General features: G+C 32.2%; 36 protein-coding genes and 2 pseudogenes (1 of these 38 only partly in view). 29 read left to right on the top strand and 9 right to left on the bottom strand.

Translation table 11 applies throughout. From position 1 onward, the window contains the following. The first annotated feature begins 721 nt into the window (after positions 1–721). The 12 genes from rpmH (at position 722) to NST87_RS13875 (ending at position 14,968) form a co-directional block, all read left to right on the top strand. Complete coding sequence (rpmH, locus tag NST87_RS12980; protein WP_000240855.1) at positions 722–859, top strand: 50S ribosomal protein L34; 138 nt, start codon at positions 722–724, stop codon at positions 857–859. Positions 860–999: 140 nt separating this feature from the next. Next, positions 1,000–1,347, top strand: a complete 348-nt coding sequence (rnpA, locus tag NST87_RS12975; RefSeq protein WP_019467927.1) for a ribonuclease P protein component — start codon at positions 1,000–1,002, stop codon at positions 1,345–1,347. Between the two features lie 152 nt (positions 1,348–1,499). Then, positions 1,500–2,879, top strand: a complete 1,380-nt coding sequence (gene mnmE, locus NST87_RS12970; RefSeq protein ID WP_026034741.1) for a tRNA uridine-5-carboxymethylaminomethyl(34) synthesis GTPase MnmE — start codon at positions 1,500–1,502, stop codon at positions 2,877–2,879. 15 nt (positions 2,880–2,894) lie between these two features. After that, positions 2,895–4,772: a tRNA uridine-5-carboxymethylaminomethyl(34) synthesis enzyme MnmG gene (gene mnmG, locus NST87_RS12965; protein ID WP_040030047.1), complete on the top strand. Its 1,878-nt coding sequence runs from the start codon at positions 2,895–2,897 to the stop codon at positions 4,770–4,772. 1 nt (position 4,773) lies between these two features. After that, entirely contained in the window at positions 4,774–5,499 is a 726-nt protein-coding gene (rsmG, locus tag NST87_RS12960; protein ID WP_019467924.1) for a 16S rRNA (guanine(527)-N(7))-methyltransferase RsmG, read from the top strand. Between the two features lie 35 nt (positions 5,500–5,534). Next, the gene (locus NST87_RS12955; protein WP_040030046.1) at positions 5,535–6,371 is read left to right on the top strand and encodes a ParB/RepB/Spo0J family partition protein; all 837 of its coding nucleotides are present in this window, start codon (positions 5,535–5,537) and stop codon (positions 6,369–6,371) included. A 265-nt stretch (positions 6,372–6,636) separates the two neighbouring features. After that, positions 6,637–8,097 carry a carbon starvation CstA family protein gene (locus tag NST87_RS12950; RefSeq protein ID WP_040030045.1) on the top strand — a complete coding sequence of 487 codons (1,461 nt, stop codon included), beginning with the start codon at positions 6,637–6,639 and terminating at the stop codon, positions 8,095–8,097. Between the two features lie 272 nt (positions 8,098–8,369). Beyond that, positions 8,370–8,936, top strand: coding sequence for a helix-turn-helix transcriptional regulator (locus NST87_RS12945; protein WP_019467921.1), 567 nt, complete (start codon positions 8,370–8,372; stop codon positions 8,934–8,936). A 240-nt stretch (positions 8,937–9,176) separates the two neighbouring features. Continuing rightward, the gene (glpT, locus tag NST87_RS12940; RefSeq protein WP_019467920.1) at positions 9,177–10,535 is read left to right on the top strand and encodes a glycerol-3-phosphate transporter; all 1,359 of its coding nucleotides are present in this window, start codon (positions 9,177–9,179) and stop codon (positions 10,533–10,535) included. A 403-nt stretch (positions 10,536–10,938) separates the two neighbouring features. Further along, positions 10,939–11,370: a universal stress protein gene (locus NST87_RS12935; RefSeq protein ID WP_019467919.1), complete on the top strand. Its 432-nt coding sequence runs from the start codon at positions 10,939–10,941 to the stop codon at positions 11,368–11,370. Between the two features lie 335 nt (positions 11,371–11,705). Then, the gene (locus NST87_RS12930; protein WP_115041341.1) at positions 11,706–13,301 is read left to right on the top strand and encodes a BCCT family transporter; all 1,596 of its coding nucleotides are present in this window, start codon (positions 11,706–11,708) and stop codon (positions 13,299–13,301) included. A 123-nt stretch (positions 13,302–13,424) separates the two neighbouring features. After that, positions 13,425–14,968, top strand: a protein-coding gene (locus NST87_RS13875; RefSeq protein WP_445684175.1) for an IS3 family transposase whose coding sequence is annotated in 2 segments (ribosomal slippage) — positions 13,425–14,099 and positions 14,102–14,968 — 1,542 coding nt in all. Because the reading frame shifts where the segments join, the coding sequence is not laid out codon by codon here. Between the two features lie 140 nt (positions 14,969–15,108). On the opposite strand, the gene NST87_RS12915 is transcribed toward NST87_RS13875, so the two are convergent. Both NST87_RS12915 and lqo read right to left on the bottom strand, forming a co-directional pair. After that, positions 15,109–15,210 carry an SE2200 family small protein gene (locus NST87_RS12915; RefSeq protein WP_019468545.1) on the bottom strand — a complete coding sequence of 34 codons (102 nt, stop codon included), beginning with the start codon at positions 15,208–15,210 and terminating at the stop codon, positions 15,109–15,111. Positions 15,211–15,249: 39 nt separating this feature from the next. Then, positions 15,250–16,746 (bottom strand): L-lactate dehydrogenase (quinone), encoded by a 1,497-nt coding sequence (gene lqo, locus NST87_RS12910; protein WP_019468546.1) that lies wholly within the window; start codon positions 16,744–16,746, stop codon positions 15,250–15,252. A gap of 751 nt (positions 16,747–17,497) precedes the next feature. Here lqo and alsS point away from each other — a divergent pair. From alsS to NST87_RS13870, 5 genes are all read left to right on the top strand, one after another. Next, a complete protein-coding gene (alsS, locus tag NST87_RS12905; protein ID WP_011302083.1) occupies positions 17,498–19,162 on the top strand; it encodes an acetolactate synthase AlsS in 1,665 nt (554 codons plus the stop codon). Between the two features lie 58 nt (positions 19,163–19,220). Further along, a complete protein-coding gene (gene budA / locus NST87_RS12900) occupies positions 19,221–19,925 on the top strand; it encodes an acetolactate decarboxylase (protein ID WP_047502956.1) in 705 nt (234 codons plus the stop codon). A 17-nt stretch (positions 19,926–19,942) separates the two neighbouring features. Then, positions 19,943–21,547, top strand: coding sequence for an L-lactate permease (locus NST87_RS12895; RefSeq protein WP_011302085.1), 1,605 nt, complete (start codon positions 19,943–19,945; stop codon positions 21,545–21,547). A gap of 363 nt (positions 21,548–21,910) precedes the next feature. Continuing rightward, the gene (locus NST87_RS12890; protein WP_340721766.1) at positions 21,911–23,956 is read left to right on the top strand and encodes a type ISP restriction/modification enzyme; all 2,046 of its coding nucleotides are present in this window, start codon (positions 21,911–21,913) and stop codon (positions 23,954–23,956) included. 81 nt (positions 23,957–24,037) lie between these two features. Then, a protein-coding gene (locus tag NST87_RS13870; protein WP_445684174.1) for an IS3 family transposase occupies positions 24,038–25,551 on the top strand; the annotation gives its coding sequence in 2 pieces (ribosomal slippage) (positions 24,038–24,712 and positions 24,715–25,551; 1,512 coding nt in all). A gap of 100 nt (positions 25,552–25,651) precedes the next feature. On the opposite strand, the gene NST87_RS12875 is transcribed toward NST87_RS13870, so the two are convergent. The 3 genes and pseudogenes from NST87_RS12875 to NST87_RS12865 form a co-directional block, all read right to left on the bottom strand. After that, a complete protein-coding gene (locus NST87_RS12875) occupies positions 25,652–25,801 on the bottom strand; it encodes a FeoB-associated Cys-rich membrane protein (protein WP_071562293.1) in 150 nt (49 codons plus the stop codon). A 12-nt stretch (positions 25,802–25,813) separates the two neighbouring features. Then, a pseudogene (feoB, locus tag NST87_RS12870) lies at positions 25,814–27,808 on the bottom strand (ferrous iron transport protein B). Continuing rightward, complete coding sequence (locus tag NST87_RS12865; RefSeq protein WP_040030384.1) at positions 27,801–28,037, bottom strand: FeoA family protein; 237 nt, start codon at positions 28,035–28,037, stop codon at positions 27,801–27,803. Before NST87_RS12865 ends, feoB begins: the two are co-directional and overlap by 8 nt. 386 nt (positions 28,038–28,423) lie before the next feature. Between NST87_RS12865 and NST87_RS12860 the strand changes: the two are divergent. Beyond that, positions 28,424–28,722 (top strand): annotated as a pseudogene (locus NST87_RS12860) (hypothetical protein). A gap of 295 nt (positions 28,723–29,017) precedes the next feature. After that, the gene (locus NST87_RS12855) at positions 29,018–30,442 is read left to right on the top strand and encodes an APC family permease (RefSeq protein WP_019469778.1); all 1,425 of its coding nucleotides are present in this window, start codon (positions 29,018–29,020) and stop codon (positions 30,440–30,442) included. Positions 30,443–30,800: 358 nt separating this feature from the next. Here the strand turns inward: NST87_RS12855 and NST87_RS12850 are convergent, their stop codons facing one another. From NST87_RS12850 to NST87_RS12845, 3 genes are all read right to left on the bottom strand, one after another. After that, positions 30,801–31,961: a TcaA NTF2-like domain-containing protein gene (locus tag NST87_RS12850; protein WP_445684178.1), complete on the bottom strand. Its 1,161-nt coding sequence runs from the start codon at positions 31,959–31,961 to the stop codon at positions 30,801–30,803. Positions 31,962–32,011: 50 nt separating this feature from the next. After that, complete coding sequence (locus NST87_RS13865) at positions 32,012–32,131, bottom strand: zinc-ribbon domain-containing protein (protein WP_404757604.1); 120 nt, start codon at positions 32,129–32,131, stop codon at positions 32,012–32,014. Between the two features lie 379 nt (positions 32,132–32,510). Continuing rightward, complete coding sequence (locus NST87_RS12845; RefSeq protein WP_019469780.1) at positions 32,511–33,428, bottom strand: DMT family transporter; 918 nt, start codon at positions 33,426–33,428, stop codon at positions 32,511–32,513. Between the two features lie 105 nt (positions 33,429–33,533). On the opposite strand from NST87_RS12845, the gene NST87_RS12840 reads away from it, so the two are divergent. From NST87_RS12840 to NST87_RS12830, 3 genes are all read left to right on the top strand, one after another. After that, positions 33,534–34,418 carry an AraC family transcriptional regulator gene (locus NST87_RS12840; RefSeq protein ID WP_040030383.1) on the top strand — a complete coding sequence of 295 codons (885 nt, stop codon included), beginning with the start codon at positions 33,534–33,536 and terminating at the stop codon, positions 34,416–34,418. Between the two features lie 83 nt (positions 34,419–34,501). Further along, positions 34,502–35,302 carry an HAD family hydrolase gene (locus NST87_RS12835; protein ID WP_340721764.1) on the top strand — a complete coding sequence of 267 codons (801 nt, stop codon included), beginning with the start codon at positions 34,502–34,504 and terminating at the stop codon, positions 35,300–35,302. Between the two features lie 121 nt (positions 35,303–35,423). Next, a complete protein-coding gene (locus NST87_RS12830) occupies positions 35,424–36,800 on the top strand; it encodes an MFS transporter (protein WP_394858324.1) in 1,377 nt (458 codons plus the stop codon). A 273-nt stretch (positions 36,801–37,073) separates the two neighbouring features. On the opposite strand, the gene NST87_RS12825 is transcribed toward NST87_RS12830, so the two are convergent. After that, positions 37,074–37,979 carry a PhzF family phenazine biosynthesis isomerase gene (locus NST87_RS12825; RefSeq protein ID WP_019469784.1) on the bottom strand — a complete coding sequence of 302 codons (906 nt, stop codon included), beginning with the start codon at positions 37,977–37,979 and terminating at the stop codon, positions 37,074–37,076. A 508-nt stretch (positions 37,980–38,487) separates the two neighbouring features. On the opposite strand from NST87_RS12825, the gene NST87_RS12820 reads away from it, so the two are divergent. The 7 genes from NST87_RS12820 to fadB all read left to right on the top strand — a co-directional run. Beyond that, entirely contained in the window at positions 38,488–39,246 is a 759-nt protein-coding gene (locus NST87_RS12820) for an SDR family oxidoreductase (protein ID WP_019469785.1), read from the top strand. A 33-nt stretch (positions 39,247–39,279) separates the two neighbouring features. Next, positions 39,280–39,600 (top strand): hypothetical protein, encoded by a 321-nt coding sequence (locus NST87_RS12815; protein ID WP_019469786.1) that lies wholly within the window; start codon positions 39,280–39,282, stop codon positions 39,598–39,600. Between the two features lie 45 nt (positions 39,601–39,645). After that, a complete protein-coding gene (locus tag NST87_RS12810) occupies positions 39,646–39,996 on the top strand; it encodes a MerR family transcriptional regulator (protein WP_145372744.1) in 351 nt (116 codons plus the stop codon). 430 nt (positions 39,997–40,426) lie between these two features. Then, entirely contained in the window at positions 40,427–42,001 is a 1,575-nt protein-coding gene (gene fadX / locus NST87_RS12805) for a fatty acid degradation protein FadX (protein ID WP_019469788.1), read from the top strand. 18 nt (positions 42,002–42,019) lie between these two features. Next, complete coding sequence (gene fadD, locus NST87_RS12800) at positions 42,020–43,546, top strand: long-chain-fatty-acid--CoA ligase FadD (protein ID WP_071562341.1); 1,527 nt, start codon at positions 42,020–42,022, stop codon at positions 43,544–43,546. Between the two features lie 71 nt (positions 43,547–43,617). Then, complete coding sequence (fadE, locus tag NST87_RS12795) at positions 43,618–44,826, top strand: acyl-CoA dehydrogenase FadE (RefSeq protein ID WP_019469790.1); 1,209 nt, start codon at positions 43,618–43,620, stop codon at positions 44,824–44,826. Between the two features lie 45 nt (positions 44,827–44,871). Further along, positions 44,872–46,141: the 5' portion of a 3-hydroxyacyl-CoA dehydrogenase/crotonase FadB gene (gene fadB / locus NST87_RS12790; RefSeq protein ID WP_040030378.1), read on the top strand. 986 nt of this gene lie beyond the right edge of the window; only the first 1,270 of its 2,256 coding nucleotides appear in the window; it begins with the start codon at positions 44,872–44,874; its stop codon lies beyond the right edge, outside the window.

The following is a 46,141-nucleotide window of genomic DNA, read 5'->3' as shown; positions in this document are numbered from 1 at the left end:
AATAGCAAACTCCAACTTTCTATATTTTAAAAGTTATACACAGAAATAACATGTGTGAATAAACATAATCACAAGCTGTTAATAATTATCCACAAGTTACACACAATCAGTGGATAACTCACTGTGATTATAAGTTATACACAACCATTTAGGATATATCTTCATAATATAACCCCTTATTTATCAATATTTACATAACTTATCCACACAATTATACTTTTTAACAAACACCTCTGTCAAATGGCTGTGAATATGTTGTTAAATCATAAATAACCCTGTGCATAGATGAAATATTATCCACAAAATAAGCATGCGTATCTGTGAATAAGTGGATAACTTACAAGAATGAATAGTATATCAAAAATTAAGCGATTTGTGGGCTTGGGAAATAATTTATAAAAAGTGTATGGAATTTGTATAATTAAAAAACCCTCTAGGTTTGAAATGAAAAATATTTATATGATAGGGTGAATCTTCTATATTAATAGACGTATTTATCAATACAGTTTTAAAATATCTAGGACTGATTCGTATTATAATGAGATAAAAACATGCTTGAAATTGATACTTGCTTTATAAAAAAGATTTTGTTATATTGTAGTAGTTGCTTGAATTATGACTAGAAATTAATAATATTAAATCAAGACTTGAAGCAAAAAGCTTATATTAATTTATCTATTATAATATTTAGATAACCGAATACAGATGGAGGTGTTTTTGCATGGTAAAACGTACTTATCAACCAAATAAACGTAAACATAGTAAAGTTCATGGTTTCAGAAAACGCATGAGCACAAAAAACGGTCGTAAAGTTTTAGCGCGTCGTCGTCGTAAAGGCCGTAAGGTATTATCAGCATAAGATCACTGACTCATCAGTGGTCTTTTTTTTGGTTTAAAATAACGAAAATATGTAGCAAAATTATTGTTATTATTAAAAAATACAACGCATGTTAGATATATAATAATAAATGTAATGAAAAGATAAGCGAGTGATGTTTCGTGGAGAAGGCATACCGAATTAAAAAGAACAGTGATTTCCAATTTATATATAAAAAAGGAAAATCAGTAGCAAATCGTCAATTTGTAGTCTATACGAAACCTAATAAAGAATTAGAACACTTCAGACTAGGTATTAGTGTTTCTAAAAAATTAGGTAATGCTGTTGTTAGAAATAAAATTAAGCGTGCTATACGTGAGAGTTTCAAGGTACATAAACAAAATATATTACCAATGGAAATTATTGTGATAGCCAGGCATCCAGCTAAAGATATGGATACACTACAAATCCAAGCAAGTTTAGAACATGTTTTAAAAATAGCTAAGGTTTTTAATAAACGAATTAAGTAGGGCAGGGGATAATTAAGACTGGCGTCAGTCTTACATCATACAACCCTAAGACTAACTTTATGAAAATTTTAAACAAGATGTTAGCTTTTTGATCCAAAACTATTTACAATATTATAATGATAAATTTTAGAATAAAGGAGGCGAGATGGATGATGGATTTAGATACGATAACGAGTATATCCACACCTATGGGTGAAGGTGCTATCGGTATTGTACGTTTGTCAGGTGTTGACGCAGTAAATATTGCAGACAAATTATATAGAGGGAAGGGACCATTAGAACATGTACCTTCTCATACAATAAATTATGGGCACATTGTTGACCCTGAGACAAATGAAGTGGTCGAAGAAGTAATGGTGTCTGTCTTACGTGCACCGAAAACATTTACTAGAGAAGACATCGTTGAAATTAATTGTCATGGTGGTATTTTAACCATCAATAGAGTATTAGAGTTGACGATGACACACGGTGCTAGAATGGCAGATCCTGGTGAGTATACAAAACGTGCGTTTTTAAATGGGCGTATTGATTTATCTCAAGCCGAAGCGGTGATGGATTTTATTCGTTCTAAAACCGATCGTGCATCTAAAGTTGCAATGAATCAAATTGAAGGTCGTTTAAGTGATATGATTAAGCGACAGCGACAATCCATTCTCGAAATCCTTGCACAAGTAGAAGTTAATATAGATTATCCAGAATATGATGATGTGGAAGATGCCACAACAGAAGTTTTATTAGAAAAATCAAATCAAATTAAGTCAGAAATTAATAAGTTATTAGATACAGGCACACAAGGGAAGATAATGAGAGAAGGTTTAGCAACGGTCATAGTTGGTAAGCCGAATGTTGGTAAGTCATCCATGTTAAATAACTTGATCCAAGACAACAAGGCGATTGTTACAGAGGTTCCTGGTACGACTCGAGATACTTTAGAAGAGTACGTAAACGTTCGCGGTGTACCTTTAAGGCTAGTAGATACTGCTGGGATACGTGAAACGGAAGATATCGTTGAGCGTATTGGTGTAGAACGTTCACGCAAGGCTTTAGGTGAAGCGGATTTAATCTTGTTTGTGCTAAATTATAACGAATCATTAACAGAAGAAGATCGCAAGTTATATGAAGTTATTAAAAATGAAGACGCCATTGTCATAATTAACAAGATGGATTTAGACAAACAATTAGATATTTCAGAAGTTAAAGAAATGGTTGGAGATATGCCAATCATTCAAACATCAATGTTAAAACAAGAAGGTATTGACCAGTTAGAGATACAAATTAGAGATTTATTCTTTGCAGGAGATGTCCAAAATCAGGATATGACATATGTATCGAACTCAAGACATATTTCATTGCTAAAACAAGCGAGAAACTCAATTCAAGATGCTATAGATGCTGCAGAAGCTGGTGTGCCAATGGATATGGTTCAGATAGATTTAACGAGAACTTGGGAAATTTTAGGCGAAATTATCGGAGAATCCGCAAGTGAAGAATTGATAAATCAATTATTTAGTCAATTTTGTCTAGGAAAATAAAAGGGAGGAAAAAGTATGGCTCAAGAATATGATGTAATAGTAATTGGAGCCGGACATGCTGGTATTGAAGCTGGACTTGCTTCAGCAAGACGTGGTGCCAAAACGTTAATGTTAACAATAAATTTAGATAATATTGCATTCATGCCATGTAACCCATCAGTTGGTGGCCCGGCTAAAGGAATAGTAGTTCGTGAAATAGACGCATTAGGTGGCCAAATGGCGAAAACAATCGATAAAACGCATATCCAAATGCGTATGTTAAACACTGGCAAAGGTCCAGCAGTAAGAGCACTTCGCGCACAAGCTGACAAAGTACTTTATCAACAAGAAATGAAAAAAGTAATTGAAGATGAAGCAAACCTTGATATTATGCAAGGCATGGTGGATGACTTAATTATTGAAGATGAAGTCATCAAAGGCGTACGTACGAATATCGGCACAGAATACTGGGCAGATGCAGTCATTATTACAACTGGTACATTTTTACGTGGGGAAATCATTTTAGGTAACATGAAATATTCAAGTGGTCCAAACCATCAATTACCATCTATTTCACTAGCTGATAATCTTAGAAATCTCGGATTTGAAGTAGTGAGATTCAAAACAGGTACACCACCGCGTGTTAATGCCAAAACGATTGATTATTCTAAAACAGAAATACAACCAGGTGACGACGTTGGTAGAGCATTTAGTTTTGAAACAACGGAATATATTTTAGATCAATTACCTTGTTGGTTAACATATACCAATGGAGAAACACATCAAGTTATAGATGATAATTTACATTTATCTGCGATGTATTCAGGTATGATTAAAGGTACGGGACCTAGATATTGTCCATCAATTGAAGATAAATTTGTAAGATTCAATGATAAGCCTAGACATCAACTTTTCTTAGAACCAGAAGGTAGAAATACCAATGAAGTTTATGTCCAAGGTTTATCAACAAGCTTACCTGAACATGTTCAACGTCAGATGTTGGAAACAATTCCAGGCTTAGAAAAAGCGGATATGATGCGTGCAGGATACGCAATTGAATATGATGCACTTGTACCGACACAACTGTGGCCAACACTAGAAACTAAAAAAATTAAAAACTTATATACTGCAGGACAAATCAACGGAACTTCTGGTTATGAAGAAGCGGCAGGACAAGGTATCATGGCTGGAATTAACGCAGCCTCAAGAGTACTAGGTGAGGAAGAAGTCATCCTAAGCCGTTCAGACGCTTATATTGGTGTTTTAATAGATGATCTTATAACAAAAGGTACCAATGAACCATATCGTTTATTAACATCTCGTGCAGAATATCGTTTATTATTAAGACATGACAATGCAGATTTAAGATTAACAGATTTAGGTTATAAATTAGGTATGATTTCTGAAGAACGTTATGCGCGTTTCAATGAAAAACGTCAAATGATAAAAGACGAACAAGCACGCTTAAATGAAATTAGAATAAAACCGCACGAACGTGTACAAGAAATTATTGAAGCGCAAGGCGGTTCACGCTTGAAAGACGGTATATTAGCCTTGGAATTATTGCGTAGACCTGAAATGACGTATAATTTAATTCTAGAAATTTTAGAAGAAGAAAATCAATTACCTAGTGATGTAGAAGAGCAAGTAGAAATTCAGACAAAATATGAAGGCTATATCAATAAGTCGTTACAGCAAGTTGAAAAAGTAAAACGTATGGAAGAAAAGAAAATTCCAGAAGACTTAGATTATAGTAAAGTTGATAGTTTAGCGACTGAAGCACGCGAAAAATTAGCGGAAGTTAAACCGTTAAATATTGCGCAAGCATCTCGGATTTCAGGTGTAAATCCTGCAGATATTTCGATCTTATTAGTGTTCCTAGAACAAGGTAAAATACAAAGGGTGGAAAATTAAGATGAGTGTAAAATGGTTAACTGAGCAACTCAGCACACAAGATATCGAACTTACAGAAAAACAACAACATCAATTTCAAACGTATTTTCAAATGCTCGTTGAATGGAATGAAAAAATGAATTTAACAAGCATTACTGAAGAACATGAAGTGTATTTGAAACATTTTTATGATTCCATTGCACTAAGTTTTTATACGGATTTGACACAAGAGCTAACAATTTGTGATATTGGTGCTGGTGCTGGTTTTCCAAGTATTCCATTAAAAATTATTTATCCTAATTTAAAAATTACAATTGTAGATTCATTAAATAAACGCATCCATTTTTTAAATCAATTAGCAGAAGCATTAGATTTAGAAAATGTGAATTTTGTACATGATCGCGCAGAAATTTACGGGAAGGGAGACTACAGGGCGTCTTATGATATTGTAACTGCACGTGCAGTTGCTAGACTTTCCGTATTAAGCGAATTGTGTTTACCGTTAGTTAAAAAGGGTGGACAATTCATTGCTTTAAAATCAGCTAAAGGCGAAGAAGAGTTGGAAGAAGCGCGTTTTGGTATAGGAGTCCTCGGTGGTAAACTTCAGGATGTCATTTCATATGAATTACCAGAAGATGCTGGTGAAAGGCAAATGATCAAGATTGATAAGAGAAGTGAGACACCAAAGAAATATCCAAGAAAACCAGGAATGCCCAATAAGTCTCCATTACTTGAAAAAGAAAAGTGATTTAATACAACTAATTTAGAGGGAGCGCATAAAATATGAAGAAACCTTTTTCTAAATTATTTGGTTTGAAAAATAAAGATGACATTGTTGGTTATATTGAAGAGGATCATAATAGTGTTGAATCTATTCATACTGAACGTATTGTGCCAAATCGTTATCAACCAAGACAAGTATTTGAGCCAAATAAGATTAAAGAACTCGCAGAATCAATAGATGAGCATGGATTGTTACAACCGATTGTAGTACGTCCGATAGAAGAGGATATGTTTGAAATCATTGCTGGAGAGCGTAGATTTAGAGCCTTACAATCGTTGAATAAGACATACGCAGATGTCATTATCAGAGATTTAGGTGATGAAGAAACTGCAGTGGTTGCTTTAATAGAAAATATCCAACGTGAAAATTTATCTGTTGTAGAAGAGGCAGAAGCTTATAAAAAACTTTTAGAACTAGGTGATACTACACAAAGTGAATTAGCTAAAAGTGTAGGTAAAAGTCAAAGTTTTATAGCAAATAAATTGAGATTACTAAAATTAGCGCCAAAAGTGATAGAACGTTTACGTGAAGGCAAAGTTACAGAACGTCATGCACGTGCGATGCTAAGTTTATCAGATGAAGATCAAGAAACATTAGTGGAAACGATTATAAGCCAAAAGTTAAACGTGAAACAAACTGAAGCTAGAGTAAAACAAAAAGTCGGCCCTGAAAAAGTGAAAGCGCAAAGTTTTGCATTTGAAAAAGACTTAACAGATGCACGTGAAGCGGTAGGCAAAAGTTTAGAAGAAATTGAAAAAAGTGGCATCAAGTTTGAACATCAAGCTAAAGACCATGATGATTATTATGAAATAAAAATTAAGCTTTATAAAAAATAAAAGTTGAGTTTAATTGAATATATAGCTTATCCAAAAAGTACAACTTCGTTTAAATTTAAACGAGGTTGTACTTTTTTTATTTATTATAAGTGTTAATCAGTCAGATATCATATAAATGTAAAGATTATTTTAAAAATTTATTTTATTTTATATTCCTCAAAAATTAAAAATAATTAAATAAAAAAACATTTACAGGATTGTAGAATAATAAAATATGTGATTAAATTAAGAAAACGCTTACATATTATTAAAAGGGGATGTTAAAATGGTAACGTTTATTGTATCTATTATTTTATTAGTTATAGGTTATTTCACTTATGGGAAGTATATCGACAAAATGTTTGGAACGAAACAAGATAGACCAACACCAGCATATAATCAACGCGATAATGTCGATTATTTACCTATGAAGACGTCATCAAATTCACTCATTCAACTATTGAACATTGCAGGTGTAGGACCGATTTTCGGACCGATTATGGGGGCATTATATGGACCTGTAGCATTTATATGGATTGTTGTGGGATGTATTTTTGCAGGTGCAGTACATGATTATTTGACTGGCATGATTTCAATTCGAAATAAAGGGGCACATTTACCGGAACTTGCTGGTAAATTTTTAGGTCAGGTCATGAAACACTTTGTAAATATCTTCTCAATCTTATTATTATTGCTAACTGGAACAGTTTTTGTAACAAGTCCAGCATTGTTACTACATAATTTATTAGATGGACGAATCGCATTAGGTATCATTATCTTTGTCATTTTTGTTTATTATATTTTGTCTACAATTTTACCTATAGACAAAATCATTGGTCGCATTTATCCAATTTTCGGTGCATTGTTATTAATTAGTGCAGTAGGTATAGGTTTCCGTCTTATTCAAACAGGTGCACCGATACCTGAAATTAATTTGAAAAATATGCATCCAGATGGCGCTCCTATATTTCCACTACTATTTTTTACAATTACTTGTGGTGCTTTATCTGGTTTTCATGCTACACAAACACCTATTATTTCGAGAACGACAAACAAAGAGAAAAATGGTCGTTTTATATTCTATGGAATGATGATTGCAGAAGGTATTATAGCAATGATTTGGGCAGCTGCAGGCATGAGTTTATTTAATGGATATAGTGGATTAAGTGATGTTTTAGCACGTGGGGAAGCGGCGCTTGTTGTAAGTGAAGCATCACATCTATTATTGGGTTCTGTGTTTGGTACGATTGCAGTACTGGGTGTGATTGTCTTACCAATTACAAGTGGTGATACATCTTTCCGTAGTGCACGTATGATTATAGCTGATTATTTAAATTATGGTCAGCGTAGTATGTTAAAAAGAGTGATCGTAGCTGCACCATTATTTGTCGTAAGTTTTGGTTTGACTCAGGTAGACTTTACCATTTTATGGCGCTATTTTTCATGGGCAAACCAAACTACAGCTGTTGTCGCTTTATGGGTAGGTGCAATGTACTTACTTATCGCGAAAAAGAATTTTTGGGTGGCTGCAATTCCGGCAGTCTTTATGACTTGGAATATTTTTACTTATATTTTAAGTCAGAAGATAGGTTTAGGTCTGGATCTTAATTTAAGTTATGGACTCGCGTTTATATTCACAATTTTATGGATTGGCTACTTTACTTATCAATATAAAAAAATTACTGCAGGTGCTTCATTTGAATTAGATCATCCTATACCATATCAACAACAGCAAACTGTGACGTAAATATAAATTTATGATGGGATGCTGGTTTCTTAATGCTATGACACAGGTTAATTAAATAATAATAATGATAGGAGTAAGATACGTGATTAAAAGTATGATTTAGTTGCGGTCTTACTCTTATTCTTATTTCATGTAAGTCTGAGGGAAGTCTAAAAAAGGCGCTATATATATATGACAAAAACTTTTTGCATAATTAAATGTGCGCATGTCAATACAATTTGGTAGTCTAAAATAGAATCACACTATAGTCTCAAGTTAAAGGAGCTTGGCAAATGAACATAGGTAATCAAATTAAATTTTTTAGACAGCGTGACCATTTATCACAAGAAGCATTAGCTGCAAAATTGTATGTTTCACGACAAACAATTTCAAATTGGGAAAATGATAAAAGTTATCCAGATATACATAATTTGTTAATGCTTAGTTCTTTGTTTCAAGTTTCTTTAGATAATTTAGTTAAAGGAGACATAGAGATTATGGAACAAAAGTTAAAACAGAGCAAATTTAATTTATGGAGTCATTTAATGTTTTGGCCTATGTTATTATCCGCAATTTTAGCAGGTCCAACCCTCTACTATTGGACGGCATTATGGATTTCAGCTGAAATTATACTCTTAATAACTATGATTATTGCATCATTTAAAGTAGAAGCTTTAAAAAAATCGTATAGAATACAAACGTATGATAGGATAGTTGCTTTTATGCATGGGAAAGACCCTAACGATGTTTATAGTAGTAAATTGCGTAATACTGTAACTTCTATGTACAGTTTTATACTGTGCGTCGGATTATTTATTATCATTATGCTATTAAGCATGCACTTTTTTGATGTATTGTAATAGTTACTTTTCATAACACCTTGTAGTTAAAGATTTATCATAACTATGAGGTGTTTTATTTATGAAATCTTTGTTTATTGCAATCGTATCCCCCACGGCCTAGTAAATATTATTTCTTACAATAATAATATTCAAATCTTAATAATAGTATTGCTTTACCAACTGGGAAATATTAATATTAAGTAAATAATTTGTAAATAAAATGTTAAGAAAAATAATTGCTAATTTAGGGGTGATTGTATGTTTCGTTTTTTAAAGCCAGCAAAACATGTGGATCCTTTACCGTCTGAAAAGGTAGATGATACATATAAAAAGTTACGGTTACAGGTTTTTTTAGGTATTTTTATCGGTTATGCGGGTTACTATTTGCTGAGGAAAAACTTTTCATTAGCAATGCCTTCATTAATTGAAGATGGTTTCAGTAAAGGAGAGCTTGGTATTGCGCTATCAGCGATTTCAATCGCTTATGGATTTAGTAAATTTGTAATGGGAACCGTAAGTGATCGCAGTAATGCGCGTGTATTTTTAACTTTAGGTTTGATGCTTACGGCAATTGTTAATTTATTATTAGGATTTGTACCATTTTTTACTTCTAGTATAACAATCATGTTTATTATGTTATTTCTAAATGGATGGTTTCAAGGTATGGGATGGCCGCCATCAGGACGTGTACTTGTGCACTGGTTTAGTGTTAGTGAACGTGGTAGTAAAACGTCTATTTGGAACGTGGCTCATAATGTTGGTGGAGGTTTAATGGCACCGATCGCAACTTGGGGAATATCTATGACTGCCCTTTATAATTTTGGTTATTTAAGAGGATTTGAAGGCGTATTTATATATCCAGGATTACTGGCAATTGTCATCGCAATTATTGCATATGGCTTAATTAGAGATACACCTCAATCACAAGGTTTACCTCCTATTGAACGCTATAACAAAGATTATTCTACGACGTCACATGAGACACTTGAAACAGAGTTAACAACAAAAGAGATATTGTTTAAATATGTATTGAATAACAAATGGGTATGGGCCATTGCTTTTGCTAATATTTTTGTCTATTTTGTACGTTATGGTGTGTTAGATTGGGCACCTACTTATTTAAGTGAAGAAAAGCAATTTAATTTAAGTGAATCAGGTTGGGCTTATTTCCTTTACGAATGGGCAGGCATTCCAGGTACACTACTTTGCGGTTATATTTCCGATAAAGTATTTAAAGGACGTCGTGGTCCTGCAGGTTTCTTCTTTATGCTTGGCGTGACAATCTTTGTGTTGATTTATTGGTTGAATCCTCCAGGTCATGCATGGTTAGACAATTTATCACTAATTGCAATTGGGTTTTTAATCTATGGCCCAGTAATGTTGATTGGTTTACAAGCATTAGATTATGTACCTAAAAAAGCAGCCGGAACAGCTGCAGGTCTAACAGGTCTATTTGGTTACTTATTTGGTGCTGTGATGGCAAACATTGTTTTAGGTTTTGTCGTACAACATTTTGGATGGGATTTTGGTTTTGTCTTATTAACAATTATTAGTATTTTAGCGATGTTAAGCTTTATTTTAACTTGGAATAAACGAGGCCAAGAACAATTACATTAATAAATAAGCATTATAAGGCGTGACTATGAGAGCAAAGGGATGATTTTGATTTCATAGTCATGTCTATTTTTTAAAAAGAAATCTATTTTTGAAATCATTAATGTAGTTGCTATTTGTGTATGTAATTAACAAGCCATAAGTACTTTGAAGTGCTGAATATGAAAAAATGAAATATTTCATTAATAAATGAATAATTTATATAAAATTGTGGTAATTAAATAATAAGTAAGTACACTAAAAATTTTTTATGGTATGGGTACATCATTGATTTAATGCAAAAAGTTGCTCAATACTTCAGTTGTTTCACTAGTAAAATACGCATTAAGGCACCAAAAATATATTTAAACGAGCAAAACTACATGAGACTGTTTTGCAATAGTTTAATTAAGAAAGGTGATTTATTATGTATAAAAATATTTTACTACCATACTCTTTTGAAAATGATTTCGATAACATTCCCGAAAACTTAGCGAAATTAGTTGGAGAAGATTCTACTGTAGTTGTTCATAATGTCATGACTGAAAATGATTTATTGGCGAGTGTACGTTATGAAAATAAACATAAAGAAGATATTATTAAAGAAAAAGAAGAAGAACTTTCTCCATTTCTTGAAAAATTAAAAGAGCAAGGTATTAATTATAAAGTAGCCATCGAATTTGGGCCTGTAAAAGATACCATACTTGAGAGAATCAGTTTTGGAGATACGGATGTAGGCGATTTTGATTTAGTTGTAATGAGTAACCATCGCGTAAGTATAGATATCAAACATGTACTTGGAGATGTAACACATAAAGTTGCTAAAAGAAGTCCTATACCAGTACTTATAGTGAAATAATATTGAAGTATAAAGTATTGAAATGCTTTTATTGTAGCGATGAGCGTTATGTTTCCTCATAAAAAACATCATATTTTAGACTAGAAAGTAATGGTTAAAATTACTTTCTAGTTTTTTATTTTTTAAATTAAAACATGAGCAAGTTTATTTTAAAGTTAATGAATTCAACTTTAATAAATATATTTATAGAAATATTGAATTTTTATGTTTAGTTTTGTAATCCTTTTATGACGGCTTTAGCATCACAATATATATTAAAAGAAACATTAGTGCTGTTGTTTTAATATATAAAGTCTGTTATTCTGCCTAATGTTCAATTATAAGGGAGGTTACTAATTTTGGAAAATAAACAACATAATGCTAGTGGGAAGAAACTGTCCTCTGTTTTTACTTATAGTATTATTATTACCGCAATAGTTGTATTGTTAGGTGCAATATTTCCAAATCAGTTTAATTCAATAGGGACAAATATTACTGGTTGGATTACTGAATACTTTGGTTGGTATTATATGGTTATTGTAGCTCTAATGATATTCTTCTGTGTCTTCTTGATATTTAGTCCAATTGGAAAATTGAAATTGGGTAAACCTGAAGATAAACCAGAATTTAACACAATTTCATGGTTTGCGATGCTATTTAGTGCTGGTATGGGAATTGGTTTAGTATTCTGGGGAGCAGCTGAACCAATCAGTCACTTTGTATCTCCACCATCTGGTGATCCTCAATCAGCAACTGCCTATAAAGAAGCTTTAAGAGGGGCATTTATGCAATGGGGTTTCCATGCATGGGCAGTATATGGTGTTGTAGCGTTAGCGTTAGCTTACTTCCAATTTAGAAAAAATGAACCTGCATTAATTTCAAAAACATTACGTCCAATTTTCGGAAATAAAGTTGATGGCCCCTTAGGGACAATCATTGATGTTGTTTCTGTCTTTGCCACAATTGGCGGGGTAGCAGTATCATTAGGTTTAGGCGCTATGCAAATCGCAGGTGGTCTAAACTACCTATTTGATGTTCCAAATACTATCATGACTCAAGGTATAATTATACTTATTGTTACCATATTATTTTTAACAAGTGCATGGTCAGGTTTAAGCCGTGGTATCCAATATTTGAGTAACGCTAATATTGGTTTAGCCGGCATAATCTTATTGTTTGTTTTTATTGTAGGACCAACTGTTCTTATTTTAAATATGTTAACAAGTTCAACAGGTGAGTATTTAAACACGCTCTTATTTAACATGTTTGATACAGCACCATTAGATCCACAAAAAAATGAATGGATGAAATCATGGACGTTCTTCCAATTAGCTTGGTGGATTAGTTGGAGTCCGTTTGTGGGTATATTCATTGCACGTGTATCTAAAGGACGCTCAATTAGAGAATTCGTATCTGGAGTTCTGTTAGCACCAGTACTTGTAAGTTTAGTTTGGTTTGCAGCATTTGGTGTTCTAGGTATCGAAACTGCGAAAAAAACACCTAAAATATTTGATATGCCTCCAGAAACTGCATTATTTGGTGTGTTTAATGAGGTGCCATTAGGCTTTGTGTTATCCATTGTAACGTTGCTATTAATAGCAACATTCTTTATTACGTCAGCCGATTCAGCGACATTCGTATTAGGAATGCAAACAACATTTGGTTCATTAAACCCATCCGTAATAGTTAAAGTCATCTGGGGAATTGCACAAGCATTGATTGCATTTATTTTACTATTCTCAGGTGGAGATAATGGATTAAATGCGCTACAAAATATGGCAATCATGACTGCCTTACCATTCTCTATCATCGTGCTTTGTATGATGGTTAGTTTCTATAAAGATGCCAACCAAGAACGTAAGTTTTTAGGTTTAACATTATCACCTAACAAGCACAGACTCAAAGAATATACGAGAATTGCAGAAAATAGAAGCGACAACAAATCAGAATAATTATTAAATATAAGAAATAGTTGGAACATAAACTGCAATTTCAAAATAAAGGACTAATTCGTTTTTGATATGCTCCCTTCAAAGTAGACACTTAAAAATGTAAACTTTGAAGGGAGCTTTTTTATGACTCATAGAAAATCATCACCTGAAACTTATCAAAAAGCTTTCAGCTTATATGAAGAAGGATATAGTATGAAAAATGTAATTCAAAAATTAAATTTAAATTGTTCTCCTAGAACATTATTGATTAACTATTATAAATTTAAGAAGCATGGAATAAAGGTGCTTTTACCAATTCAGAGAAATAATACCTACTCAAATGAATTTAAGCTTAAAGTTGTGCACGAATATATAAATGATGGCCTATCTTTAACTGATTTAGTAGTTAAATATAATATCCCCACTACTTCAACTGTAAACAAATGGATTTCAAAGTATTTGTCGGGTAAAATATTAAAAACATATTCTCCAAAACCCGAGGTGTATCAATTGAAATATAAATCATTAACATTTGAAGATCGTGTAGAAATCGTTGATTATTATATGAATCATGGCCAATCGTATAAGACAACAGCAAATCATTTTAACATCAATTATAGCCAAGTATATAACTGGGTAAAAAAGTACAACTTGCATGGATATGATGGGCTTAAAGATGGACGTGGAAAAGGGAAACCCCAGTCTGTATTAACACCTGAAGAGGCATTAAAAGCTGAAATTAAGATACTTAAAGAGAAAAATAAATTTCTTCAAATGGAAAATGACGTTTTAAAAAAGGAAGAAGAAATAGAAAGGAAGTTGATGAAACAGGCATCAGACAAAAAGCATCATACCAAACGGTAAAAGCATTTAAAAACCTTTATCCGATAGCTTGGTTATGTTCAGTATTAAAGATATCACGTTCAAGTTACTATAAATGGTTACATCGCAAACCATCAAATAAAGAAATTGAAAACCAAAAATTGATCAAAGATATCGTTGATATCTACAATAAATACAAAGGCATATATGGATATCGTCGTATATACATATATTTAAGACTTAAACTACATCAAAAAGTAAATCATAAACGTGTCTATAGATTGATGAATCAACTGAATCTAAAATCTACTATCCGCCCTAAAAGAAAACGATATATTAAAACAACACCTGAAATTACAGCACATAATATATTAAATAGAAAATTTGAAGAACAAATCCCAAATAAAAAATGGTTAACTGACGTTACAGAATTCAAACTAAGCAATGGTAAAAAACTTTACTTAAGTGCTATTTATGACTTAGGCAGCAAACAGATTATCAGTCATAAATTAAGTACCTCAAATAACAATAAATTTGTATTAGATACGCTCAAAAAAGCAGTCAAACTTGTGCCGAATACCGAAGGTATACTCTTACATAGCGACAGAGGATATCAATATACAAGCAGATTATTTAAAGTTACGTTAGAGCAACTTGGTATAAAACAAAGTATGTCACGACCAGGATGTTGCATAGATAATGGACCTATGGAAGGTGTATGGGGAACTATTAAAAGTGAATTGTTTAGAGGAAGAAAAAAAGTGATTTTTAAAGACAAGGCTACAGCAATAAAAGCAATTAATTCATATATAGAATTTTTTAATCAAGAAAGAATAACATTAAAAATGGCTACCCTTATATCGTAAATATAAGGTAGCCATAAACATTTTGTTTTTTTCACTGTCTACTTGACAGGGTGCAGTTCACAAGCGAATTAGTCTTTTTACAATTAAGAGTGGGGGTCGTTCTAAACTCTCAATTGAAGCCCTACAATTGTTAGTTGTTTTTAATATTCGATATTCGGTGCTTTATTCACGTGTTTTTGATAACGTTTTAAAGCGCAAAAACCGATAGCGCCGATTACTGAAACTACTAATAGTTTTTTCATTTTTTTCACAATCCTTTAAAATTATTATGCATTAAACTACTATTTACTATAATAGTTTAGGTTTAAGCTTTTAGAAGTTTGTTGACGTGTACGTCTCATTAAATCAGGATCTTCAATTAATGATTGACCATAAGATGGAATCATTTTTTTGATTTTTGGTGTCCATTCTGATTTATATTCAGGGAAGTTTTTCTCTAATACTTCTAATGCAACTGATACTGAAGTAGAAGCCCCTGGAGATTCACCTAATAATGCAATTACAGTATGATCTTCAGAATTAACCACTTCTGTACCGAATTGGATAAAGCCTTTACCGTTTTCAGGTGTATCTTTGATTACTTGAACACGTTTACCAGCATTGTATAATTGCCAGTCTTCGTCACGTGCTTCTGGGTAGAATGTACGAAGATGGTTCATAGTACCTTCTTTAGTCATCAAGATTTGATCAATTGAATATTTAATTAATGGTAAGTTTTTAACTGCTGATGCTAATAAAGTTGTGATGTTATATGGTTTAACAGATTTAAATAAATCTAAATTAGAACCTTGTTTAAGGAATTTAGGTCCAATACTAGCGAATGGTCCAAATAGTAATGTACGTTCACCATCAATATAACGTGTATCTAAGTGAGGTACAGTCATTGGTGGTGTACCTTGAGGTTCTTTACCGTATACTTTAGCATCATGTGCTTGTATAACATCTGGATTTGTACAGATTAAGAATTGACCAGTGATTGGGAATCCACCTAAGTGTTTACTTTCAGGAATTCCTGTTTTTTGTAATAGTGGAATTGCGCCACCACCTGCACCAATAAATACATAATCAGCTAGTTGTGTTTCTACACTACCACTGTTACGTTGACGTACTTTAACTTCCCATTTACCGTCTTTACGTTGGTTAAAGTCCATTACTTCGTGGTTGTATTGAACATCTACATTAGGTTGTTTTTCTAAGTTTTTGGCCATTTTACGAGTAAGTTCACCAAAGTTTACGTCAGAACCTTCATCAATTTTACTAGCTGCCATAATGTCACCTGCACTATGACCTTGCATCATTAATGGAATCCATTTTCTCATTTGTTCAATATCTTCTGTATATTCAATATTGTCGAACATTGGGAATTCTTTCATAGCTTCATAACGATCTTTTAAAAATTGAACGTTATTTTTACCTCTTACAAAGCTAATGTGTGGTAGCGGACGAATAAATTCTTCAGGGTTACTGATTGTTTTGTTTTGAACTAAATGACTCCAAAATTGTTTTGATAATTCAAATTGTTCATTAATCTCTTTCGCTTGCTCAATGTTAATTGAACCATCTGGTTGTCTAACTGTATAATTCAATTCACATAAAGCAGCGTGTCCTGTACCAGCGTTATGACGCTCGTGAGAACTTTCATCACCTGGACGATCTAAACGCTCGTATAATTTAATATCCCATTCTGGTGCTAATTCTTTAATCATTGTACCGAATGTAGTACTTAATACCCCAGCGCCAATTATTACAACGCTTTTTGACTCTTTGTTAGTAGCCATTATCTAATCACCTTTCCTTATCTCAACTTGCAACTATAGTATAATACTAAATCACCTATCATTAAAATACATATTTTTTATAGGTGCCATTCTAATATGGAATCTTTTTTATTTCTACTATTAAAACATAGAGAGAAATAAATTTTTTAAATATCTTTTTTGTTATTCTATTGATGTACAACTTCATTTAAACAGAAAATTTACAAACATTCCATAATATAGCATTGCTAATTAAATATAGAAAAATTATAGTTCTATGTAATTTTACCCCGATCAATCTTCAACAAACACAACTATTAAAATATATGTACATTTATTTATGCACGCACGCGTGTAAGTACTAAATAGGAGAGTTTAATTTTTCAAGTATCAATATATGAGCAACTGGAAAGATAATAGCTATTTTAAAAACTTCCTATATAATAGTTATCCATATACACGCAAATTATCCAACTTTCACATGTTCTAACCATTACTTTTTTCTATGGGTTAGATAGATAATATGTATTTTATATATATGTTGCAGCGTTTTATAATAAGTATGTAATCAATTTACAGCGCAAATCATTCGTTATGACATGCCATGGTATAGGACTAAATGTGAACGGCGCTAATTTAGAGTATTAAATATGATTTTTTCATAATAATGTAATGAGATTAAATTTTTAATACATTGTTAAGTGAATAATTTAAATTGCTTGCAATGATTAATGATTTTTTGCATTAAATGTTGAAAGGGAATGAATGTAAAATGGCTGACAAAAATTATACAGCAGCAAATATGGTAATAAATACTTTGAAAAATAATGGTGTGGAATATGTATTCGGTATCCCAGGTGCTAAAATCGATTATTTATTCAATGCACTTGAAGATGATGGCCCAGAACTTATTGTAACGCGTCATGAGCAAAACGCGGCAATGATGGCACAAGGTATTGGACGCTTAACAGGTAAACCAGGTGTTGCCTTAGTAACAAGTGGCCCAGGGGTAAGTAATTTAACGACTGGACTTTTAACAGCGACATCAGAAGGAGACCCTGTATTAGCATTAGGTGGCCAAGTTAAACGTAACGATTTATTACGTCTAACACACCAAAGTATTGATAATGCAGCATTATTAAAATCTTCAACAAAATATAGTGAAGAAGTTCAAGATCCAGAGTCATTATCAGAAGTTATGACAAATGCGATGAGAACTGCAACTTCAGGTAAAAATGGCGCAAGTTTCATAAGCATACCGCAAGATGTTATTTCTGCACCGGTTGAATCACAAGCGATTGCACTTTGCCAAAAACCTAGCTTAGGTGTGCCAAGTGAACAAAATGTTAATGAAGTAATTGAAGCGATTAAAAACGCGAAATTCCCTGTATTATTAGCAGGTATGAGAAGTTCAAGTTCAGACGAAACGAATGCAATCCGTAAATTAGTTGAAAAAACAAATTTACCAGTTGTAGAAACATTCCAAGGTGCGGGTGTGATTAGTCGTGAACTAGAATCCCATTTCTTTGGTCGTGTTGGTTTATTCCGTAACCAAGTCGGTGACGAATTATTAAGAAAAAGTGACCTCGTTGTTACGATTGGTTATGATCCAATTGAATATGAAGCGAGCAATTGGAATAAAGAATTAGATACTAAAATTATTAATATAGATGAAATTCAAGCGGAAATTACAAATCATATGCAACCAGCAAAAGAATTGGTTGGTAATATTGCTGGCACAATCGAACTTATTTCTGACAAAGTCGATGAACCTTTTATCAGTCAAAAACATTTAGACGAATTAGAAACTTTAAGAGCGCATATACTTGAATCAACTGGTATCAAACCAACACATGAAGATGGCGTGTTACACCCAGTTGAAGTCATTAAGTCAATGCAAAAAGTATTATCAGATGATACAACAGTAACTGTAGACGTAGGTAGTCACTATATTTGGATGGCACGTAAATTTAGAAGTTACAATCCAAGACACTTGCTATTCAGTAATGGTATGCAAACGTTAGGTGTTGCGTTACCATGGGCTATTTCAGCTGCTTTAGTACGTCCTAATACACAAGTTGTATCCGTTGCTGGTGATGGTGGTTTCTTATTCTCAGCACAAGACTTAGAAACTGCTGTACGTAAAAATCTTAATATCATTCAATTAATTTGGAATGACGGTAAATATAACATGGTTGAATTCCAAGAAGAAATGAAATATGAACGTAGTTCAGGTGTAGACTTTGGTTCAGTAGACTTCGTTAAATATGCTGAATCATTTGGTGCTAAAGGCTTACGTGTAACAAATCAAGAAGAATTAGAAGCGGCAATTAAAGAGGGATACGAAACTGAAGGACCAGTATTAATTGATATCCCAGTGAATTACAAAGATAATGTCAAACTTTCAACAAATATGTTACCTGACGCTTTTAACTAATATCGAATCAAACGGCGAAAATGATTAATTATTTATCAAAATAGGAGTGAATAAAGTTATGACTAACGTACTATATCAACACGGCACATTAGGTACATTGATGGCAGGCCTTTTACAAGGTACTGCTTCAATCAATAATTTATTAGAACATGGAGACATTGGCATTGCGACTTTAACAGGTTCAGATGGTGAAGTGATTATCGTTGATGGTAAAGCTTATCATGCCAATGAACATAAAGAATTTGTAGAATTGAAAGGTGATGAATTATCACCATATGCAACCGTATCAAGATTTACACCTGATAAAACGTATAGCACAAGCAATAAATCTTTAGCAGAAGTTTATGATGAAGTTAAAGAAAAAATGTTAAGTGAAAATTTATTTTCTGCTGTTAAAATTTCAGGAACATTTAAAAAAATGCATGTACGTATGATGCCAGGACAAGAGCCACCATATACAAGATTGATTAACTCAGCGAATAGACAACCTGAACAAATTGAAGAAAATATCAAAGGTTCTATTGTAGGCTTCTTTACACCAGAATTATTCCATGGTATTGGTTCAGCAGGTTTCCATGTTCATTTCGCTAATGATGACCGTAATTTTGGCGGACACGTATTGGATTTTGAAGTTTCAGATGTTACGGTAGAAATTCAAAACTTTGAAACATTTGAACAACATTTTGCAGTCGATGATGAAGCATTTACAAATACGGATATTGACTACAAAGATATTGCAAAAGAAATAAGACAAGCAGAATAAAGGAGTAGCGAGCAAATATGTTAGTTGAAAGTTTTAACCCTTTTAATAATCTGCTACTTTCAAGTATTGTAGCCGCAATACCAATTATATTATTTTTATTATGTTTGACTGTATTTAAAATGAAAGGTGTTTATGCAGCAATTACAACGTTAATCGTTACAATTATTGTTGCTATGGCTTTCTTTAAATTACCAGGAAGTATTGCAGGCGGCGCTACTTTAGAGGGCTTTTATCAAGGGATTATCCCAATAGGCTTTATTGTAATCATGGCAGTTTGGTTATATAAAATTGCTACAAAAAGCGGCCAATTTGCTATTGTTCAAGATAGTATCGCGAGTGTCTCACGAGACCAACGTGTTCAATTATTATTGATTGGCTTTGTATTTAATGGATTTTTAGAAGGTGCTGCAGGCTTTGGCGTACCTATTGCCATTTGTGCGGTACTATTAACACAATTAGGTTTTAAACCTTTGCAAGCTGCGATGTATTGTTTAGTAAGTAATGCAGCAGCAGGTGCTTATGGTGCGGTAGGTATACCGATTGCTATCGTGGATACTTTGAATTTGCCAGGTGGTGTAACAACATCTCAAGTAGCGTTAATTGGTAATTTAACGTTAGGTTTTATTAGTTTCGTTGTGCCATTTTTATTAATGTATATTATGGATGGCTTTAAAGGTGTGAAAGAAACTTTCCCAGCCACTTTAGTTGTGGCAGTTACTTTCACAGTTTTACAAGTGCTTATTGCAGCTTTTGCTGGACCAGAGTTGGCTGATATTATCCCTGGCCTTGTAGCAATGATTGCATTAGCATTGTTCTCAAAAAAATGGCAACCTAAAAATATTTTCAGAATTAATAAAGATGAAAAAGCAGATGCCGTGCCTAAACATTCTATTGGACACATCACTTATGCATGGAGCCCGTTTATCATTTTAACGATTGTTGTGATGATCTGGAGCTTACCAGCATTTAAAGGTTTATTTGAAAAAGGTGGTGCCCTAAGTGCACTTGTTGTGAACTTTAATGTGCCGGGTACGATGAATGCTGTGACTAATAAACCGAATGAACTGACATTCAATTTCTTTGCTCAAACAGGTACAGCGATTTTAATTACAGCGATCATTACAATTATTATTGCGAAAAATATGAGCTTTAAAACGGCTGGTCATTTACTGGGTCTCACAGTTAAAGAATTATGGATTTCAGTGTTAACCATTTGTTTCATTTTAGCAGTATCTAAAATTACAACATATGGTGGATTAAGTAATGCTATGGGACAAGGCATATCTAAAACAGGCGCTGCCTTCCCATTATTGTCACCACTACTTGGTTGGATTGGTGTATTTATGACGGGATCCGTCGTAAACAATAATTCATTGTTTGCGCCAATTCAAGCCTCTGTTGCTGAACAAATTGGTACAAAAGGTTCATTACTTGTTGCAGCTAATGTCGCTGGTGGTGTAACTGCTAAGATTGTATCACCACAATCTATAGCTATCGCTACAGCAGCAGTTAATAAAGTAGGTAAAGAATCAGAACTGATGAAAATGGCAATGCGTTTCAGTATCGGATTGTTAATTCTCGTTTGTATTTGGACATTTATTTGTAGTTTATTTATTTCATAAAATGAATTTGAAAAGACCGAAATTAAAGCATATCATGCTCGCTACTTAGCTATATGAGCATGTATGATAAGTTAAAAAGTTAGTGGAAATACCGCATAGATTATTTCCTGGAAAATATTTATTATAAAACCAATTAAAAAACACTAAAGTCGATGGCGTTTTGTCATACGACTTTAGTGTTTTTTGTGTTCCTCAAAGTTTTGCTGTATATAAAGTATTATTTATGCTAAAGATTCCCCAATCAATTCTATACACATTTTCAATTTTATTTGGACAAAAATGCTAACTGCGATACACCAACTCTAACTATAAAAATTGTGTTAGTTATCGCTTTTTACTCCTGTAGAAGTAGTAGATTTTATTTTGAAATCTGTAAATGATGTTTCTAAGTTATATTTTGATAAAGAATTAAGCGAAAAAAATGTCCATATGTTAGATCCATTTACGGGCACTGGCACATTTATAGTAAGATTATTACAAAGTGGGATTATAAAAAAAGAAGATCTAGTACGGAAGTTTAATCAAGAACTTCATGCTAATGAAATTGTTTTGTTAAGTTACTATATTGCTACAATTAATATAGAAGAGGTATTTAATTCACTTATTGATGGTGATTATGAATCATTCGAAGGTATTGTGTTAACAGATACTTTCGAAAGTACTGAAACTAATGATTACTTTGAAGAGAATATTTTAAATGAAAATAATTATAGATTACAGGAACAAAAAAAGGATGATATTTTTGTTATTATTGGCAATCCGCCTTATTCTATAGGACAAAAAAATGCAAATGATAATACGGCAAACTTAAAGTATCCCAATTTAAATAAAAGAATAGAGAATACTTATGCTAAATATTCAACTGCTAAATTAAGAAAATCTTTATATGACTCTTATATTTTAGCATTAAGATGGGCTACAGACCGAATTGGAGATAAAGGTATCATATCATTTGTAATCAATGCTTCTTTTATTGATAGTAATGCGACATCAGGAGTTCGGAAAAATATTTATGAAGAATTTAATCATATATATATTTACAATTTAAGAGGAGACCAAAGGACTCAAGGAGAACAGTCTAGAAAAGAAGGAGGTAAAATATTTGGTTCTGGAAGCCGTACTCCAATAGTAATTATAACTTTAATAAAAGATGGTTCTAATAACCATAATATTTATTATAAAGATATTGGAGACTATTTGAACAGAAAAGAAAAATTAGATATAATTTCACAACAAGAATCTGTGAAAAACATTGAATGGCAAAATATACAACCTGACAATAACCATGATTGGATAAACCAAAGAGATGAAAAATATGAGAATTACAATTCTATTACAGATGTATTTAATAAAAAAGTAATAGGCGTTAGTACTAATAGGGACGCATGGGTTTATGGATTTAATAAAGTAAAAACGATAAAAAAGGCTCAAGAAATGATTTCGAACTACAACGATAATATTAAACAAGTAAAAGAGAACAAAGGTAAGTATACAAACGAAAAACGAAATATGGAGTCTTCAAAAATTAAATGGACTGTTAATTTAACGAAAAAATTTAAAAAAGGTGAAAAAATCACACTTAATGATAAGAATATTGAAGTAAGTATGTATCGTCCTTTTACAAAAAAATGGCTATATTATGATAGAAATATTATTGAAAGACCAGGGAAAAGTAAAGAATTATTTAGCGAAAAAAATAAAGCAATTTATATTACAGGAGTAGGTTCATCAAGAGAATTTTCGGCCTTAGCAGTAAACGTAATACCCAATTTGGATTTAATGGAAAAGGGGCAAGGTTTTGTCGAATTCATAAATAATAAAAACGGCGAGTATGAAAGTAATATTAATTTTTCTAGTTTTGATATATCTGGCTTAAATAGAGAAAATTTAATGTATTATATTTATGGATTGTTTCATTCAAATGAATATAAGAGTAAGTTTTCTGCGAATTTAAGTAAAGAATTGCCTAGAATTCCATTAGTAAAAAATAAAGAGAAGTTTATTGAAATAGGACGTAAATTAATGAATTTACACTTGAATTATGAAAGTTGTGATTTAAGTTCTGAAGTAGTAATAAACCAAAGTGAAAATCCATCATATAAAATAAAAAAAATGACATTTCCAAAGCGAAATGAAAAAAACACTATTATTGTAAATAATGATATAACTATAAAAGAAATTCCAAATAGAGCTTATGATTACAAGGTTAACGGAAAATCAGCAATTGAATGGGTTATGGATCAATATCAAATCAAGGTTGATAAAAATTCAGGTATAATTGATGACCCAAATGAATATTCTGATGATCCTAAATATATACTGAATCATTTATTAAAAATAATAAATTTATCGGTATTAACAATAGATTTAATTCATGAGTTACCGCCATTGGAAATCATCGATAAATAGTATTATAAAAGGCTTGCTCAAATTGATATGCTCCCTTCAAAGTAGACACTTAAAAATGTAAACTTTGAAGGGAGCTTTTTTATGACTCATAGAAAATTATCACCTGAAACTTATCAAAAAGCTTTCAGCTTATATGAAGAAGGATATAGTATGAAAAATGTAATTCAAAAATTAAATTTAAATTGTTCTCCTAGAACATTATTGATTAACTATTATAAATTTAAGAAGCATGGAATAAAGGTGCTTTTACCAATTCAGAGAAATAATACCTACTCAAATGAATTTAAGCTTAAAGTTGTGCACGAATATATAAATGATGGCCTATCTTTAACTGATTTAGTAGTTAAATATAATATCCCCACTACTTCAACTGTAAACAAATGGATTTCAAAGTATTTGTCGGGTAAAATATTAAAAACATATTCTCCAAAACCCGAGGTGTATCAATTGAAATATAAATCATTAACATTTGAAGATCGTGTAGAAATCGTTGATTATTATATGAATCATGGCCAATCGTATAAGACAACAGCAAATCATTTTAACATCAATTATAGCCAAGTATATAACTGGGTAAAAAAGTACAACTTGCATGGATATGATGGGCTTAAAGATGGACGTGGAAAAGGGAAACCCCAGTCTGTATTAACACCTGAAGAGGCATTAAAAGCTGAAATTAAGATACTTAAAGAGAAAAATAAATTTCTTCAAATGGAAAATGACGTTTTAAAAAAGGAAGAAGAAATAGAAAGGAAGTTGATGAAACAGGCATCAGACAAAAAGCATCATACCAAACGGTAAAAGCATTTAAAAACCTTTATCCGATAGCTTGGTTATGTTCAGTATTAAAGATATCACGTTCAAGTTACTATAAATGGTTACATCGCAAACCATCAAATAAAGAAATTGAAAACCAAAAATTGATCAAAGATATCGTTGATATCTACAATAAATACAAAGGCATATATGGATATCGTCGTATATACATATATTTAAGACTTAAACTACATCAAAAAGTAAATCATAAACGTGTCTATAGATTGATGAATCAACTGAATCTAAAATCTACTATCCGCCCTAAAAGAAAACGATATATTAAAACAACACCTGAAATTACAGCACATAATATATTAAATAGAAAATTTGAAGAACAAATCCCAAATAAAAAATGGTTAACTGACGTTACAGAATTCAAACTAAGCAATGGTAAAAAACTTTACTTAAGTGCTATTTATGACTTAGGCAGCAAACAGATTATCAGTCATAAATTAAGTACCTCAAATAACAATAAATTTGTATTAGATACGCTCAAAAAAGCAGTCAAACTTGTGCCGAATACCGAAGGTATACTCTTACATAGCGACAGAGGATATCAATATACAAGCAGATTATTTAAAGTTACGTTAGAGCAACTTGGTATAAAACAAAGTATGTCACGACCAGGATGTTGCATAGATAATGGACCTATGGAAGGTGTATGGGGAACTATTAAAAGTGAATTGTTTAGAGGAAGAAAAAAAGTGATTTTTAAAGACAAGGCTACAGCAATAAAAGCAATTAATTCATATATAGAATTTTTTAATCAGAGATATTAATCTTCCTATTTATCTTTTGATGTGAATGAAAAACATAAAAAGATTTGAGTATGCTGTCACTTTCATAAAAATTGATGAACTTATCAAAAGTGATAGAAAGTCATAATGTTTTCTTTCCTGTATGACACCCACGCTTAGAGCCACAAGAACTACATTTACCTGCTTTAGCTTTCTTGAAAAAGTTGAATAATGTAAAAACAACATAACTAATAATAGCTAGAAAGATAACAACATTGATAATAATCGTCATTAAATCACATCCTTAATAAAATAATAGTCCAATTTGATAAAAGACAAACGAAAGTAAATATGCAGTGATTAATGGATATGCTACAGCCAGTACAGTCCATTTAAGTGAATATGTTTCTTTGCGAATGGTTGCTACTGTAGATAAACATGGTATATATAGCAAGATGAAAATCATAAACGAATATGCTGATAATGGTGTGAAATGACTTTGTATAATGTTTACAAGACCAGCTTCGTCTGATGCATAGATAATTGCCATCGAGCTAACGATCACTTCTTTTGCTAAAAATCCAGGTATTAATGTAGCACCCGCTTGCCATGAACCAAATCCTAATGGTGCAACTAATACAGCAAAGAAACTTCCAATTGAATGTAAAAAGCTATCATTAACGTCTACATTGAAACCGCCAGGACCGGTATAATTCAATAACCAAATAATTACCGAACCAGCAAAGATAAATGTTCCTGCTTTTTTAACAAAACCTTTAGCTTTTTCCCATGTACTTCTTCATAGTGTTTTGACTGATGGTAATCGATAAGTAGGTAATTCAACGATAAATACAGAATCATCATTTTTTAATACTGTTTTCGTTAATAGTACACTTGTTAATAAAGCGACAACGATACCAAGTACATATAAGCTTAGGACGATGAGTGCCTGATGAGATTCAAAAAACACACCTACAAACAATGCGTAAACGGGTAATCTCGCAGAACAAGACATAAATGGTGCAATCAAAATCGTTGTAAGTCTTTCCTTCTCACTTTCAATACTACGTGCTGCCATGATACTTGGCACGTTACATCCAAATCCTATAATCATTGGTATAAAAGATTTACCACTAAGACCAAAGTATTCCATAATTCGATCCATTAATATGGCAATACGAGACATATAACCAGAGTCTTCTAACAGAGAAATAAAGAAGAAAAGGACCAGTATTTGTGGCACAAATACAAGTACTGCACCTACACCAGCAATAATACCGTCATTGATTAAATCTTGTAAAAATGGAACGAGACCTAATTTATCCATCAAGTTTGATACCGTATCTGTAAAGGTTCCACCTAAAAATTCATCTAATGCATCGGATATAGGTGTACCGATCCAAGTGAAGGTAACGTGGAAAATCAACCACATAATGATTAAAAAGATTGGAATGCCTAAATATTTATTTGTTAAAATGCGATCTATCCGATGCGTGAAATATTGTCGTTCTTCATCCGGATATTCAACCGTATCTTTTAAAATATTGTCTATATATGTATTGCGTATTGCTTGTATCTCATCCCTTATAGAATTATCTAATTCTTCTGATAAATTTTGACGCAATAATGTTATTTCTTTCAAAACAGCGTCATCTAAAAAGTCATGAATTTTTGGATTTTCTAATAAAAATTGTATTGAGATAAAACGTGCTAATTGTTTATCAATAGAGGTGCTAGATGTTAAATGTGCTTCAATTTGTGATATTGTAGCTTCAATATGCTTACCATAATTTAATTTTAATGGTCTGTTTTTTGATAAGCCATTGTCTTTCAAAGAATCTAATAATTGATGTGTGCCTTTACCATTTCTTGCTATGATAGGTAGTAGTGGCAATTTTAATTTTTTCATAAGTGCTTGCTGGTTGATACGAATACCACGTTTTGTAGCAACATCAACCATATTTAATCCAATGATTAAAGGTGCACCTAATTCCATGAGTTGAACTGTAAGCTGCAAATTACGTTTGAGTTGGCTGGCATCTATAATATTGATCATGCCAGAAAATTGACTATTCAATAAATAATCAGTAACAACCATTTCGTCTTTTGATATAGGTGACAATTCATAAATACCTGGTAAATCAACTAGGTCTCCAATATGCTGTTTGAGGCGACCTACTTTTTTCTCTACAGTTACACCACTCCAGTTTCCTACATATTCGTATGTGCCAGTCAATGCATTAAATAAAGATGTTTTACCGACGTTAGGGTTCCCTAAAATACAATAACTATTAGTCATTGGCTTCCTCTAATTCAATCTGACATGCATCACAACCACGAATACTTAAACATTGACCATTCACTTCTAATATACAAGGGCCTTTGAACAAGCACTTTTGTTTAATTTTTAACTTCGTACCATTCACTAAACCAAGTGCATTTAACCGATGACGCATGTGTTGATTTTTAATGTTCATTTCTTTGATTTTGTAATTCTTTTTTAAGTCTCCACTTTTTATGCTTAACATAAAACTCACTCTTTCTTATAATGAGATAATAATAATCATTATCAATTATACTATTATGTCAAATATAATAGAAGTAAATTTTAATATAATTCTGTGAATGTTTTGTTAAGCATTATTGCCTGTAACATATATTACTTTGTTTTTTTGATTTTAAAAAATAAAAAGGCAAATCATTGAGCAAAGAAATTGCTATCATGAAGAAGTAATATTACACTTGAGTTAAATAATAATTTACTAAATATGAGATGACACGCCCTTAGTCCAAAAGATGGTTTGATGATTGACTGTTGTTCAAAATTTTTGAGTTTCGGATATAAATCATTAGTCGTTATATAAAAATATGTGTTTTTAAAATTGAATTACATATTGAGATAGGAGGGATTCAAATGGTTATCCGTGATAATAAACGCATAAAAGTAAAACGTTTAAATGAAACGCGCTCAAGTGGGATTTCTGTCATGATTGAAGAAGGTGGTTTGGGAGCTGACCAATATTATCAAATTGAAAAGCAAAATGCGAAAACATCTGAGGAACACTTACATCAATTTGAACATGAAGTAAGTGAAAAAATAATGCTGAACTGATTGAACTCCTAATTATCAATGCACAGGAAAGTACGAATAAAGACTATAATGAAGCATTAAAGACAATTCAGCAAGAAGTGTTAAACCGAATGAGATCATAAATAATTTATTTGTAACCAAAGATAATAAAGATTAAACGTTAACCATTAAGACTATTGATAAAGCTATTTAACAGCTGTATCGGTAGTCTTTTTTGTATTTAAATACAGATAAGACTTAGTGTGCGCTAAATTAAGGTATAAAACATTAGAATTAACAAAAAATTAAACTAATATAGTTATAAATTAAATAACCAAAAATTTATTAAAAATTCTTTTTTAAAAGGATATGTACATTACAATTAAAAATCACTATACTGTAATACGTGTTTGTACATTATTAACAAGGAGAAAATTGATGAATCTTTTAAAACAAATTTTCAAAAAGGAAGATATTGCTAAATTTCAAAATAAAGATGCTCATTTAGAGCGCACATTAAGAATAAGAGACTTTTTAGCTTTAGGTGTAGGTACAATTGTTTCTACTGCTATTTTTACATTGCCAGGTGTTGTAGCTGCTGATCACACAGGTCCATCAGTTAGTTTGTCCTTTTTAGTAGCAGCTATTGTAGCAGCTTTGGTAGCATTTGTTTACGCAGAAATGGCATCTGTTATGCCTTTTGCTGGATCAGCATATACATGGATTAGTATATTGTTTGGAGAATTTTTTGGATGGATTGTAGGTTGGGCTTTAATTGCTGAATATTTAATTGCGGTGGCTTTTGTAGCATCAGGATTTTCAGCTAATTTGAGAGGTTTATTAGAACCTTTTCATATATCATTACCTAATTCATTATCTAACTCTCTCGGTACAGACGGAGGTATCATTGATTTAGTAGCAGCTATCGTAGTGATTATAACGGCGATATTGCTATACAGAGGAACGTCAGAAGCGGCACGTGTTCAAAATGCACTTGTGATACTTAAAGTATTGGCTATTCTCTTGTTTATAATCGTAGGCTTATCAGTCATTGATATTGGTCATTACATACCTTTTATTCCAGAGTATCGTGAAACTGCAGCAGGCGCATTTGGTGGCTGGCAGGGTATATATGCAGGTAGCTCTGTCATTTTTGTTGCTTATATAGGGTTTGATTCTATTGCTTCAAACTCTGGTGAAGCGATTAATCCGCAAAAAACAATGCCACGAGGAATCTTAGGTTCTTTACTAATTGCAGTTACATTGTTTATCGTCGTTTCACTTGTATTAGTAGGGATGTTTGATTATGCGCAATATAAAAATAATGCTGAGCCAGTAGGTTGGGCTTTACGTATGAGTGGACATAGTACTGTTGCGGTCATAGTGCAGGCAGTCTCAGTAATTGGTATGTTTACTGCTTTAATTGGTATGATGATGGCGGGTTCTCGCTTACTTTATTCGTTTGGTAGGGATGGTATCTTACCGTCTTGGTTAGGAAAATTAGATAATAAAAATTTACCAAATCGTGCATTAATTATACTATCGATTGTTGCAATTATTATTGGCTCTGTTTTTCCATTTGGCTTTTTAGCACAATTAATTTCAGCTGGTGCGCTTGTAGCGTTTATGTTTGTTACAGTAGGTATTTTTTCATTGCGTAAAAGAGAAGGTCATGACCTACCAGAACCAGCATTTAAATTGCCATTTTACCCAGTGATGCCAGTGATTATTTTTATTTGTGTATTTATTGTGTTCTGGGGATTAAGTGGTCAGGCTAAAATCTATACATTAATTTGGTTCTGTATCGGCATCATTTATTATGTACTGTATATTTTAAAAAATCTTAAAAACATCAAAAATTAATATGTTAAAGATGAGATTTTTAAGTTGTTGAGTAAATAAATTATAAATCATTAATAATGCAAAATTTAAAATAAAACTATACTGATTTTCATAAATAAATAATACTTAATGAATGAGTCAGAAATAGGTATAGTTTCAACCATAGTAAGCGAATTGTTACTTATTTTATCATTTGTTTAAAAATAATAAAACGCTCTTTAAAATTTTCACTTTTTAGTGTCTATTTTAGAGAGCGTTTTTAAATGTGTGTAAAGTATTATAGCTATTATTAATTGATAGTAGGATAAAAAATATAATGCTAACCATCATAACAGCTTATAAGTTTATATATCATGTTTTGTAAATTGAGTTAGCTATTTTAAATATCAGTATAGTCTTTGATTTTAAAATCAGATAATAAATCATCATAATCAAGTACGTATTGTGAATGGATAGTTTGATCATCTTTATCTTGCTTTTCTACTTCAATTGTAATTGTGTCACCTTTTTTACTATATTTAACGACTTTTGGATCTGAATAATCTGCTTCGTCACCAGATTCCACTACTTTTTTCATATGGTCAGCCGTGTCAGTGCCATGTTTTATATAGCTAGAAATATAACTATATTCTTCTTCTTCATATGCCTCATTCAAATCTTCAGTATAGTCTTCTATGAAAGTTTGAACATTTTCTTTAATATCTTTATTTTCTTGATTCGCTTTTATTTTTTCATTGTCAAAAGACAAATCAATAGGTACTGGTTCATTCTCTTTCTTAGGTTTAGGTGCTTTAACTACGTTAGATTTGAATTTTTTGTCATCAACATGTGCTTGTGCATATACTTCTAATTTTTCATCTGGCTTGTATGGACCATATAAATAACTATCATAATCATCTTGAGCGGACAGTTTTTTATTATTAATGTATAAATCTATTTGAGTATCGCTGTCTAGTTCGCTATCATCAATGTTAATATCGAGATATTTTTCATTAAATTGTTCTTGAACTTCATTTTCATCAGACATGGTGATAATTAATTGCCCATCGAATTTTTCATTGTTTACTACTTTTTGAGCTTTTAATTTATAATTTCCTAATGGTAATGTTGCAAAGGTTTTAGATTCATCTTCAGATAATTTAATTTTATGTTTTTTGCCATTATATTTATATGTAACTTTACTATCAGATTCAGGAGTGATTGAAACTTTTTGCTTAGAAACTTCGAAGTCATAATTATTAAAAATACCATATTTTTTACCATTTTTATGTATATGAATAACTTCCGTATCGTTGATATCTATTGAAGCAGTGTCCGATTTATCTTTTGTCATCTGTTTGGTTTTATTTTCAATATCATCTGCGATTCTTTCTGGGTTATCAGCATCAACAACATATTTATAAAAAGCTTTTGCTTCATCTTTATTCAAACTTCTATCATTGAATACTAAATGATTTGATAAGTTTTTAGTATCACCCTTCTTTAAATCTTCAGAAATTGTTTTAGCTTCACTCTCTGGCGATAAGCTTGCAGCAACGATTTTATATAAAATAATTAAAAGAATGATGATAGTTAAAATAATACCTATTACTAAATACTTTTTTTATTTCGCTTTGATGTATTATTTTGATTTTGAAGTGGGTGGCCACACTGTGTACAAACTTTTTGATTATTCTTTACATGGGCCCCGCAATTTTTACAATACTTCATTACTTTTCCTCCCAATATGGATTGAATTTATTCTTTCAACAATGTCTCTCTTTTTAAACAAAATTGAACATTTCTTTGAACAACTGATATTACTAAATACAAATATCTAAAATAATCGCCTCGAAATTTAAATAAATAGCCCGATATTAACTGTTTAATTATATAAATTGAATTGTAACATATTTATAAATATGTAATTAATATAAAATTGATTTTTGTTGGTATTTCATATATAAATAAGTTATTTATTGTTTATAATATACAAATTAAATCGTTTGTTTAAAATTTTACAATGAGTAATATTGTATGATTTAGCAAACTCAAAACATGAATCCAATAGCAGTTTTTGGAATCATGTTTTGAGTTTAAGTTAAATTGTTTATTCTATGTTACGTTGTTTTTTTAATGATAAAGCTAAAATGAGGACGATAATCAGTAGAATACCAATAAGTTGGTAACTATGAAATGTTACATTAAGCCAAAGCGCGCTTGCTAATATGGCCATAACAGGTTCGATTGTGCCGAAAAGTGTGGTTTCTTTTGCTGATAAGTAATTTAAACTTTCAATAAAGAAAAAGAATGCTATAGCAGTTCCGGCAATAATACCAAAAGTTAAATAAAGTACAGTCGATCCTGTTAAATGAGACCAATCAAAATCCCATATAGGTGCTTTGAAATTCATGACAATGCCTGAAATTAACATTGCCCAACCGACAACTAAAATAGACGGAAACCGAGTTAATAATTGTGTTGCGTAAAGTGTATAGAATGCAAGTGCTAAACCAGATATAATCCCCCAAATTACACTTGGAGTTGATACCACAAGTTTACTAAAAGATCCGTTGGTTAGTAGCAAAAATGTACCTGATAATGTAAGGACAATCGCGATCAAATCAAAAAGTTTAAAGCGCTCTTTACGTCTGATAACATACCAAATAATGATATATACTGGTGCTATATATTGGAGTAAAGTAGCGATTGCTGCATTACCGAAATTGATAGACGCCATATAAGCGTATTGAACGAGCAACATACCAAAAATTGAAAAAATAAAAAGTTGGAATAGGCTATGTTTATTTTTAAATATATCGAATAATGAAGATTGTCTATTAATTATTTTGTAAATCATTAATAAGACGAAGCCACTGATTAATAACCTCGCAGTTACATACCAATTGATATCAATGTCCCTTTGTTGAAAAAGAAAATCTGATACCGTGCCACCGAGTCCCCAAAAAGATGCTCCTACAATAGCTAATAAAATACCTACGATTCGAAGTTTTGTTTCATTTACCATATGATCACCTGTTAAATATTAATATATTCATACTATAGCGTGAAAATACGCGATATAATATATAAAAATGAGCTTAAAATAGCAAAATATTGAGGTGTCTAATTTATGTATCAAGAAATTATCGTAGAAAATACAAGAGAAGAGTTAATACAATTTCCTGATAAACAATGGAAACATATTATTTTACATACGTATTTAAATCGCACGATATTTGGCTACATTCCTATACATTGGCATCACGCATTGCAATTCATGTATGTGATTAATGGAGCACTCAATGTTTCAATTGGTGACGATACATTTAATGTTAAAAAAGGAGATGGGCTTTTTATCAATTCAAATGTTGTGCATGAGTTAACGAGTGAAGTATCGCATACAGAGTATTTTTGTTGGAATATTGAGATACCAGAAACTACCAATTATGTAGAATTTAATTATGTGTCAGAAATTATGAATAAAGCACATCATGTGCCGTATATATACTTATCCCAAGATGACAAACAGCAACAAGAACTTATAGAGATTATTAACTCAGCTGGACAAATATATGAAAATCAAAATTTATATTTTGAACTAGAGATCACTGCCAAATATTATAAAGCAATAAAATGGTTATTGCTGCATTCAGCAGTTGTAAATGAACAAAAACGATACTATTTTGACTACCGTATTAAAAGACTGATGACGTTTTTACAAAGTCATTTTCACAAGAAAATTTCATTACAAATGTTAAGTGAAGAGATTCATATGAGTAAATCTGAAACGGTTAGATGTTTCAAATACTATGTAAACCAGACCCCTATGCAATACTTAGTGAATTTACGATTAGAGCACAGCGTAAGAATGTTGCGTAGTAAATATCCCTACACAATTACAGATATTGCAATGGCATGTGGTTTTTCAACAACGAGTTATTTTATAAAAGTTTTTAAAGAAAAATACAAGCTAACACCAAAACAATTTCAGAAAAAACAAATTACCACAAAGTAATGATTCAATGCTTATTAGAAAAATTGTTAATTATAATGATAAGTAGATACAATGAGTTTAATGCTAAATAAAGGGGGATTTTTATGGATATTAAACTAATTGTCGTAGACATGGATGGCACATTTTTAAATGATGACAGCCAATTTAATAGTGAGACTTTGCAATTGTTAAAAGAAAATTGCGCAGATCAAGATATCCGCTTTGTCTTTTGCACTGGTAAACAATGTGAACGTGTGGAAAATATCGTAGGTGACCTCGCAACAAATACATTTATTGTAGGTGATAGTGCCACACGAATTAAATATAATGGAGAGTTTATTTACAATGCAGAGATAGAAAATCAAAAAGCAAAAGAAATTATTGATACAATCAGAGAAATTGATGATACACAAACTATTTTGGCTTGTTCAAAAACTGGCGCTTATGTTTTAGACAATATTTCGGAGTCAGAGAAAAGGCACGTGCATGGTTCTTATCAACATGTGAACTATATTAAAGATTATAACGATATTGAAGAAGATTTATTAAAAATTACAGTTCATGACGCAAGTGGTCATTGTAAAGAGACTGCCGACCGTCTACAACACTTTGAAAAAGACGTTTATATCGTAGCTTCAGATGAGGCATGGATTGATATTGCAGATTTGGGCGTGAATAAAGGAACCACAATTAATCGAATTCAGAATTTACTTCAAATTACGCCTGCAGAAACCATTGCATTTGGTGATGGATATAATGATTTAGATTTATTTAAAGCTGCCAAATATAAAGTCGCAATGGATAATGCCTATCCCGAATTAAAAAAAGAGGCTAATTTAATTGCAATTAATAATAATGAGGATGGGGTTGTACAAACTTTAAATTTACTTTTAGGATTCAAATAAAAGTAAATTTCTATTTGAATTAGAAAAATAGTAAAAAACCATAAAATAAATTGTACTTTGTATGATAATATCTATCTAGTGCGTATTTTTATATGCAATATTTAGATGAGGAGGCTCATGCATCGTGAGTACAAAGCAACAATCAAACAACAAATTGATTTTAGCTATTGTGTTAAGTGTGTTAACGTATTGGCTTTTTGCTCAATCGTTTATTAATATATCTACACAGGTTCAAAACACCTATCAAACAACACCAGGGGTTGTTAACTTATCTGTCAGTTTAGCATCGTTTGCTACTGGTATTTTTATGGTAGGTGCAGGTGATGTGTCTGATAAGATAGGAAAACTAAAAATGACTTATATTGGTATCATTTTTAGTATTTTAGGCTCATTACTCATTATTGTATCTAGTGTGACAGCGTTCTTATTGGTAGGACGTATGCTGCAAGGACTTTCTGCGGCTATTTTACTTCCTTCTACTGTAGGTGTGATTAATGAGCAATTTAAAGGTAAAGAAATGCGTAGAGCATTTAGTTACTTGATGATTGGTAGCGTTGGTGGTATCGGCTTAGCGTCGATGGTTGGTGGATTGATAGCTACATATGTCAATTGGCAATCTAACTTTATCATCTCTATTATTATTTCAATTATCGCATTTTGGTTATTATGGGGAACAGAAGAAGTAGAAAAAGAAAAAATTGACACAAGACCATTTGATTATATCGGGATGTTTTTATTTGCAGTTTTAATAGGAAGTATTACTTTATTTGCCACACAAGGATTTGAACAAGGATGGTTCAGCACCTTTTCAATTACGTGTCTTGTAATTTTTGTACTTTCTACAGTTGTCTTTATATTCTTTGAAAGACAAAAACATGCACCATTCATTGATTTTTCACTATTTCGAAACCGTGGATTTGTAGGTTCTTCAATGATCAATGTTGTACTCAATTCTGGCGTAGGTACAACAACAGTATTTAATATGTATGCGCAGACAGAGTTAGGGTTAAATGCCTTTCAAGCAGGTCTTGTGACTGTGCCTTATGTCATTATGGCAGTTGTGATGATCCGTTTAGGAGAAAAATTATCCTTACGCTTTGGTGGGAAGCCATTGTTATTGGTAGGACCACTATTTCCAGCAATAGGAATTATGTTTATTAGTTTAACTGTATTACCAACAGATTGGTATGTAGGCATTGTTGTGTTTGGCTTTGTCATTTGTGCTATAGGAAATGGTTTATGTGCCACACCAGGAATTACAGTTGCAATTTTAACCATACCTGATGAAAAAGTTGGTTTAGCTTCAGGTATCTACAAAATGTGTGCAACACTAGGTGGCGCACTAGGAATTGCGCTTAACACAACTATTTTTGCAGCAGTACAAGTTAACCATAGTGCTAGTGTGGCTGCAACTACTTCATTTTTAACAGGTTTATCAATTATGATTATTGGTGTGATTCTGACTCAAATCATTATACCTAAAAATATAAAAGCTTAAGCATTTATTGAAATTTATTAATAAATGATACTGTGCTATAGATTTCATATTTAAAATAAGGACCAATCCATAGATAATGGATTGGTCCTTTTATATTGCAGTTATTATGAATTTGAATATATATGATTGGTAAGCGCATGATTTAAACTTTTAAATTACTTAAACAATCAGTTACGGCTATTGACGCTTATCCTATATTATTTATAATGTGGGATTTATAAGTATAACTAATTCTGTAACTTATATGATTTATATTTATTAAGTTGATTTCAATCACGCATCAGTTAAATGAACAATAAATGTTTTAACACTAACGGCTGTTCCAGTTATTTTTATATCCCATTCATTGTCATTAAAAGTAACGCTAACCTTCACCTTACCGTTTTTACCAATTTCTTGGCCTTGTTCGACGATAAGATTGAGTGGATTGTCTGAAATGTTATGTATGTATTTAACAAAGTAAGCCCCCATAACTCCAGAAGCTGTTCCAGTAACTGGATCCTCTATTGTTCCAGAGAAAGGTGAAGAAAAATGACGCGCATGCATATTAGAATCTTGATGATATGTTTCAAAACAAAATGGATGAATAGACACTTTAGGCTTTTCGTTTAATATAGAAGGGAATAGGGCATTGTTGGGTTTCATTTTCTGACAAACAGCTAGACTTTTCACTGGAACAAGTAGTGTCCAAACACCTGTACTTCCATATAAAACTGGTAAATTTTCGTCGATATCTTCTTCGTCGATATCTAGTGCGTAAGCTAATGCTTTCTTAGAACCATTGAATGTTTCAAATTGTGGTGTGGCATGTTGCATAGTGATAAATATTTGGTCATTATGAGATACATTCATTCTTATAGTTAAAATGCCTGCTTTAGTTTCAATTGTAAGTTCATTTTTATTTTTTAGTAATTGTTTTTCTTTTAAAGCATAAATCGTGGCAATTGTTGCATGACCACAAAGGTTCATTTCATGACCTGGCGTGAAAAAACGTATTCTAAGGTCTGCCTTATCAGATTTAACAGGAAACGCAGTTTCATTAAACCCAACTCTCGATGCAATTTCTTGCATTTCCCGATCTGTTAAATTTTCTGTGTCTAATACAACGCCAGCAGGGTTCCCTTTATTGGCTTCTGTACTGAATGAATCGTAATGATAAACCTGTACGGATTTAACCATCTTCTTCCTCCTGATTTTTAATTCTCTATAAAGTGTAGAACAATTTAAATGAGTTTGCTTAGCAATTTTTCACTGCTTATAAACTTATAAAGTAAAACATTTTATAAGTTTATTTTTAATTTTAAAAATAACAAAAGAACTTGGAAAATCAATTTATTCCTATTTTGCACTTTAATACAATTCTTTAACTTTTTGAATGATTTTATTTCGATTTTTCTCTAATCACAATTTCGTGGTTTTCGATTTTAATTTACTTAAGTATCCGTGAATCTTATTTACTAAAATCAGTGAGTTGAGTTGTCGAATTAACAAAAATATACCGATTTATATAAGAATATGCCAATAGCATGTAAAAAGCATTGTATAAATATTTATAATTGGATAGTTACAGCACATTTTAATGATACCAAGATACCATAAAAAATAATTAGTATTTTTCAATCATCTCTTGCTTGATATCGCGCTCTAAGGTTTACGATTGAAATATATTCAAAGGAGGTTATATAATATGGGTAAATTTGATAGTCTACAGGACAAAGTTGTAGTTATTGCTGGTGGTGCTAAGAACCTTGGTGGCTTATTAAGTACTACTTACGCTAAAGAAGGAGCCAAATTAGTAATCCATCACCATGATGAAAATTCTTTAGATGATGCAAAAGCGACACTTACAAAAGTTGAAAACTTAGGCGGAGAAGGTACATTATTTTCTGGTGATTTGACAAACGTTAGTAATGTCCAAGCTTTATTTCAACATGCTGAAGCGACATTTGGAAAAGTTGATATTGCAATAAATACTGTTGGTAAAGTGCTTAAAAAACCTATTTCAGAAACGACTGAAGAAGAATTTGATAGTATGGCAGACATCAATGCAAAGTCAGCTTATTTCTTTATTAAATATGCTGAAAAATCTATGAATGATAATGGTAAAATCATCACTTTAGCCACTGCATTGCTTGCTGCATACACAGGCTTTTATTCAACTTATGCTGGAGGCAAATCGCCTGTTGAGCATTATACACGTGCAGCCTCAGCAGAGTTTATGGATAGAGGTATTTCAGTGAACGCGGTTGCTCCTGGACCAATGGACACACCATTCTTCTACCCACAGGAAAGCGAAGATGCTGTAGCATTCCATAAATCTCAAGCGCTTCATAACCAACTTACAAAAATAGAAGACATCGCGCCAATTATTACTTTCTTAACTTTAGATGGATGGTGGATCAACGGACAAACATTATTTGCTAACGGCGGTTATACGACACGCTAGTTTACTTTTTAATCATGAGGAGGTCATTTTGATATGAATTACTTTTTAGCAATATTTAAAGGGAAAGAAACAGATATCAAAATTATTACAGAAACAAAGGTAATAGATGAAAAGAATGTATCTGTGCCAAGTCATAATTACGTTAAATCATTAGCTGAAGAGATTATTGAATTATCGCATCAAAATAATTTATTCCATAATGATATTAAAGGTATTGGTTTAAATATAGATGGTCCTGAACACATTGGTTATAACAGTGTGGAGTCATTAAAGAATGATATGACATCAACATTTGGATTTGACGCTATCATTAATAATGATTATGAAAATTTACTGGTTCAACTTATGAAATAGACAAAAAGGTGACTTTATAAAGTCACCTTTTTTAGGAGGCAAATTATGCAAGTAAAACAAGTTGCCGATAATTTAGGCATCAGTGAACATACCATTCGATATTATGATAAAGTAGGACTTTTTCCTTTTGTTCAGAGAAATAAGAATGGTTATAGAGATTTTTCAGAAGAAGACTTATATTGGATTGAATTTATAAAATGTATGCGCCAGACACATATGCCCATATCAACGTTAAAAGAAATTGCGGAGTTATATCACCAAGGAAGTGACACAAAAACGAAACGAAAAAATATATTTTTGGAACATCAAAAAAATTTAATTGAACAAAAAAAGATTATAGATCAAGGACTTCAAACATTAGAAAAAAATTTAAATTGTTGGAGAATGAATAGATAAAAGCACAGTACGAGAGAGAAAAAGGAAAATGCAAATTAGTTCTTCAATTTTTTTATAGTACTTAACTTTAAATAAAAAATATAGCTAGCTAGAGAAAATCTATGCGATAGAAAATAAATGTGTCTGGGACGAATCAATGTTGTCCCAGATTTTTTTATACTCTCAGGACATATTTACTTTTTTAATAAGCAATTTGATTTATATACCCCTTATTCAACTATTTTCATATTTTTCTTAATCCACTTCTAAAACTGTCACATCGGATGTTGTGCGCATTTTCACAATTCACTATAAACGTAAAATTTAAAATTTTTGCATAAATTTCAAAAATAATGGTATATTACATGTAAGGGCTTACATACATAAAGAAAGGAGATATTTATAACTCAAAACTTTAATAGTTGGATTAAACATAGATAGGAGAAACTGTATGAAAATTATTCCATTTTCAGATTTGAAAGACATCGTAAATGAAGGTGATGTTATAGCTCTGGCAGCCTTATCTACAGCGAATTTACCTGCTGAGATACTTAAAACGTTAGTCGAACAATATGATGAGGATCAATCACTTAATAATTTAACGTTCATGCTTGCTAATGATATTAGTGATTATAGAGGAGACAGTTATGATTTAGATTCATTTGTTTCAAGGGGTATGGTCAAACGATTAATCACGAGTATTATTACTGGTTCGCCAGTAACGATTCAAGCAATGCAGAACAATGAAATAGAGGCATACTTCCTGCCTCAAGGTGTAATAACTACACATTATCGTGGAAGTACGGAAGCTTTTCCAGGTCCGATTACTAAAATTGGATTAAATACAAACGTGGATCCACGTTATTCTGGTGGCAAAGTCAATTCATGTACGACTGATGATTTAGTTTCTTTAATAAATATAAATGATGACACTTATTTGAACTACCGTTTTCCTGAAATTGATGTAGCTTTACTAAGAGGTACATATGCTGATGAAGAAGGCAATATTTACATGCAGCATGAGACACATTTAGGAGAAGGCTTTAGTTTAGCAGCAGCTACACATAAAAATAAGGGTAAAGTCATTGTTCAAGTTAAAGAAGTGATTCAAAGTGGTCGTTTCAATCCAAATGAAGTGTTTATACCTGGTAAATTAGTAGATTATATTGTAGTGAACCGTGATTCAAAATATCATAGACAAGTGATTCAAACGTATTATGATCCGGCACTTTCAGGACATTATCAAATTACAGAGATGCGAGAACCATATATAGCATTGAACACTCGAAAAGTAATTTTGAGACGTGCTGCTCAATTTTTACTTCAAGGTGATGTCATCAGTATTGGTTTTGGCATAAATAATGAGTTATCCAATCTTTTAACTGAAGAAGGGGTTAATAATTTAGTACAGCCCAATATAGATACAGGCGTGTTTGGTGGTTTGATTAGCAGTGGAAAATATTTTGGTATGAACTATAACTTAAGTGCACGTATGAGACACGATATGACTTGGGATTTCATTTATAACGGAGGTGTTGATATAGCATTTCTAAGCTTTGCTCAAGTAGATTCCAAAGGTAATGTAAATGTCTCAAAATTTGGCAATAAAATGAATGGCTGTGGTGGATTTATCGACATAAGTCAAACGGTAAAAACAATTGTCTTTTCCGGTTCGTTAGTTGTCGGGGGTCAACTAAGTTATGAACAGCGCAAGGTCAATGTAGAACAAGAAGGTCATATACCAAAATTTATCAATGAAATTGATAATGTCGATTTCAATGTTGAAAATGCGTTTTTGCTTGATCAAGAGGTGTACTTTGTCACCGAAAGGGCTGTATTTGAACTTACACAACAAGGATTAATGCTCATTGAAATAGCTCCTGGTCTTGATTTAGAGCGAGATATTCTAGCAAATATGGAATTCAAGCCGCTCATTGCAACACATTTGAATGAAATGAATAGCGATATCTATCAAGATAAGTGGGGAGGATTGTCTGATGCAATAAAGTCGGATTATCGTATTTAAACTAAGGGGGAGAAAAATATGAACTACGACTGGATTAAAACGAGAGCGACATTTGACGATGAAAAAGCCGCAGTGATTGACCCATTCAAAGGCACAGAATGGACCTATCAAGATTTGAATATTCGTGCAGAAAATTTAGCTAATTATTTACAAGATCAAGGTGTAAAACGTGGTGATGTCGTCGGTATATTCACGCCTAATGATGTAGCGTTATTAGATTTGATGTTCGCTTCATTTAAATTGGGTGCCGTATACTTGCCAATTAACTGGCGTTTGAAAACACAGGAAATAAAAAGTGTGATTGAAGATTCCAATGTCAAACTCATTTTTTACGCTGAGAAGCATGTTTCAAGTTTAGAAGGCATTGCAGATGATTTGCTACACATGGATATTGACTCAAATGCATACGATGAAATAGTAGATCCTTCGCAACACCGTCCATTCAATACTGTTAGTGTGGAAGGAAGCGATTTAGCGTCATTAATGTATACAAGTGGTACGACAGGACTACCTAAAGGCGTTATGTTTTCATACGATTCTTTTGTAAATAATCCAATTAATATAGCACTGACTTATAAAATTAATTCGACATATACAACAATTGTTTCCACACCAATGTTTCATGTCTTAGGATTTAACGATTTGACACTACCTTTATTAATGGCTGGCGGCACACTGATATTACAGCGTTACTTTAATGGCGAAGCGTTGAATGATTTAATGGCTAAGTACCAACCTAATTATTTAATTCAGATTCCAACGATGTATTATGCCATGTTAGTAGCTGAAAATTTCGATCTGAAAAACTTTGAAAGTATCGATTTCTTAATTCAAGGTGGTTCATCACCTTTACCAATGGTACAAAAGAAATTTAATAGCTTAGGCTATTCAATTATTAATGGTTATGGTTTAACTGAAGCACCGCTTGTCATGGTTAATACACCTGAGAATGGGGCACAGAAACCAGGCAGTATTGGTAAGCCGGTCATGTTTATGGATATATGTATATTTGATGATAATTTTGAAGAAGTAGAAGTTGGTGAAATTGGTGAACTTGGCGTTCGTGGTAATAATATAACACCTGGTTATTGGAACAAACCGGAAGAAACTGCAAAAACATTTCACGGCGAATATTTCTTAACAGGTGATTTAGCAAAAGTAGACGAAGATGGTGATGTTTATATCGTTGATCGTCGTAAAGAAATGATTATTACTGGTGGTGAGAATGTCTTACCTTCCGAAGTAGAAACAGTATTAGCAGAACACCCACTCGTAGCTCAAGGTGTTGTCGTTGGATATGACAGTCCAAAATATGGTGAATCAGTTGCAGCCGCAGTTGTACTTACCGAAGATGACCCAGATTTTGAAGCAAAATTAGACACGCATATGCGTGAAAATATTGCTGGTTATAAAATACCAAGACTATATCTGAAATTGACACACATGCCATTGAATTCAACGTCAAAAGCAGACAAATTAGAACTTCAGAAATACATGAATGAGAAAGCCCAACAAGAAGCAAAAGATGTTGATGATTTGAATTAAAATAAAATGCTGAAAAGCACAAAATTTTTTTACTATAAATGTAAGCGCTATCAAAAAATGGAGGTTTTATTATGCCAACAAAAGAAGAAACACTGAAAGCATTGTACCCAGAAGATATTTTAAGTATTGGAAAAGATTTAACGGAAGGTGAAGTTAAATTATTAAAACAATTGAATGACATGTTAGAAGAAAAGTATCGTGATTCTGTCAATGAACATTGGTTAAATGCCACTGAGCCAGAAGATTATTTTGACGAGTTAGGGAAACTTAACTATTTTAATAATCCATTACTGTTTGAAGGACGTGAAGGCGCTCGTACACCGAGTCAAATGTTCCAATTTTTCATGTCATATACGATTGCAAGATTTGATGTATCTTTAGCAACGTTGTTAGGTGTACATCAAGGATTAGGACATAATTCATTCTGGTTTGGCGGTAGTAAAGAGCAACAGGCATATTACCTACCAAAGTTACAATCACATGAATTACGTACTTGCTTTGCACTTACGGAACCAGAACATGGCTCTGATGTCGCAGGTGGATTAGAAACAACTGCAAAACGTCAAGGCGATGAATGGATTATTAATGGTGAAAAGAAATGGATTGGTGGAGCAAATGTTTCAGATGTCATGCCAGTTTATGCCGTAGATGTAGAAACAGGAAAACCTAAAGGCTTCATTATTGAACCAAGTCAAGAAGGTGTAGAAATTGAACTGTTAGAACATAAAATTGCACTAAGAATCGTACCTAATGCAAAAATTCGTTTGAAAAATGTTGTCGTCAAAGAGGAACAACGTTTACAAAATATCAATAGCTTTAAAGATATCGCGAAAGTTTTATATTCAACACGTGCAGGTGTTGCATATATGGCGACAGGTGCAATGGCTGGTGCATTGAAGGCAACGACAGATTACGTAACAAAGCGTAAACAATTTGGTAAAGAAATTAGTAAATTCCAACTCATTCAAGAAAAATTGGCAATGATGCAAGGAAACTTAGCACAAGCCATGGCTACATGCGCACAGCTCGCACGTATGCAAGCTAACGGTGAATACGATGAAGTAGCGACTTCAACAGCTAAAATGATGAATTCATTAAGATTAAGAGAGACTGTAGCTATGGGTCGTGGTGTTCATGGTGGTAACGGAATCTTAGCTGGAGAGTATGATATTGCTCGTTTCTTTGCGGATGCAGAAGCGATATACACATATGAAGGTACGCACGAAGTCAACGCACTGGTTATCGGCAGAGCAATTACAGGAGATTCCGCATTTATATAAAAATTTATGCTTAATTGGTTTAATGAAAAAATTGGAGGGTTTAGTATGACGATAAGAAAAGCAACTGTGCTAGGTGCAGGAACAATGGGTAGTCAAATTGCTGCACTACTTGTAAATGCAGGCTTAAAAGTTAAATTATTGGATATTGTCATTGATGAAAATGATCCAAACAAAATCTCGAAAAAGGCTTATGAAGTAATAACAAATCCTAAACGTCCACAACTGTTTGATTTATCATTTGCCTCAAACTTATCATATGGTAATTTCAATGAAGATTTACAAGATGATGATGCAGATATATATATTGAGGCAGTTAAAGAAGAAGTGGACATAAAGCATCAAATTTGGGATCAAGTTAAAAAAGTAGCAAATGATGATGCAGTGTTTGCAACAAATACTTCAGGTATTCCAATTGAAGCAATTGCAGAGGTATTTGACGATAGTGATAAAGAAAGATTTTTCGGTATGCACTTCTTCAATCCACCAAGAATAATGAAATTAGTGGAAGTTATCCCAAATAAACAAACGCATTCAGAGGTTGTCAAACGGGTACAAGCTTTTGCAGAAGATGTATTAGGTAAAGGTGTAATTGTAGCAAATGATGTACCTGGATTTGTTGCTAATAGAGTCGGCACACAAACAATGAATGATATTATGTATCGAGCAGAACAACAAGGTTTCTCTATTACTGACGTTGACGCATTAACAGGTCGCAGTATTGGCCGACCTAAAATGGGCACATATGGGCTATCTGATTTAGTAGGATTAGATATTGCTATGGCCGTGATCAAAGGATTACAAAAAATTCCAGAAGAGCAACCATTCTTCAAGGATGTAGCACTTTCTGAAAAATTAGCAAAAAATGGTGCATTAGGTAATAAAACAAAACAAGGGTTTTATAAAAAAGTAAATAAACAGCGTTATGTTTATGATGATAAGCAAAATGACTATGTTGAACCTAAACAACCACAATTAGAAATTTTAGGTCGCTTTAGTAAAGATCTTGCCTCAAATTTAGATGTTATCTTTAATGCGCAAGATGAGGCGGGCTTATTCTTATGGGAAACATTGCGAAATAATTTCTACTATTCAGCAGTGAATGTACCAAAAGCTGCGGAAGATTTTAAAGATATTGATCGCGCATTAGTTTGGGGCTTTAACTGGAAATTAGGACCATTCCAATTATGGGATTTAATGGGATATGAACGTGTTAAATCTCGTATGAAAGAAGAATTAGGTCAATTACCAGATTGGATTGAGCAACGCAATGAAGCGTTTTATGCTGAAGGTGAATCTATTGAACGCGTAACACCAG

The organism is Staphylococcus sp. FSL W8-0271 (genome assembly GCF_038006605.1).
GTDB classification, from domain to species: domain Bacteria; phylum Bacillota; class Bacilli; order Staphylococcales; family Staphylococcaceae; genus Staphylococcus; species Staphylococcus cohnii.
Note: the sequence above shows the minus strand (reverse complement) of the source record. Positions and strands in the feature narration are given on the sequence as shown.

Excerpts from the sequence above, each read along its gene's own strand:
- rpmH (WP_000240855.1), top strand. The coding sequence starts at position 722 with ATGGTAAAACGTACTTATCAACCAAATAAACGTAAACATAGTAAAGTT.
- NST87_RS12810 (WP_145372744.1), top strand. The coding sequence starts at position 39,646 with ATGCAAGTAAAACAAGTTGCCGATAATTTAGGCATCAGTGAACATACC.
- NST87_RS12825 (WP_019469784.1), bottom strand. The coding sequence starts at position 37,979 with ATGGTTAAATCCGTACAGGTTTATCATTACGATTCATTCAGTACAGAA.
- NST87_RS12895 (WP_011302085.1), top strand. The coding sequence starts at position 19,943 with ATGTTAGTTGAAAGTTTTAACCCTTTTAATAATCTGCTACTTTCAAGT.
- NST87_RS12845 (WP_019469780.1), bottom strand. The coding sequence starts at position 33,428 with ATGGTAAATGAAACAAAACTTCGAATCGTAGGTATTTTATTAGCTATT.
- NST87_RS12820 (WP_019469785.1), top strand. The coding sequence starts at position 38,488 with ATGGGTAAATTTGATAGTCTACAGGACAAAGTTGTAGTTATTGCTGGT.
- NST87_RS12840 (WP_040030383.1), top strand. The coding sequence starts at position 33,534 with ATGTATCAAGAAATTATCGTAGAAAATACAAGAGAAGAGTTAATACAA.
- NST87_RS12955 (WP_040030046.1), top strand. The coding sequence starts at position 5,535 with ATGAAGAAACCTTTTTCTAAATTATTTGGTTTGAAAAATAAAGATGAC.
- NST87_RS12950 (WP_040030045.1), top strand. The coding sequence starts at position 6,637 with ATGGTAACGTTTATTGTATCTATTATTTTATTAGTTATAGGTTATTTC.
- fadD (WP_071562341.1), top strand. The coding sequence starts at position 42,020 with ATGAACTACGACTGGATTAAAACGAGAGCGACATTTGACGATGAAAAA.
- rsmG (WP_019467924.1), top strand. The coding sequence starts at position 4,774 with ATGAGTGTAAAATGGTTAACTGAGCAACTCAGCACACAAGATATCGAA.
- NST87_RS12935 (WP_019467919.1), top strand. The coding sequence starts at position 10,939 with ATGTATAAAAATATTTTACTACCATACTCTTTTGAAAATGATTTCGAT.
- alsS (WP_011302083.1), top strand. The coding sequence starts at position 17,498 with ATGGCTGACAAAAATTATACAGCAGCAAATATGGTAATAAATACTTTG.
- lqo (WP_019468546.1), bottom strand. The coding sequence starts at position 16,746 with ATGGCTACTAACAAAGAGTCAAAAAGCGTTGTAATAATTGGCGCTGGG.
- NST87_RS12875 (WP_071562293.1), bottom strand. The coding sequence starts at position 25,801 with ATGACGATTATTATCAATGTTGTTATCTTTCTAGCTATTATTAGTTAT.
- NST87_RS12855 (WP_019469778.1), top strand. The coding sequence starts at position 29,018 with ATGAATCTTTTAAAACAAATTTTCAAAAAGGAAGATATTGCTAAATTT.
- NST87_RS12835 (WP_340721764.1), top strand. The coding sequence starts at position 34,502 with ATGGATATTAAACTAATTGTCGTAGACATGGATGGCACATTTTTAAAT.
- NST87_RS12945 (WP_019467921.1), top strand. The coding sequence starts at position 8,370 with ATGAACATAGGTAATCAAATTAAATTTTTTAGACAGCGTGACCATTTA.
- fadE (WP_019469790.1), top strand. The coding sequence starts at position 43,618 with ATGCCAACAAAAGAAGAAACACTGAAAGCATTGTACCCAGAAGATATT.
- budA (WP_047502956.1), top strand. The coding sequence starts at position 19,221 with ATGACTAACGTACTATATCAACACGGCACATTAGGTACATTGATGGCA.
- NST87_RS12915 (WP_019468545.1), bottom strand. The coding sequence starts at position 15,210 with ATGAAAAAACTATTAGTAGTTTCAGTAATCGGCGCTATCGGTTTTTGC.
- NST87_RS12865 (WP_040030384.1), bottom strand. The coding sequence starts at position 28,037 with ATGTTAAGCATAAAAAGTGGAGACTTAAAAAAGAATTACAAAATCAAA.
- fadX (WP_019469788.1), top strand. The coding sequence starts at position 40,427 with ATGAAAATTATTCCATTTTCAGATTTGAAAGACATCGTAAATGAAGGT.
- NST87_RS12815 (WP_019469786.1), top strand. The coding sequence starts at position 39,280 with ATGAATTACTTTTTAGCAATATTTAAAGGGAAAGAAACAGATATCAAA.
- glpT (WP_019467920.1), top strand. The coding sequence starts at position 9,177 with ATGTTTCGTTTTTTAAAGCCAGCAAAACATGTGGATCCTTTACCGTCT.
- mnmE (WP_026034741.1), top strand. The coding sequence starts at position 1,500 with ATGGATTTAGATACGATAACGAGTATATCCACACCTATGGGTGAAGGT.
- mnmG (WP_040030047.1), top strand. The coding sequence starts at position 2,895 with ATGGCTCAAGAATATGATGTAATAGTAATTGGAGCCGGACATGCTGGT.
- NST87_RS13865 (WP_404757604.1), bottom strand. The coding sequence starts at position 32,131 with ATGAAGTATTGTAAAAATTGCGGGGCCCATGTAAAGAATAATCAAAAA.